The sequence below is a fragment of the Ruegeria lacuscaerulensis genome (assembly GCF_013034745.1).
Taxonomy (GTDB): Bacteria; Pseudomonadota; Alphaproteobacteria; order Rhodobacterales; family Rhodobacteraceae; genus Ruegeria; species Ruegeria lacuscaerulensis_B.
Map to the genome: position 1 here is coordinate 169,633 of NZ_WQGP01000008.1, position 57,671 is coordinate 227,303.

Annotated in this window: 51 protein-coding genes and 2 tRNA genes (2 of these 53 only partly in view); 20 read left to right on the forward strand and 33 right to left on the reverse strand. The window is 58.4% G+C overall.

Annotated features, from left to right (window positions below; genetic code table 11):
• On the forward strand, positions 1-485 hold the end of the coding sequence (locus tag GOV79_RS16925) for an acyl-CoA dehydrogenase family protein (protein ID WP_170790717.1). It extends 673 nt beyond the left edge of the window; the window shows 485 of its 1,158 coding nt (coding positions 674-1,158); the start codon falls outside the window, past its left edge; it ends in the stop codon at positions 483-485.
• A gap of 176 nt (positions 486-661) precedes the next feature.
• Here GOV79_RS16925 and GOV79_RS16930 read toward each other — a convergent pair whose 3' ends face one another.
• Positions 662-1,546 carry a LysR family transcriptional regulator gene (locus GOV79_RS16930; protein ID WP_170790719.1) on the reverse strand — a complete coding sequence of 295 codons (885 nt, stop codon included), beginning with the start codon at positions 1,544-1,546 and terminating at the stop codon, positions 662-664.
• Positions 1,547-1,781: 235 nt separating this feature from the next.
• Between GOV79_RS16930 and GOV79_RS16935 the strand changes: the two genes are divergently transcribed.
• The 3 genes from GOV79_RS16935 to GOV79_RS16945 are packed head-to-tail and all read left to right on the forward strand — an operon-like array spanning position 1,782 to position 6,316.
• Positions 1,782-3,974: a dehydrogenase E1 component subunit alpha/beta gene (locus GOV79_RS16935; protein WP_170790721.1), complete on the forward strand. Its 2,193-nt coding sequence runs from the start codon at positions 1,782-1,784 to the stop codon at positions 3,972-3,974.
• Positions 3,971-5,005, forward strand: a complete 1,035-nt coding sequence (locus tag GOV79_RS16940) for an ACP S-malonyltransferase (protein ID WP_170790723.1) — start codon at positions 3,971-3,973, stop codon at positions 5,003-5,005. Before GOV79_RS16935 ends, GOV79_RS16940 begins: the two co-directional genes overlap by 4 nt.
• 39 nt (positions 5,006-5,044) lie before the next feature.
• Positions 5,045-6,316, forward strand: coding sequence for an NAD(P)/FAD-dependent oxidoreductase (locus GOV79_RS16945; protein ID WP_331252703.1), 1,272 nt, complete (start codon positions 5,045-5,047; stop codon positions 6,314-6,316).
• Positions 6,317-6,326: 10 nt separating this feature from the next.
• Here the strand turns inward: GOV79_RS16945 and GOV79_RS16950 are convergent, their stop codons facing one another.
• Positions 6,327-7,223, reverse strand: coding sequence for a LysR family transcriptional regulator (locus tag GOV79_RS16950; RefSeq protein ID WP_170786899.1), 897 nt, complete (start codon positions 7,221-7,223; stop codon positions 6,327-6,329).
• Positions 7,224-7,300: 77 nt separating this feature from the next.
• Between GOV79_RS16950 and GOV79_RS16955 the strand changes: the two genes are divergently transcribed.
• The 5 genes from GOV79_RS16955 (at position 7,301) to GOV79_RS16975 (ending at position 14,478) form a co-directional block, all read left to right on the forward strand.
• Complete coding sequence (locus GOV79_RS16955; RefSeq protein WP_170790727.1) at positions 7,301-10,513, forward strand: reductive dehalogenase; 3,213 nt, start codon at positions 7,301-7,303, stop codon at positions 10,511-10,513.
• Between the two features lie 129 nt (positions 10,514-10,642).
• Positions 10,643-11,509 (forward strand): FAD binding domain-containing protein, encoded by an 867-nt coding sequence (locus GOV79_RS16960; protein WP_170790728.1) that lies wholly within the window; start codon positions 10,643-10,645, stop codon positions 11,507-11,509.
• A complete protein-coding gene (locus tag GOV79_RS16965) occupies positions 11,506-11,985 on the forward strand; it encodes a (2Fe-2S)-binding protein (protein ID WP_170353362.1) in 480 nt (159 codons plus the stop codon). Before GOV79_RS16960 ends, GOV79_RS16965 begins: the two co-directional genes overlap by 4 nt.
• Entirely contained in the window at positions 11,985-14,240 is a 2,256-nt protein-coding gene (locus tag GOV79_RS16970; protein WP_170790730.1) for a xanthine dehydrogenase family protein molybdopterin-binding subunit, read from the forward strand. The genes GOV79_RS16965 and GOV79_RS16970 overlap by 1 nt, the downstream gene beginning before the upstream one ends.
• Positions 14,233-14,478: a MoaD/ThiS family protein gene (locus tag GOV79_RS16975; protein ID WP_170353360.1), complete on the forward strand. Its 246-nt coding sequence runs from the start codon at positions 14,233-14,235 to the stop codon at positions 14,476-14,478. Before GOV79_RS16970 ends, GOV79_RS16975 begins: the two co-directional genes overlap by 8 nt.
• Here GOV79_RS16975 and GOV79_RS16980 read toward each other — a convergent pair.
• Positions 14,475-15,179, reverse strand: coding sequence for a lysophospholipid acyltransferase family protein (locus tag GOV79_RS16980; protein ID WP_170773862.1), 705 nt, complete (start codon positions 15,177-15,179; stop codon positions 14,475-14,477). The genes GOV79_RS16975 and GOV79_RS16980 overlap by 4 nt on opposite strands.
• Positions 15,180-15,322: 143 nt before the next feature.
• Between GOV79_RS16980 and GOV79_RS16985 the strand changes: the two genes are divergently transcribed.
• Together GOV79_RS16985 and lptF are read left to right on the forward strand one after the other, a co-directional pair.
• Positions 15,323-15,398, forward strand: a tRNA-Trp gene (locus GOV79_RS16985).
• Positions 15,399-15,516: 118 nt separating this feature from the next.
• On the forward strand, positions 15,517-16,656 hold the full coding sequence (gene lptF / locus GOV79_RS16990) for an LPS export ABC transporter permease LptF (protein WP_170786887.1): 1,140 nt from the start codon (positions 15,517-15,519) through the stop codon (positions 16,654-16,656).
• Here the strand turns inward: lptF and GOV79_RS16995 are convergent.
• The gene (locus GOV79_RS16995; protein WP_170790731.1) at positions 16,653-17,480 is read right to left on the reverse strand and encodes a LysR family transcriptional regulator; all 828 of its coding nucleotides are present in this window, start codon (positions 17,478-17,480) and stop codon (positions 16,653-16,655) included. The genes lptF and GOV79_RS16995 overlap by 4 nt on opposite strands.
• A gap of 102 nt (positions 17,481-17,582) precedes the next feature.
• Here GOV79_RS16995 and GOV79_RS17000 point away from each other — a divergent pair, with 102 nt between their 5' ends.
• Positions 17,583-18,173: an HD domain-containing protein gene (locus GOV79_RS17000; RefSeq protein WP_170773868.1), complete on the forward strand. Its 591-nt coding sequence runs from the start codon at positions 17,583-17,585 to the stop codon at positions 18,171-18,173.
• Here the strand turns inward: GOV79_RS17000 and speB are convergent.
• From speB to GOV79_RS17095, 20 genes are all read right to left on the reverse strand, one after another.
• Complete coding sequence (speB, locus tag GOV79_RS17005; protein WP_170790733.1) at positions 18,170-19,012, reverse strand: agmatinase; 843 nt, start codon at positions 19,010-19,012, stop codon at positions 18,170-18,172. The genes GOV79_RS17000 and speB overlap by 4 nt on opposite strands.
• Positions 19,009-20,178, reverse strand: a complete 1,170-nt coding sequence (nspC, locus tag GOV79_RS17010) for a carboxynorspermidine decarboxylase (protein ID WP_170790735.1) — start codon at positions 20,176-20,178, stop codon at positions 19,009-19,011. The genes speB and nspC overlap by 4 nt, the downstream gene beginning before the upstream one ends.
• Before the next feature lie 118 nt (positions 20,179-20,296).
• Positions 20,297-21,508 carry a saccharopine dehydrogenase family protein gene (locus GOV79_RS17015; protein WP_170790736.1) on the reverse strand — a complete coding sequence of 404 codons (1,212 nt, stop codon included), beginning with the start codon at positions 21,506-21,508 and terminating at the stop codon, positions 20,297-20,299.
• A gap of 14 nt (positions 21,509-21,522) precedes the next feature.
• Positions 21,523-23,412 (reverse strand): biosynthetic arginine decarboxylase, encoded by a 1,890-nt coding sequence (gene speA, locus GOV79_RS17020; protein ID WP_170790738.1) that lies wholly within the window; start codon positions 23,410-23,412, stop codon positions 21,523-21,525.
• A 99-nt stretch (positions 23,413-23,511) separates the two neighbouring features.
• On the reverse strand, positions 23,512-24,594 hold the full coding sequence (locus GOV79_RS17025; RefSeq protein ID WP_170790740.1) for a DUF1513 domain-containing protein: 1,083 nt from the start codon (positions 24,592-24,594) through the stop codon (positions 23,512-23,514).
• A 2-nt stretch (positions 24,595-24,596) separates the two neighbouring features.
• A complete protein-coding gene (locus GOV79_RS17030) occupies positions 24,597-25,607 on the reverse strand; it encodes an imelysin family protein (protein ID WP_170790741.1) in 1,011 nt (336 codons plus the stop codon).
• Positions 25,607-27,136: a di-heme oxidoreductase family protein gene (locus GOV79_RS17035; protein WP_170790831.1), complete on the reverse strand. Its 1,530-nt coding sequence runs from the start codon at positions 27,134-27,136 to the stop codon at positions 25,607-25,609. Before GOV79_RS17035 ends, GOV79_RS17030 begins: the two co-directional genes overlap by 1 nt.
• Entirely contained in the window at positions 27,108-27,593 is a 486-nt protein-coding gene (gene bfr / locus GOV79_RS17040) for a bacterioferritin (protein ID WP_170773884.1), read from the reverse strand. Before bfr ends, GOV79_RS17035 begins: the two co-directional genes overlap by 29 nt.
• Positions 27,541-27,834, reverse strand: coding sequence for a (2Fe-2S)-binding protein (locus GOV79_RS17045; RefSeq protein ID WP_170790743.1), 294 nt, complete (start codon positions 27,832-27,834; stop codon positions 27,541-27,543). The genes bfr and GOV79_RS17045 overlap by 53 nt, the downstream gene beginning before the upstream one ends.
• Positions 27,835-27,964: 130 nt before the next feature.
• On the reverse strand, positions 27,965-29,236 hold the full coding sequence (locus GOV79_RS17050) for an imelysin family protein (RefSeq protein ID WP_170790745.1): 1,272 nt from the start codon (positions 29,234-29,236) through the stop codon (positions 27,965-27,967).
• Between the two features lie 487 nt (positions 29,237-29,723).
• Positions 29,724-30,179 carry an acyl-CoA thioesterase gene (locus GOV79_RS17055; protein WP_170790747.1) on the reverse strand — a complete coding sequence of 152 codons (456 nt, stop codon included), beginning with the start codon at positions 30,177-30,179 and terminating at the stop codon, positions 29,724-29,726.
• Positions 30,180-30,302: 123 nt separating this feature from the next.
• A complete protein-coding gene (locus GOV79_RS17060; protein WP_170786873.1) occupies positions 30,303-30,884 on the reverse strand; it encodes an antibiotic biosynthesis monooxygenase in 582 nt (193 codons plus the stop codon).
• 159 nt (positions 30,885-31,043) lie between these two features.
• Entirely contained in the window at positions 31,044-31,310 is a 267-nt protein-coding gene (locus GOV79_RS22270; RefSeq protein WP_331252706.1) for a DsbA family protein, read from the reverse strand.
• A gap of 27 nt (positions 31,311-31,337) precedes the next feature.
• Entirely contained in the window at positions 31,338-31,658 is a 321-nt protein-coding gene (locus GOV79_RS22275; protein ID WP_214648140.1) for a thioredoxin domain-containing protein, read from the reverse strand.
• 12 nt (positions 31,659-31,670) lie between these two features.
• Positions 31,671-32,408, reverse strand: coding sequence for an SDR family oxidoreductase (locus GOV79_RS17070; protein WP_170790749.1), 738 nt, complete (start codon positions 32,406-32,408; stop codon positions 31,671-31,673).
• Positions 32,409-32,437: 29 nt separating this feature from the next.
• Positions 32,438-32,902 (reverse strand): GFA family protein, encoded by a 465-nt coding sequence (locus GOV79_RS17075; protein WP_170790750.1) that lies wholly within the window; start codon positions 32,900-32,902, stop codon positions 32,438-32,440.
• 36 nt (positions 32,903-32,938) lie between these two features.
• Complete coding sequence (locus GOV79_RS17080; RefSeq protein ID WP_170790752.1) at positions 32,939-34,168, reverse strand: NADH:flavin oxidoreductase/NADH oxidase family protein; 1,230 nt, start codon at positions 34,166-34,168, stop codon at positions 32,939-32,941.
• A gap of 54 nt (positions 34,169-34,222) precedes the next feature.
• Positions 34,223-35,686, reverse strand: a complete 1,464-nt coding sequence (locus GOV79_RS17085) for a coniferyl aldehyde dehydrogenase (protein WP_170790753.1) — start codon at positions 35,684-35,686, stop codon at positions 34,223-34,225.
• An 18-nt stretch (positions 35,687-35,704) separates the two neighbouring features.
• The gene (locus tag GOV79_RS17090; protein ID WP_170790754.1) at positions 35,705-36,133 is read right to left on the reverse strand and encodes a 4-oxalocrotonate tautomerase; all 429 of its coding nucleotides are present in this window, start codon (positions 36,131-36,133) and stop codon (positions 35,705-35,707) included.
• A gap of 13 nt (positions 36,134-36,146) precedes the next feature.
• Complete coding sequence (locus GOV79_RS17095) at positions 36,147-36,596, reverse strand: hypothetical protein (protein ID WP_170786859.1); 450 nt, start codon at positions 36,594-36,596, stop codon at positions 36,147-36,149.
• A 102-nt stretch (positions 36,597-36,698) separates the two neighbouring features.
• Here GOV79_RS17095 and GOV79_RS17100 point away from each other — a divergent pair, with 102 nt between their 5' ends.
• Positions 36,699-37,742, forward strand: a complete 1,044-nt coding sequence (locus tag GOV79_RS17100; RefSeq protein WP_170790756.1) for an AraC family transcriptional regulator — start codon at positions 36,699-36,701, stop codon at positions 37,740-37,742.
• A gap of 11 nt (positions 37,743-37,753) precedes the next feature.
• Here the strand turns inward: GOV79_RS17100 and GOV79_RS17105 are convergent, their stop codons facing one another.
• A complete protein-coding gene (locus GOV79_RS17105) occupies positions 37,754-38,692 on the reverse strand; it encodes a LysR substrate-binding domain-containing protein (protein WP_170790758.1) in 939 nt (312 codons plus the stop codon).
• A gap of 108 nt (positions 38,693-38,800) precedes the next feature.
• Between GOV79_RS17105 and GOV79_RS17110 the strand changes: the two genes are divergently transcribed.
• The 5 genes from GOV79_RS17110 (at position 38,801) to GOV79_RS17130 (ending at position 45,240) form a co-directional block, all read left to right on the forward strand.
• Entirely contained in the window at positions 38,801-39,517 is a 717-nt protein-coding gene (locus GOV79_RS17110; protein WP_170786853.1) for a sterol desaturase family protein, read from the forward strand.
• Positions 39,518-39,597: 80 nt separating this feature from the next.
• On the forward strand, positions 39,598-40,542 hold the full coding sequence (locus GOV79_RS17115; protein WP_170790760.1) for an alpha/beta hydrolase: 945 nt from the start codon (positions 39,598-39,600) through the stop codon (positions 40,540-40,542).
• Between the two features lie 124 nt (positions 40,543-40,666).
• On the forward strand, positions 40,667-42,289 hold the full coding sequence (locus tag GOV79_RS17120) for a GMC family oxidoreductase (RefSeq protein WP_170790762.1): 1,623 nt from the start codon (positions 40,667-40,669) through the stop codon (positions 42,287-42,289).
• A gap of 48 nt (positions 42,290-42,337) precedes the next feature.
• Positions 42,338-44,260, forward strand: coding sequence for an acyl-CoA synthetase (locus tag GOV79_RS17125; protein WP_170790764.1), 1,923 nt, complete (start codon positions 42,338-42,340; stop codon positions 44,258-44,260).
• Positions 44,261-44,340: 80 nt separating this feature from the next.
• Positions 44,341-45,240, forward strand: a complete 900-nt coding sequence (locus GOV79_RS17130) for a bile acid:sodium symporter family protein (protein ID WP_170786845.1) — start codon at positions 44,341-44,343, stop codon at positions 45,238-45,240.
• A gap of 550 nt (positions 45,241-45,790) precedes the next feature.
• Here GOV79_RS17130 and GOV79_RS17135 read toward each other — a convergent pair.
• The 7 genes from GOV79_RS17135 to GOV79_RS17165 form a co-directional block, all read right to left on the reverse strand.
• Positions 45,791-45,867: transfer RNA gene (locus GOV79_RS17135), tRNA-Met, on the reverse strand.
• Between the two features lie 84 nt (positions 45,868-45,951).
• The gene (locus tag GOV79_RS17140) at positions 45,952-46,923 is read right to left on the reverse strand and encodes an alpha/beta fold hydrolase (protein ID WP_170790766.1); all 972 of its coding nucleotides are present in this window, start codon (positions 46,921-46,923) and stop codon (positions 45,952-45,954) included.
• 1 nt (position 46,924) lies between these two features.
• The gene (locus tag GOV79_RS17145) at positions 46,925-48,397 is read right to left on the reverse strand and encodes a flavin-containing monooxygenase (protein WP_170790768.1); all 1,473 of its coding nucleotides are present in this window, start codon (positions 48,395-48,397) and stop codon (positions 46,925-46,927) included.
• Between the two features lie 104 nt (positions 48,398-48,501).
• Positions 48,502-50,922, reverse strand: a complete 2,421-nt coding sequence (locus tag GOV79_RS17150) for a GcvT family protein (RefSeq protein ID WP_170790770.1) — start codon at positions 50,920-50,922, stop codon at positions 48,502-48,504.
• Between the two features lie 106 nt (positions 50,923-51,028).
• Complete coding sequence (locus GOV79_RS17155; RefSeq protein WP_170790772.1) at positions 51,029-51,274, reverse strand: hypothetical protein; 246 nt, start codon at positions 51,272-51,274, stop codon at positions 51,029-51,031.
• A 47-nt stretch (positions 51,275-51,321) separates the two neighbouring features.
• Complete coding sequence (locus tag GOV79_RS17160; RefSeq protein WP_170773976.1) at positions 51,322-52,476, reverse strand: aromatic ring-hydroxylating oxygenase subunit alpha; 1,155 nt, start codon at positions 52,474-52,476, stop codon at positions 51,322-51,324.
• Between the two features lie 88 nt (positions 52,477-52,564).
• Positions 52,565-53,470 (reverse strand): LysR substrate-binding domain-containing protein, encoded by a 906-nt coding sequence (locus GOV79_RS17165; RefSeq protein ID WP_170773978.1) that lies wholly within the window; start codon positions 53,468-53,470, stop codon positions 52,565-52,567.
• A gap of 546 nt (positions 53,471-54,016) precedes the next feature.
• Between GOV79_RS17165 and GOV79_RS17170 the strand changes: the two genes are divergently transcribed.
• The gene (locus GOV79_RS17170; protein ID WP_170790774.1) at positions 54,017-55,837 is read left to right on the forward strand and encodes a BCCT family transporter; all 1,821 of its coding nucleotides are present in this window, start codon (positions 54,017-54,019) and stop codon (positions 55,835-55,837) included.
• A 595-nt stretch (positions 55,838-56,432) separates the two neighbouring features.
• Positions 56,433-56,939, forward strand: a complete 507-nt coding sequence (locus GOV79_RS17175; RefSeq protein WP_170790776.1) for a hypothetical protein — start codon at positions 56,433-56,435, stop codon at positions 56,937-56,939.
• Between the two features lie 9 nt (positions 56,940-56,948).
• Here the strand turns inward: GOV79_RS17175 and GOV79_RS17180 are convergent, their stop codons facing one another.
• Positions 56,949-57,671: the 3' portion of an acyltransferase family protein gene (locus tag GOV79_RS17180; protein WP_170790778.1), read on the reverse strand. It continues 351 nt past the right edge of the window; only the last 723 of its 1,074 coding nucleotides appear in the window; the start codon falls outside the window, past its right edge; it ends in the stop codon at positions 56,949-56,951.

A 57,671-nucleotide genomic window follows, 5' to 3' on the forward strand; every position in this document is an offset into this window, starting at 1 on the left:
CGATGACCAATCTGGTTGGTCCTGAAGAGGGGCAGGGCTTTTATCAGATGATGAAGCAGCTGCCCTGGGAGCGGTTGACGATTGCTCTGATCGCTCTGGGTTCGATTGATTTCGCCATCGCCGAGACTGTGCGCTATACGCAAGAGCGTAAGGCCTTTGGTCAGCGCGTGATGGATTTCCAGAACACGCGCTTCAAGCTGGCGGAGTGCAAGACCAAAGCCGAAGTTCTACGCAGCTTCCTCAATGACTGTCTGGCTCAGTTGCAGGCGGGTACGCTAGATGCGGCCACGGCGTCGATGGCGAAATACTGGGGTAGCGAAATTCAGAATGAAATCATGGGTGAATGCCTCCAGCTCTTTGGCGGTTATGGATTCATGATGGAATACCCGATTGCGCGGCTTTACGCGGATGCGCGGGTACAGACAATCTATGGCGGCACCAATGAGATCATGAAAGAACTCATCGCCCGCTCGCTGGACAAATAAGAACGACAGGGCGCTCTCGCCCGTCGTTGACGTTTCTGGCGAAACATCTCCTCCTGTTGGGCCGGGCAGGCGCGGGCTCAGCCCACGCCTGCCCGGCCCCCTGCCGTCCGCAGGACGCAAGGCCGAAGGCCGCGCAGTTTGCTACTGTTGTTACGCGTGCTGGTTTAAGGTTTGGGTTACCCGACCTGTCCGCGTAGCCATTCAACAAAGGATTTCAACGGCTCGGATTCGGCCCTGGATTGGGGCCAGACCAAGTAGAAATCTCCCAGACTGACGCCCGGACCGTGCCAAGCGGGAACAAGACGCCCTGAGCGCAGGTCATCTTTCACAAGGTAACTCGGCAGCAGAGCCACACCCAACCCGTGAACGGTTGCCTGCCCCATGGTCGAAAACTGGTCGAACAGCATTCCGCCAAGCCCAGACACCTCTTTGCCCTGAAACGCAAACCATCTCTCCCACGCATCCGGGCGGGTTTCGAGGTGGAGCAAAGGCGTGCTGAGCAGCCAGTCGATGCGATCTGCCCGCTCTGGCAGGATCGAGGGGGAACAGACCGGCACGACATCCTCACGCATGATGGGCAAGTAATTCACGCCCCGCCAATCCCGTTGTCCAAAATGAATGGCGGCATCGAAATGCTCGACCTCGAAATCAAAAGGTCGGAGCCGTGTGTTGAGGTTCACCGTTACCTCGGGATGGCGGCGTGCAAAATCCTGAAGGCGGGGGGCCAGCCAGTGCATGCCGAAAGCGGGCAGGATCGACAGGTTCAGCGACCCGCCCTTGGGGTTTGCTTTCAACTTGACCGAAGCCTGTGCCAGTTGATGCAGCACAGTACGCGCGACCTGAACATATTCTTTGGCTGCCGGGGTCAGGTGGAGGCGCATCTGGCTGCGCTGGATCAGATCGATGCCCAGTTGTTCCTCCATTGTTTTGAGTTGGCGACTGATTGCGCTTTGTGTCAGCGAGAGTTCTTCGGCCGCCGCAGAGGCGCTGCCAAGGCGGTCCACAGCTTCGAGCGCCAGCAGGGACGGGATGGAGGGCAGGAAACGTCGGGGGGCGATCATATGATTATTCCTCATACCTTTCGGATGGATTATCACTGGCATTTCGATTGCACCAGCCTGATAGATTGATGCGTTTTAACTCGGTCTTCGGCGGCGATGATCCGGCAGAGGTCTTGCTCGCCAATCGTGGGCGCGATTATTGCTGTAACAGAAGACCTGGCCGTTCGTAGGCCACCACGGGGATCACAGGGCACGGCAGCGCCCATGATCCGACAACAAAAGGACGGAGGCGCAGATGGATCGCGCTCATATCGTGCATGAGAACTTCCTCAAACGCGTCACCGCGCGCGATTTTCCCGCAGGCAACGCGCCCCGGTCCGGTCTGAGCGATGCCGATGCCGTATCACTGTTCCGCTCGCAAGTGCTGAGTCGCGCGCTGGACCGCACCAGCCGCGCCATGCAGAAGGCGGGGCAGGGGTTCTACACGATCGGCTCATCCGGGCACGAGGGGATGGCGGCCGTGGCCCATGCTCTGCGCGCCACGGATATCGCCTTTCTTCATTACCGCGATGCCGCGTTTCAGATCGCCCGCGCAGAGCAGGTACCGGGCCAGCAGATCGCCTGGGACATGCTGCTGAGTTTTGCCTGTTCTTCCGAAGACCCCACGTCGGGCGGACGGCACAAGGTGTTGGGGTCCAAGGCGCTGACCATCCCGCCGCAAACCTCGACCATTGCCAGCCATCTGCCCAAGGCGGTCGGCGCGGCTTATTCTCTGGGCGCGGCGCGGCGGCATGCGCCTGAGCACCGTGAGTTGCCTGAGGACGGGATCGCCATGTGTTCTTTCGGGGATGCCTCGGCCAACCACTCGACCGCACAGGGCGCGATTAACACGGCGGGTTGGACCAGCGTGCAAGCGACGCCGCTGCCCTTATTGTTTGTGTGTGAGGACAATGGAATCGGCATCTCGGTCAAAACGCCAAAGGGCTGGATACAGACGTCGATGGAGCATCGCCCCGGCATTCGGTATTTTCAGGCCAACGGGCTGGATATCTACGAGACCTATGCCGTCGCGCAAGAGGCTGCCGACTATGTGCGCACCCGCCGCAAACCTGCCTTCCTGCACCTGAAAACCGTACGTCTTTACGGTCATGCTGGTGCTGACGTACCGACCACCTATATGCCCAAATCCGAGGTCGAAGCGGATGAGGCAAATGACCCTTTGCTGCATTCTGTGCGCCTTTTGGATCAGGCCGGGGCACTGTCGCCGGATCAGGCGCTGGAGATATATCAGGACACCTGCGCCCGCACTGATCGCATCGCTGCCGAGACCACCACGCGCCCGCATTTGGGCACCGCCGCCGAGGTGATGGCCAGCCTGATCCCGCCCAAGCGCGTTTGCAAACCCACCAATGGCCCTAGTGCCGAGGCGCGCGCAAAGGCGTTTGGTGGCGATATGCGGGCGATGAAAGACCCTCAGCCCATGAGCCGTCTGATCAACTGGGCGCTGACCGATCTGATGCTGGAGCATGGCGAGATCGTCTGCATGGGCGAAGATGTGGGCCGTAAGGGGGGCGTCTATGGCGTCACGCAAAAACTTCAACAGAGGTTCGGGCCGGACCGGGTGATCGACACGCTGCTGGACGAGCAGTCGATTTTGGGGCTGGCGATTGGCATGGGCCATAACGGGTTTGTGCCGATCCCCGAGATCCAGTTCCTCGCCTATCTACACAACGCGGAGGATCAGATCAGGGGCGAGGCCGCGACGCTGCCGTTTTTCTCGAACGGGCAGTTCACCAACCCTATGGTCGTGCGAATTGCCGGGCTGGGCTATCAGAAAGGGTTCGGCGGGCATTTTCACAATGACAACTCGCTGGCCGTGCTGCGTGATATTCCGGGGGTAGTCATCGCCTGTCCTTCGACCGGAGAGGATGCGGCGCAGATGCTGCGCGAATGCGTCCGCCTGGCGCGCGAAGAACAGCGGGTGGTGGTGTTTCTGGAACCCATTGCGCTCTATCCCATGCGTGACCTGAATGGGGCGCAGGACGGGAGGTGGATGACGACCTATCCCGCACCGGATCAACGGATTGCGCTGGGTGAGGTGGGCGTGCATGGCGACGGTACCGATCTGGCCATCGTGACCTATGGCAACGGGCATTACCTGTCGAAACAGGCGCTGCCCGAACTGCAGGCGGCGGGGTTGAACGTGCGGATCATCGACCTGCGCTGGCTGGCGCCACTGCCTGTTCAGGCGTTGTACGAGGCCACCAAGGGCTGCGCACATGTGCTGATCGTCGACGAATGCCGCCGCACCGGCAGCCAGTCCGAGGCGCTGATGACTTTCTTCGCCGAAGAAAGTCCGGCCACTCCAATCGCCCGTGTTGTCGCCGACGACAGTTTCATAGCAACCGGCCCCGCCTATGCTGCGCCCTTGCCGTCGAAAGACGGGATTGTGGCCGCCGCATTAAACCTGACCGGAGGTCGCCAATGACCCGCACCGCTGTTCTGATCTGCCCCGGTCGGGGGACATACAACAAACCCGAATTGGGCTATCTGCATCGCCATCATGCTGACCGGATGCAGCTGTTTGCCCAGTTTGACGCAATTCGCGCAGAGGCAGGGCAAGAAGGGGTCACGGCCTTGGATGGTGCAGGTCGGTATACGATCAGCACGTATTCTCGTGGCGATATCGCGTCGCCTTTGATTTACGCAGCCTCGCTGGCCGATGCGCAGTCGCTGGCGGTTGATATCGAAGTCGTTGCCGTCACCGGAAACTCGATGGGGTGGTACATCGCTTTGGCGGCGGGCGGCGCGGTCACGCCAGAAAACGGATTCCGCGTGGTGAACACCATGGGCCCGCTGATGCAGGACCACCTGATCGGCGGGCAGCTTGTGTATCCGTTCGCCCGAGAGGATTGGTCGAACGACGCCGAGCGCAAGGCTGAACTGTTGGCCGATGTCGTGCGGATTGACGCTCTGGACGGGCACGAGTTGGCATTGTCGATCGATCTGGGCGGTATGCTGGTTCTGGCAGGTAATGAGGCCGGCCTAAGCGCGTTTGAACACGCGCAACCAACTGTGCAGGATCGCTTTCCCATGCGCTTGGCAAACCACGCCGCGTTTCACACTGCGCTACAAGCGCCGGTGGCCGCCGAAGGGCGGGCGCGTTTGTCTGCGGATATGTTTGACCCGCCCGAACGTCCTCTGATCGATGGGCGTGGAAAAATCTGGTGGCCAGGGGCGACGGACACCCAAGCGCTGTGGGACTACACCCTAGGGCATCAAGTCACCGATACCTATGATTTCACCCGCGCCATCCAGACTGCCGCGCGCGAGTTTGCGCCCGATCTGTTCATCGTCACCGGACCAGGGGCAACCCTGGGTGGGGCGGTGGCGCAGTCGCTGGTTCTGGCCGATTGGAAGGGCATGTCCGACAAAGCGGCATTTCAGGCGCAGCAGGACGCACAGCCCTTTCTGATCGCTATGGGGCGAGAAGATCAGCGTTCGCTTGCAACCGGTTGACGCAGCCCTGATGATCCGCGCATGCGCAAGGAGCCCGATGTGAGCGACCATGACCAGTCCCTCTGGCTGAACACCTGCCGCGAGCATGTGGACAGCACCCCTCTGACCGACGATCTGACGGTCGATCTGGCCGTGATCGGTGGCGGGTATACCGGTTGCTCGGCGGCTTTGACGGCGGCACAATCGGGGGCGTCGGTGGCGCTGCTGGAGGCGCATGAGATCGGGCATGGTGGGTCGGGTCGCAATGTGGGCTTTGCCAATGCGGGGCTATGGCTGCCACCGAACGAGATCCGGACGCATCTCGGGGCTGAGCCGGGCAATCGCCTAATCGACCTTTTGGGCGCTGCACCGGGGGATGTGTTCGACCTGATCGCGCTGCACGGGATCGATTGCGAGCCTGTCCGCAACGGCACCCTGCATTGCGCGCATTCGGGGGCGGGGTTCAGGGACTTGGAAAACCGCCATGCGCAGCTCAAGGCGGCAGGCGCGCCGGTGGAACTGTTGAGCACCGATCAGGCCGGGCAACGCACCGGCAGCGCAGCATTTCACGGGGCGCTTTTCGATCCGCGGGCGGGAACGATTCAGCCTCTGGCCTATGTGCGCGGCTTGGCCCGCGCCGCGACTCAGGCGGGGGCGCAGGTTTTTACGGAAAGCCCGGTTCTCTCTCTGTCCCATGATGGCGATGTCTGGACCCTGACAACAGCCCAAGGCTCTGTCCGGGCGATGGCGTTGATACAGGCCACGAATGCCTATCACCGGGGCATGCCGGATACCGCGCCCGCCTATGTGCCGGTTTATTACTTCCAGTTTGCCACGGCCCCTTTGTCGGACAACCTGCGCGCCAGTATCCTGCGCGGGGGCGAAGGGGCGTGGGATACCGGGTTGATCATGACGTCTTTCCGGCTGGATCAGGACGGGCGGTTCATCATCGGCGCGATGGGGGAGCTTGGTCATGCAGGAAGCAGTGCCCATAAGGCGTGGGCGAAACGCAAGATAGCGGCGCTTTATCCGCAGCTGGCCGACCAGCCGTTGGTGCAAGGTTGGCACGGGCGGATCGCAATGACCTCGGACCACATTCCGAAAATCACGCGGATCGGCCCGAATGCGCTGGCGGCGCACGGGTTTTCAGGGCGTGGGATCGGGCCGGGGACTGTTTTTGGTCGCCAGATGGCCGACAGTTTGCTACGCGATGATCCCGCCCTCCTGCCCGTTCCGCCAGTTGAGGGATACCGCGAAAGCTGGACCGGGCTGCGGCGCGCATATTTTGAGACCGGTGCGGCGCTGACGCATCTCATCAAAGCCCGGTTCTAAACCGCCCCCTTCATAGTGCGGCGGCAATCCGTTCGATCCGGCCGCGCAGCCAGCGATGGGCCGGGTCATTCGCCGATCTCTGGTGCCAGACCATGTAGATCGAGACCTCCTCACACGTGAAAGGCAACGGCGCGCAATCCAGCGCCGCCAACGGCCCGCGTTTCATCAAGGCGGTGTCGGTCGAGATTAGGTCGCTGCCTTTCACAAAGGACGGGATGGCGTTGAAATGGGGCAGGGTGACGGTGGGCGGTCTGATCTGGCTCTGGTCCACGCCGCGCATCACCGCGCGCGAGCTTCGACCATCGGCGAACCGCACCTCGACATGTTCGGTGCTGCAATAGACGTCCCAACTGTCCGGCGGTTTGCGCTGTGCGGCGTCATAGAAGATCATCAGCGGGCTGCTGAGGATGCGTTTTTGAAAAATGTCCGGCCCGTCGGGCGGAAGCGGTGTCAACATCAACTGGCATCGGTCGCTGCGCAGAAGGTCCGGGTCCGGCACGCCCGATGGGATGAACCCCAGATGCAGGCCAATGCCTTCAGATCGCGCGGCCCGAAGCAGAGTGGGAAAGATCAACTCGCGCGGCATATCGTTGGTGGCGATCTGGATCTGCATCTGTTCGGCTTGCGGATCAAAGGGGCGGTCTTCGGTCAGGGCGCGCATCCCGTCCAGAACATGCTGAACCGGGTCTTTCAGCGCCAAGGCGCGCTCGGTCGGGGTCAGGCCCTGGCCCGAGCGCACGAATAGCGGATCGCCCAGAACCTGCCGCAGCTTAGCCAGCGTATGGCTGATGGCCGATTGCGTGACGCCCAACCGGTCGGCCGCCTTCGAGACCGAGCTTTCCTCGAGAATGGTCAGGAAGACACGAAGGACCTTGCCGTCCAGATCGGTAAAATCAATATTACTCATACCATCTATGATTATTCATGAATGGTTTTGAGGTCCATGGCGGATTAGGGAAAGCTGAACCCAACAGGAGGCACAGGATGGCAATCCGCTTTTTCTCGGACAAGAACAGGCCCGTTCACATGGGCGGCTATCCGTCAGAGCGGCTGGCACGGCAAGCGGAAATGCCTGATCTGTCGGCGGTGCCGCCGATGCAGTCGCTCAGCTTTCATCGCCCCAAGCGCCCGGAAAGCATCGTCAACGCGATGGGGGAGTTTCAGGCGATGCTGGACACGATCCGCGATGGGTTCGTGAATCCTGTGGTCTCCGAGGTGCCTGCTGACGTGACCGAGCGCGCCAACCATCTAAAAGCGTTTGGCTATTTCAATGATGCCTCGATGATGGGGTGTGGTCCTCTGCCGTGCGAGGCATTGTTGACCGAACCCCGCCGCAACCCCGATATTGACCGTCTGGCCCATGCGCTGAAGACACGGCAGACCAAGACGCTGGCTTCGGGGATCGACCTGATCATGGCCGATCTCAAAGAAAGCATGGAGGCCACGCCGCGCCCGATGGACACCCATCGCCATGCAATTGTCTTTCTGTACGAACACAACCGCGACCCGGACCCCAACGAGACCGGCGCGGATTGGATCATGGATGCGCAGGATCACCGCGCCTGTCTGCTGGCGACCGAGAATGCGGTGGTCGTGGCCAACTACCTGCGCGTTCTGGGCTTTGATGCGCGGGCGCATACGGTCATGTCCTCTGAGGTTGATCTGGGTAAGCTGGCCGTCGCGGCGGGGCTGTGTTCGGTCGAAGACGGAGAGCTGGTCGCGCCGTGGCTGGGTAAACGGTTCGGACTGGCTGCGGTCACGACCGAGATGGAGATCGCACACGATCAGCCTCTGCAACCCATGACGCAGCAGCCGTGGTTTCGTACTCAAGGCCCCGCGTGGTGGCTGGGCGCGGGCTTTGCCAAGAACGCGCTGAACCGCGATCCTTATGCCAATCGGCGCTATGTGGACGGGGCGCACCCGTTTGAGAACCTCAGGCGGGTTGATGCGCCCACTACCTATATTGATGAGGAAAACGTGGCCCGCGTCCCCAAGCGCGCCGATATGTTCGCCCGCGCACAGTTCGGGGATATGGGTAAGCATCTGCAAGACGGGGCCAAGGGCGGGTATTATGTGCGCAAGGCCGCGCCTAGCACCGCACAACGCCGCGCGCTGGGCGCGTTCGTGCTGTTGCAGGATGGGGAAAGCGCTGACACTGCTAGGCCGACCGATGCCGCGCGCAACGCCGCGAATATCAAGGCAGCAACGTATTTTCTGGGGGTCGATGCGGTGGGTCTCAGCCGGTGCCCGGACTGGGCTTGGTACTCGCATGATGCAACGGGCGAGGAGATCACACCTCCCCATGACCAGGCAATCAGCATGATCATCGACCAGGGTTATGAAACGATGGAGGGCGCCAGCGGCGATGACTGGATCAGTGTCGCGCAGTCGATGCGCGCTTATCTGCGGTTTTCGTTACTGGGTGGAGTGATCGCGCAGCAGATCCGCAATCTGGGCTATAAGGCCCGCGCGCATACGGTGATGGATGGCGAGGTGTTGCAGCCGCCGCTGCTGCTACTATCCGGTTTGGGCGAGGTCAGTCGCATCGGAGAGGTGATCCTGAACCCCTATCTGGGCCCCCGTCTGAAATCCGGCGCGGTGACGACCGATATGCCGATGGCGCATGACAAGCCGATCGATTTCGGTCTGCAGGCCTTCTGCGAAAGCTGCAACAAATGCGCCCGCGAATGCCCTTCGGGTGCGATCACGGCCGGGCCGAAGCTGATGTTCAACGGCTATGAGATCTGGAAGTCTGACAGCCAAAAATGCGCCACCTACCGGGTGACCACGCCGGGTGGGGCGATGTGCGGGCGGTGTATGAAGACCTGCCCTTGGAACCTTGAGGGCATCTTCAAGGAACGCCCCTTCCGCTGGGCCGCTATGAATATTCCCAAGGCCGCTCCCGCGTTGGCGCGGTTGGATGATGCCGTGGGCAATGGCGGGCTGAACGACGTCAAGAAATGGTGGTGGGATCTGGAGCTGCAACCGGACGGCGCCTATCGCCCGACCGACCACCCGCTGAACCGGCGCGATCTGCAAACCGACCTAGACCTGAAATACGAAGATCAGACTCTGGCCGTCTACCCCGCCTATCTGGCCCCGCATCCCTGGCCCTATCCGTTCGCCATGGACCGCGAGGCTGGGATCGCAGCCTATGAGGCCATGGTCACGGCCGAGGAATACAAGGCGCGCAAAGCGGCGGGCGATCTGTCGGTGATCCACCGCTATACCATCGCGGGCGATGCCCCGGTTATGCGCGTCGCACTGACCAAGGTCGACAAGATGACTGCGGATGTGACCAAGTACGAATTCTCGACGCTGGACGGCTCACCACTGCCCGAATGGACGGCAGGCGCGCATCTGGACGTGCTGGTCGCGCCGGAATTCCTGCGGCAGTACTCTTTGTCCAGTGACCCATCCGACCGCGCCACCTATCAGATCGGTGTATTGCGCGAGGATGAGGGACGCGGTGGCTCAGCTCTGCTGCACCGCATTTTCAACGAGGGGCGCAAGGTCTTCATCTCGAAACCCATCAACCATTTCGAACTGGACGAGGGCGCAACCAAGACCTTCCTGATGGGCGGCGGGATCGGCATCACTCCGATGATAGCCTTTGCTCACCGTCTGTATGCCGTGGGCAAACCGTTCCAGCTGCACTATTCGGCCAGTACCCGTGCCGAGGCCGGGTATCTGAAGGATCTGGCAGCGATGCCTTGGGCGGATCACGTGCACTATCATTTCTCGGACGAAGGCACACGGGCCGATCTGGAAGCCGTCCTGTCGGGATATCAAGACGGTTGGCACGTCTATACCTGTGGTCCTGATCGCTTCATGGACGGAGTTATGCAAGCGGCTGAGCGTCAGGGCTTTCCCGAAGAAGCGCGGCATCTGGAGTATTTCTCGGTCCCCGAGCAGCCGGACTATGAGAATCACGCCTTCACTTTGCGGCTGGCAAAATCGGGTCGAGATCTGACTGTACCCGCCGACAAAGATGCAGCGCAGGTGCTGAACGAGGCAGGCATTCACGTGGATGTGAAATGCGCCGATGGCATCTGTGGGGTCTGCAAATGTGGCGTGAATTCGGGTGAGGTCGAACACCGCGATTTCGTTTTGTCCAAGAAACAACGTGAGAGCGCTATCATCCTATGCCAAAGCCGGGCGGCGCAGCCGGATGGTGTGATCGAGATCGACCTCTGAGCCAAGGTTGGGAAACGAAATTCTGAAACGCAAAAATTGGTCGCTCTGGCCATGGACGTTACGGCACGGCTGCACTAACGTCCCCAGCGAACCCTAGTGAATCCTGATCAACAGGTGCGAGGTATTTTCATGGATTATCACAGCCCCGCCAGTTTTGCCGAGGCGTCGGCTCTGGCTGCAAACGCAAAAGGGGTCACCCGCTTTTTGGCCGGAGGCACGGACGTTCTGGTGCAGTTGCGCTCGGAACTGGTCACGCCCGATACGCTGATCGACATCAAAAAGATCGACGGCGTCAGCGATATAACCCGCAACGCGGACGGCAGTTGGACACTGGGTGTTGCTGCCACAGGTGCCGAGATGAGCGAGCACCCTGAGCTGGGCAGCGACTGGCCTGGCGTGGTCGAAGCGATGGACCTGATCGGATCGACCCAGGTTCAGGGTCGCGCAACGCTGACCGGAAACCTGTGCAATGGCTCTCCGGCGGCGGATTCGGTGCCTGCGATGGTTGCCGCTGGTGTGACCGTTTCTGTCACTGGCCCAGATGGAACGCGTGATGTGGCTGTCGAGGAAATCCCAACCGGACCCGGCAAGACCTCGCTGTCCAAGGGTGAGGTGATCTCGGCTGTGAAAATCCCCGCACGCGGAGACAACGCTGGCGACGCCTATCTGCGGTTCATCCCGCGCACTGAGATGGACATCGCCGTTGTTGGCGTGGGTGTCAGCCTGCGTCTGGACGGTGATACCGTGACTGAGGCCCGCGTCTCGCTGGGCGCGGTCGCGCCGACTGTCCTGCTGGTTGAAGACTGTGCCAAGGCCATCATCGGCAGCACTCTGGACGATGCTGCGCTGGACGCGCTGGCGGCTGCGGCATCGGCCGCCTGTAACCCAATCGACGACAAACGCGGCACGATCGCATTCCGCACCGAGGTCGCTGGCGTTCTGGCCAAGCGCGCCGCGAAAATCGCCTATGCCCGCGCGAAGGGAGAGAAAGCATGAGCAAGCTCCACGTAACGACCACCGTGAACGGCGATGAGGTCGATTTTCTGTGCGACCCGCGCGAAACCCTGCTGGACTGCCTGCGCGACAAGCTGAACCTGACCGGCGCGAAAGAGGGCTGCGGCACCGGCGATTGCGGTGCCTGTTCGGTCACTGTGGATGGCCGTCTGGTCTGTTCCTGCCTGATGCTGGGCGCTGAGGCCGAGGGTAAGACCATCGAAACCGTCGAAGGTATCGCCGATGGTGACGTGCTGCACCCGCTGCAACAGAAGTTCATCGAACATGCCGCCCTGCAATGCGGCATCTGCACGCCGGGCATTCTAGTGGCAGCCAAATCTCTGCTGGAGAAAAACCCCAACCCGACCGAGGAAGAAACCCGGTACTGGCTGGCGGGTAACCTGTGCCGCTGCACCGGTTATGACAAGATCATTCGCGCCGTCATGGAAACGGCAGAAGAATTGCGGGAGGCTTCGTAATGGCTCTGGACGATCGTAAAACGGAATTCACTTTTGTTGGCACCCGTCCGAACCGCCCTGACGGGTTGGATAAGGTGACGGGCCGCGCCAAGTTCGGCGCGGATATGTCTGCGCCCGGCATGCTGCATGGCGCGATCCTGCGCTCACCCCACGCCCATGCGCGGATCGTGAAAATCGACACATCGAAGGCTGAGGCGCTGAAAGACGTCAAAGCTGTCGTGACACGGGCTGATTTCGCCGACGTGCCGTTCAAGCCGGGTTTGGCTGGCGAATTCTGGAACGTGCTGGAAAACGTCATGGCGGGTGAAAAAGCTCTTTATGATGGTCATGCGGTGGCTGCTGTGGCGGCGACCTCGGCACTGGCCGCGCGGGATGCGCTGAAGCTGATCGAAGTCGAATACGAGGTCCTGCCCCACGTCACAGACGTGGACAAGGCGATGGCCTCGGATGCGCCGGTCATCCGCGAAGGCGCTGCGGATTACTCTGTGCCCGAAGGGATGCACCCGAACGTCGTGCGCTATCATGAAAGCGGTCACGGCGACGTCGAGGCGGGGTTCGCCGAGGCGGATCTGATCCACGAGGACAGCTTTGTTACCGAGGCGACGCACCAGGGCTATATCGAACCCCACGCCTGTCTGGGCATGTTGGGCAATGACGGCAAGGGTGAGCTGTGGTGCACCACGCAAGGCCACTGGATTGCGCAGAAAACCTGTGCGGCGCTTTTGGGGATCGAGACCTCGCAACTGCGCGTGACCGCGTCCGAGATCGGCGGCGGCTTTGGCGGTAAAACCACCGTGTTTATCGAACCCGTCGCGCTGGCGCTGAGCCGCAAGGCCAACCGCCCGGTCAAGCTGGTCATGACCCGGTCCGAGGTGTTCCGGGCGACGGGGCCGACCGCCTCGGCCTCGATGGATATCAAGATCGGCATGAAAAAGGACGGCACGATCACGGCGGCGCGCGGTGAGTTCCGTCTGCAAGGCGGCGCGTTCCCCGGCGCGCCCGGCGATATGACCGCCATGTGTGCCTTTGCGGCCTATAATCTGACCAACGTCAAACAGATCGGCTATGACGTAATGGCCAACCGTCCCAAGCAAGCCGCTTATCGCGCGCCGGGCGCGCCGATGGGGGCTTTTGCGGTCGAGTCGGTCATTGATGAGATGTGCAACAAGCTGGGTCTCGACCCGATTGAGGTGCGCCTGAAGAACGCCGCGCATGAGGGCACCAAGGCGAGCTATGGCCCGCGCTATGAACGCATCGGTCTGGTCGAAACGCTTGAGGCCGCCAAGGCGCATCCGCATTATTCGGCGCCGTTGAAGCCGGGGCAGGGACGCGGCGTCTCCTGCGGCTTCTGGTTCAACCACGGGGGTGAAACCTCGGTAACCTTGGCGTTGTCCGAAGACGGATCAGCCCAGTTGATGGTGGGCACGCCCGACATTGGCGGCTCGCGCGCGTCGATGGCACTGATGGCGGCTGAGGTGCTGGGCATTCCATATGAGAACGTCCGTGTCACCGTCGCAGACACCGCAACGCTGGGGTATAATGACGTCAGCCACGGTAGCCGGGTGACCTATGCTTCGGGTCTGGCGACGATCAAGGCGGCGCGCCATGCTGTCGAAAAACTGTGCGAACGTGCAGCGGCCAAATGGGATATCCCGGTTGAAGCCGTGAAGTGGGAAAACGGTTGCGCCGTGCCTTCGGGCCCGAACGCGGGCGACTTTGACCCGATGCCGCTGGCAGATATCACTGCCAAAATGGGACGCACCGGGGGTCCGATCTCGGGCCATTTTGAGGCGACGCCCGAAGGCGCAGGCGTGTCCTTTGGCACCCACATTGTTGACGCCGAGGTCGACCCGGAAACCGGCAAGACCACGATCACCCGCTATACGGTCATTCAGGACGCTGGTAAGGCGATCCATCCGACCTATGTCGAGGGCCAGTTCCAGGGCGGTGCCGCGCAAGGTATCGGCTGGGCGCTGAATGAGGAATATATCTATGGCGAGGATGGACGGTTGCAGAACTCGATCTTCCTTGACTATCGCATTCCGGTCGCCAGCGACCTGCCCATGATCGACACGGTGATCGTCGAAGTGCCCAACCCCGGCCACCCCTTCGGTGTGCGCGGAGTGGGTGAGACGGGCATCGTGCCGCCCTTGGCCGCCATCGCCAATGCTGTGTCCAACGCAGCTGGCGTGCGGATGAAGCAACTGCCGATGTCCCCGCCGCGCATTCTGGCGGCGCTCAAGGACAATGGTTGAGGTCCACCTCTGGTCCGGCCTCCGGTCTTTGACCGGGGGTCAGCAGGTGGTGGAGGTCGAGGCCAAAACCACCGGCGATCTGCTACGGGAACTGGTCAGGACGCATCCGCAACTGGAAGGCCCAATTGAGGCGGGCGTGTCCATCGCCATCGACGGACGCGTCATCGCAACCGGTTTGACGGAACCGATCCCCGAAGGCAGTGAAGTTTACCTAATGCAGCGTCTGCGTGGCGGTTAGGACGGCGACCAAGGCTCGCGGCCAACCATGCGGTCGGCCTCGGCCGTGATGTCATTCATATGTTGTTCAAGGCTGAGGCGCAGATCTTCTATCTGCTCGTCAGACGCTTTGCGCGGCACGGTTTCCGTCCATTCTCGGCACAGAAACACGCCCTTGTTGCGCCAGGGGCGCGGCATCAGCAACCGGTCCCATGTGCCTGCCTCGCGACCATGTTCCGCGGAAAAAGTAATCCCGAACACCCGCTTGCCTGAGGTCCTCGCCCAGACTAAAGGCACCGTGGACAACACCCTTTCCGGCCCGCGTGGACCGTCTGCGGCGATGCCGATGGAAATGCCTTGCTTCATTTTGCCGATCACTTCGCGCGACACGGCAATGTTATTCGATTTCTTGCTGGTCATGGCGATCGTGTCCATGCCGAACAGCTTTTGCACGCGACCAACCATGCTGCCGGCTCGAGCAGAAGAGGTGATGGAGCAGATGGGCCCCTTGTCCAGCGGGTAGAAATAGGGCGATTGCGCCAGCCTTTGGTGCCACAGCACCACAATGACCGGTTCGCCCTGCTCGGCCAACTGGTCCAGTTCCTCATAGCCAATACGCTGCCATTCGGTGTTGCGATTGACCAGCCGGATATACCACGCAATGCGCCGCGCAGCCCAGTTCAACAGGGCTTCACTATCAGCGATCTTCTTGCGGATACTCACGAGCGGGGTCCTTCTGCCAAGCAAATTGTGTCTTATAGAACTCAACGCCATGCGCAACTTGTTTGTCGCATGGGTTTAGAGCGGCGGAATCTGAAAAAGCCTCTTGAGTCCGCCGCGCGGCTGGCATATCTGATGCCCACCTTAGGGGTATAGCTCAGTTGGTAGAGCGACGGTCTCCAAAACCGTAGGTCGCGGGTTCGAACCCTGCTGCCCCTGCCATTTCCCAATATCGCTGACATCCACGCGCCAATTTGGGCTATTCCTTTGCATTCCGGTTTCCTCGGCCCGGCGATTGGCATATTGTCCGGCGAAACACCCAAGGACCGGATGAGGATACATGTCGCGTTTCGATGGATATTTCCTGCGGCAATTGCTGATTCTGTTCGGCTTTTTCACGCTGGTTCTGGTGGGGGTCTTCTGGATCACCCGTTCGGTCAGCCTGTTTGATCGTGTGATCAGCGGCGGTCAATCGGCGATGGTGTTTCTGGAATTCACCGCGCTGACCCTGCCGACCCTGATCCGAACGGTGATGCCCATGGCTGTGTTTGCCGCCGCCGTTTATGCCACCAACCGCCTGAGCCGCGAAAGCGAGCTGACGGTTATGTTGGCGACGGGCTCCAGCCCATGGCGTCTGGCGCGGGCAGTATTTCTGTTCGGGCTAGTGACAGGTTTGATGATGGCCGCGATCAGCGTGTTTCTGCGCCCGGCCTCGGTCGAGCAGCTTGAACAACGACAGGCCGAGGTCGCAGGCGATGTCACCGCGCAGCTTCTGAACGAGGGTGAGTTTCTACATCCTGCCAGCGGCGTAACGGTTTATATCGGACGGATTGACCTGGATGGTACACTGTACGAAGTCTTCGTCTCGGACCGCCGGGATCGGGCCAGTACAGTCACCTATTCCAGTAAAACCGCTTATCTGGTCAACAATGGCAGCGGCATTCATCTGGTTATGGTGGACGGGGTGGCGTTGCGCTTGGATCAGCAGGGCAGGACCTTATCATCGACCCTGTTCGAGGATGCTTCATACGACATATCCGAACTGGCTCATGGCAACGATATGAGCCAACGAAGTCTTGAGGCGATCCCGACCCTTGAATTGTTGGAAAACCGTCAGGCGTTGACCGCAAACGAAGGGTTCAGCGAAGGAGAGCTGGTGGATGAACTGCACCAGCGGTTCTCATGGATTGCCATCTGCGTAGCGGTGGCCATGGCGGGATATGCAACCCTGATGCTGGGCAGCTTTTCCCGTTTCGGTTTGTGGCCGCAGATTTTTGGGGCGTTTACTATTCTCGTTTTGCTGGAAGGTGTTCGGGGGTTCGTGTCGCCTATTGTGATCGACGATCCCGCGCTGTGGGCGGTTCTCTACCTGCCCGCCGTGATCGGCATCCTCATATCCTGCCTGTTCTTGCTGATTGCGGGGCGACCACTTTTGCGGAAAAAGCCACGAGAGAGCGATCTCGCCTGGCCGCAGGCCTAAGCCGTCCGCAATTCCTGCAGGCAATCTAGAACATCGCCAAATGCTGGGCTGTCGCGGCGCGTGACCAGATAGAGCGGCAACATCAGGTCATAGGCATCTGCAACGGGCGCAACCTGCCCAGAATGAAGGTATTCAGCGATGACATAGCGTGGGAAATACCCTAACCCACCGCGCCGCAGGACATAGCGTAGGGCCATCATGCAATTGCCCAGAAACACCGTCTGGCCCGAAGCCCGATGCGCGGTGGATCGAATGTGATTCTGATAGACCTCCCCTAGTTCCAAATTGACGAAAATCGGGTCAGTTCCGGCATCAGGGGTCTGGACCAGCACCAGTCGCTCGGGTGGCAATTCGTGAAACATGACCCGTCTGTCCGACGGTTTCTCATGGGTCAAGGCCGCGTCAAGAACATGGGTGGCTACCGCATCAACCATATTCAGGTCATGATCATAGTTGAGCGTCAACAGCAGCTGCCCCAGGTCGTCCTCATAGCGGATTGCCAGATCGACCAGCAGCGGGTCCCAGATGCTCAGTTGCGCGCCCAGGCGCAGGGCGACCCGGTTCTGCGACTGCGCGGGCAGATCGCGTGAGGCAAAGGACCAGAGCGACAGCATCTGTTCAGCATAGGGCCGGAACTGCCGCCCGAATTCGGTCAGGCCGGTCCCGCCTGCCCCACGGGTGAACAGGGCTTTGCCGGTTTCATCCTCGATCAGACGAATGCGGGCGCTTACAGCGGTTTGCGTCACGTTCAGCTTGCGGGCGGCAGCGTGGAAGCCTCCGGTCTCGGCGACGCACAGAAAGGTCTCAAGGGCTTTGATTTGCATGTTGAAAGTAATTTTTGATCGAAGTGATAAAATCAATTCATTTTTTCGCTCAGCTGGAGTGGAGTAAGCTTTCGTAAACGGATCGATGAAAGGACCGCTTCCATGCTGGACAAAAGCCACAAACCCACTTGGACCAGTTTCGAAGAGGCGACAAAGGCCGATTGGGATGCCGTGATGGAGTATGAAGAGGCGTACAACGCCGCTTTGCCCGACCGTATTCTGGACGCTATCCGGTCGCTGGACGAGGAGTGGACGCCATACCCGGTCAACCGCTATCAGCATAGTTTGCAGGCCGCGACCCGCGCTTACGAAGATGGGGCTGATGAGGAACTGGTGGTCGCTGCTCTGATCCATGACACCGGCGATATCCTGTCGCCCTACAATCACGGTGAGCTGTCAGCGGCGATGATGAAGCCCTATGTCAGCGAGAAGACCTATTGGATTTTGAAACATCACTGTGTGTTTCAGGGCTACTACTATAACCACCACCTTGGCGGCGATCGCAACGCCCGCGACAAGTACCGCGACAGTCCTTATTGGGAGGACTGCCGCTATTTCTGCCATGAATACGATCAGAAGGCGTTCGACCCGGACTACCCGACCAAACCGTTGGAGTTTTTCGAGCCCATGCTGCGTCGCGTATTGAACAAGGGCGAGGGGCACATGGAATTGAACGAGACTTCCGAAGGCTAACAGGACGCCATCAGCCGATAGACGATCTGCGCGGCGGTGAAATCCCACGCCGCGTTGCCATCGGGAGCCAGTTCGACCACGTCAAAGCCCACGCATTTGCGGCCTTTCAGAGCGTGCTCGACCAGCCGCAGGGCTTGGTAATACCCAAGCCCGCCCGGAACCGGGGTGCCGGTTGCAGGCATCAGAGAGGGGTCAAGCCCGTCCACGTCAAAGCTGACATAGACTAGCTCGGGGAAATCCTCGGGCAAGTCGACGGCGTGGATACTACCGGTGACCAGTTCTTCGGCATCAACATGGAAGACGTGGTTTTTTAGGCGGCTTTGCGCCTCTTCGGTGGAAAAAGCGCGGACGCCGAACTGGGCCAGTTTGATGCCTTCTTCAGCCAGCAGATGCATGACTGACGCGTGAGAGTGTTTTTCGCCCTGATAAGCATTGCGCAGGTCCGCATGGGCGTCGATCTGCACGATGCCGATGGGTTGGTTCAGCGCCCGCGCCACGCCCATCACCGCGCCGTAGCTGAGGGAATGCTCTCCGCCTAGCGTTACTGGAACTTTGCCTGCGCGAATTGCGGCCTCGGTGCGTTGGGCGAGGCGCTCCATCACGTCAGGGAGGGGGCCTTCGCAATCCAGCGGGTTTTCGGTGAAAATGCCCTCGACGCAGGGCTCGGTATGGCCGGTGATACGCTCCAGTTCGTTGCTGGCTTCGATGATGGCTTCGGGGCCTTTGGCGGTGCCCGCGCCGTAGGACACGGTGCGCTCCAGCGGTACGGGGATCACGCGGAACCGCGCGTCTTCGGTGCGTTCAGACGCGGTCAGTTCACTATCGAGGAAAATGCTCATGAGAGGCGGTCCTTAAAGTCGTCATAGCCGAACTGTTTGATGATATTCAGCGCATCCGTTTCGCTGTTCCACAGGGCGATGGTCGGCAGGGGCACCCCATTGAACGTGTTGGTTTTGACCATCGAGTAATGCGCCTGATCGAGGAAGGCAAAGCGCTGCCCTATCTCCAGCGGTTTGTCCCATGTGTAGTCGCCAATCACGTCACCAGCCAGACAGGAGGGGCCGCCGAGGCGGTAGGTATGGCCTACCTCGGCCTCTTCCATCAGGGCGGGACGGTAAGGGGCCTCGATCACGTCGGGCATGTGGCAGGTGGCCGAGATATCGGTGATGGCGAGATTCATGCCATTAGTGGGCAGGTCGAGGATTTCACCGATCAGAATGCCCGCGTCCAGCGCAACGGCCTCACCGGGTTCGAGATAGATTTCCACGTTGTAGGTTTCGCGGATGGTCTTGATGAAAGCGACCAGCCCCTCGCGGTCGTAATCATCGCGAGTGATGTGGTGCCCACCGCCGAAGTTCAGCCATTTGAGCTGTTTGATGAACGGTTTGAGCTTGGGCTCGATCGCTTCCCACGTGCGTTGCAACGGCTTGAACCCCTGTTCGCAGAGCGTGTGCATGTGCAGCCCGTCGACTCCGATTAGTGTGTCTTCGGACAGTTGGCTGACGGGTGTCCCGAGGCGCGAGCAGGGCGCGCAGGGGTCGTATTTGGGTATCTCGCCTTCGGAATGTTCTGGGTTGATGCGCAGGCCGACCTGAACGTTCGCGGTTTGGGCTTTTGCCAAGAAGCGGTCCTTTTGCGCAGGCGAGTTGAAGATGATGTGGTCGGACAGCGACAGGATTTCGTCAATATCTGCGTCTTTGTAACCAGCGCAAAAGGTTGCAACCTCACCGTCATATTCCTCGCGACCCAGTCGTGCTTCGTAGATGCCACTGGCGCAGGTACCGCCGAGGTGGTGGCGGATCAGAGGGGCCAGTGAGAACATCGAGAACGCCTTGAGCGCGCTGAGGACATGTGCGCCGGACCGGGTGCCGATCTCTGAGAGGATGGTCAGGTTCCGCTCGACCGCTTTTTCGTCGACCACAAAGCAAGGTGTGGGGACGCGGCTGAGGTCGAAATTGCGGAAGGCGCCGGCGTCTCCGGCTTGGGTCGTCATCATGTCGGACATGTCCGGCGTCTCCGATTGTGGTGAGGCCGGGGGCTCTGCCTGTCGCCATTGGTGCTTGAACCAATGGCGCATCAATGGCGACCCCCGAGGTACTTTTGAACAGAAGAAGTTCTGGGGATTAGAATTCGACGGGACCGTCAAGTTCATGAACTTGCCATGGCAGGCCGTGATTGTTCAGCATATCCATGAAGTCATCGGGGTCGAGTTGTTCCATGTTCCAAACGCCCGGCTCGCGCCAGTTGCCTTTCAGGACCTGTGCCGCGCCGATCATCGCGGGAACGCCGGTGGTGTAGCTGACGGCCTGGGAGCCGACCTCAGCGTAGCATTCCTCATGGTCGCAGATGTTGTAGATATAGTAGGTTTTTTCGCCCGAGCCGTCCTTGGCCTGACCTGTGGCGATGTCGCCGATGCAGGCTTTGCCCTTGGTTTCCGCGCCCAGATCGCCGGGATCGGGCAGCAAGGTTTTCAGGAACTGGATCGGGATTATCTCTTTGCCGTCATGCATCACCGGATCGATGCGGGTCATGCCGACGTTTTCCAGCACTTTGGCGTGCATGATGTAGGCGTCGCCGAAGGTCATCCAAAAGCGGGCGCGTTCGATCTCGGGGAAGTGGGTGCTGAGGCTCTCCAGTTCCTCGTGATACATCAAGTACATGTTCTTGGGACCGATGGCGGGGAAGTCGAACTCGACCTTGTGGGTCATGGCGGGGGAATGTTGCCACGCGCCGTTTTCCCAGTGACGCACTTCGGCCAGCACTTCGCGCAGGTTGATTTCCGGGTTGAAGTTGGTGGCGAATTCTTGATCGTTGCTACCGCCATTGGCGTCCAGCACGTCGATCTGGCGGATCGTGTCCAGCTTGTGTTTCTTCAGCCATTTGGCGAATACGCTGGTCACACCCGGATCGAAGCCAGATCCGAGGATGGCGGTCAGGCCCGCCGCTTTGAAGCGCTCCTGATAGGCCCATTGCCAGTGGTATTCGAACTTGGCCTCGTCCTCGGGCTCATAGTTCGCGGTGTCGATGTAGTGGATACCGGCCTCAAGACACGCATCCATCAGCACCAGATCCTGATAGGGCAGGGCGAGGTTCACAAGGATTTCCGCGCCGGTTTCTTTGATCAGCTTGACCGTGTCTTCGACCTTGTAGGCGTCCAGTTCGGCAGTAGCGATATCTACACCAACGCGGTCTTTTACGGCTGCGGCGATGGCGTCGCATTTCGATTTCGTGCGGCTGGCCAGAGTGATCTCGGTGAAGATGTCCGAGTTCATCGCCATCTTGTGCACGGCTGCGTGGGATACGCCGCCGGCGCCGACAACCAGTGTTTTGCCCATGGTCTGTCTCCTTCTTATTCGTAATAGGTGTAGCCGTTGATTGAGTCGCGATAGGCGCTCATCAGGGTTTTGCGGTCCTTGGCTTGCAGAGTACCGGTAGAGATCGCCTCGTCTACCATTTTGCGGAAGGCGGCAACGCAGTCTTGCGGGTCGAACTCGACATAGGACAGGACCTGACTGATCGTGTCGCCCTCTTGCTCGTGCAGCAGGTCGAAGCCGCCATCGGCGCGCAGGTCGATGGTGACGACGTTGGTATCGCCAAACAGGTTGTGCAGATCGCCGAGCGTTTCCTGATAGGCACCGACGAAGAAGACGCCCATGAAGTACTCGCCGTCCTTGGGCAGGGAATGCACCGGCAAGCTGGGTGAGACACCGTCGGCCAGAATGAATCGGTCGATTTTGCCGTCGCTGTCGCAGGTGATGTCTGACAAGACGGCGCGGCGGTCGGGGGTTTCATTCAGCCCTTGGAGCGGCACGATCGGGTGTAGCTGGTCGATCGCCCAGACATCGGGCAGGGATTGGAACAGCGAGAAGTTGCAGTGGTAGATATCGGCCACTTTCTCAAGCTGATCGTCTACATCCGTGTCCAGATCATCGCTTGCGGCCAGCGCCTTGAGGCGGGCCATCAGCGACAGATAGATACGCTCGGCGCGGGCCATCTGGCGCAGGTCGACATAGCCGCGACGGAACAGGGCGCGCAGTTCGTTGCGGTAAAAGGTGGCGTCGTTCCAGCATTCTTGCAGACGATCTTGGCTGAGGTATCCGTGAACGGCAGCAAGGTCCGAAACCAGATGGTTGTCGTCAGGTTCCACATCCGGTGCGGTCGGTGCATCGTAAAGCGTGCTTTCCAGCACATTGAATACCAACATCGAGGATGTCGCCACCACCGCACGACCGCTTTCGGTGACCAGCGTTGGGTGGGCGATTTCGGCCTCATCCATCGCGTAGGCGACGGTCTCGACGACGTTGGCGCAGTATTCCTCGACAGTGTAGTTGATCGAGTTCTCAGCGGCCTTTTTCTCACCGGTATAATCCACGCCCATACCTCCGCCGAGGTCCAAATGGGTCAGCGGTACGCCCTCGCGGGTAAGTTCAGTGTAATAGCGGCAAGCTTCGCCGACGGCGCGGCGCACATCGTTGACGTCTTGCACCTGAGAGCCCAGATGCGAGTGTTGCAGCTTGAGGCAGTGTAACAGGCCCGCCGCTTTTAGTTTGTCCACCGTGGCGACTAGCTGGTCGGTGTTCATCCCGAAGGCCGAGCGATCGCCCGAGCTTTCTTCCCATTTTCCGCTGATCTGGTTGGTCAGTTTTACCCGCACGCCGATCAGCGGTTCGATGCCCAGATCGTTATAGACCTCGATCACCGTGTCGGCCTCTTTCGGGCTTTCCAGAACGATGACGGTGTTGAAGCCGATCTTGCGGGAAAGAATGGCCAATTGGATGAATTCGGCATCCTTGACGCCATTGCAGACGATCAGTGCCTCGGGGGCCAGACGATGGGCCAGCGCCACAACCAGTTCGGGCTTGGAGCCCGCTTCCAGCCCATAATTGTATTTCTTCCCGAACTCGACGATCCGGTCGACGACCTGTGCCTGCTGGTTCACCTTGATGGGGAAAACACCACGATAGGCGCCCTTGTAGTTAACGCGCGCGATGGCATCGCGGAAGCTTTCGTTCAGATGCGCAATCTCGTGTTCCAGATACGAGGTTACGCGCAGCACCATCGGGGCCTTGATCCCCCGGTCGTCCAGATCGGACAAGATACCGGGCAGGCTGATTGCGGCGGCTTCGGGGTGTATCGGGTTGCGCAAACCGATCTCGCCCTGCTCTGTCACCTCGATGAGGCCCTTGCCCCATTTTTCAACCCCGTAGATGGAATGCGGTGCGTCGGGCGTCTGTTTCAATCAAGTCAGTCCTTAACGTAGGGTGCCGGTTTAGCGCCCGCCAATACGGCAGCAATTTGATTCGTCCAAGTGTAATCTATGTATCGCGAATTGCCGAATTTAGGCCAAGGTGCGGATTGGGATCAAGTGGTTGTCCCAATGGCATTTGGCGCGCGCCATGATGTGGGCACCCTCGGTGATCTCTCCGACCGCGCCCGTGCCTGTGGTAAAGACAAATCCCTGCTCGGCAGAGCCGATGCCGCAGACATCCGTCAAGGAATAGGCCGCAGTCAAATTGCCGGTTTCGACATCGAATTGATGCAGCGCGTTTCCTCGGGGGCAGGTGATGGCGACGGTTTTGCCATCACTGGCGAAAGCGATGCTGCCCGCGTAACTCTGAAGGGTGCTCTGTTCTCTCTCGGGCGCGGTCAGCAGGCGCGGGGCCGTGCCGCGCCGGTGCAGTCCCAGCAGCGGCGGGTGCCGTGTTTTGTCCCCTTGCCATTGCAGCGCAAAGGCCACCAGGCCGTCGAGCCGGACAGCCAGATGGCGGATCGAGTTTCTGTGCAGCGCGCGCGGCAGTTCCATCTGTTCTATAACCGCGCCAGAGTGGTCCAGATAGGTCAGGTTGGGGCGCATGACGGGCAGGTTCAGCTTGGTGCGCCCTGTTTCGGGATGGGTTTCGATGCCGCCATTGGCCACAACAAGTGTTTGGCCGTCGGGCATCAGGCGCATGTCATGGGGGCCGATGCCGCCCGAGGGGAACTCACCCAATCGCGCGTAATCTCCGGTATTCCAGACGCCGATCACGCCTTGGCCTGCCTCATAGTCGTTTTCTGTGGTGTAGAGCGTCGCCCCATCTAACGAAAACACGCCGTGGCCGTAGAAATGGCGGTCTTCTGGCGCGTCCAACCGGGCGGTTTGGGCTCCGGTTGCGCAATCGATCACCAACGCAAAAGTGCCCGGTCGGCGGGCAAATGCCACCGCCTGCGCGCGCTGAGGGTGCGCGGCCGCCGCGTGACCCCTTGCTGGCAAGGGTAACGTGAACAGAATATCTCCCTCGGCACTCAGCCCCGCCAGCCGGTAAGAGCCATCGGGAAACAGCGCCGCCGCCAAGTAGTCGGGCGCGCCGACCGCTGCCCAACCGCCTAAGGGTGTCATGCTGGCGGCGGCAAGCCCGGCAAGAAAATGGCGGCGGCTGGTCATGGTCAGTCACCGTCCAGTGCGTTGAACCCGGCGCTGATGCCCAGGGTCGGGCCCAGATCATTTGCGGCAATCTGGCGGACATCGTTGATCGACTGTTGCAGCGCCTCGATGCGTAGACGGCCCAGCGGGTTGGCCACCCCCGCAAATGCAGGGTCGTTCAAGGCTTGCGCGCGGGCAATCGCATTGTCGAACGCGCCGTCCATGTCTGCCGCAATGGCAGGATGATCCGCAGACAGGCGCATGGCCAGATCACGCAGCGTGATCAGCGACAGTTCCACATGGCGCACGGACCGCGCAGACCGGCGCGCCTCGGCCCTCTTTGGACGGGGGCGGTCGAATGTGCCCAGCGGGCGTCCAAGGCGGGTCTCGGACGTGAATTGAAGGCCGGTGGACAGTGCCTTGTATAGCTCTTGCAGAGCTTCGTTTTCGGACCGATAGGGGCTGTCGCCGCCGGGTTGCGTCACGTGTTCGGCAAAGGGTTGCCAATCCTCGGCGATGGCCTTTGCGTTGCGGTCGATGTCAGTTGTGATCGCGCGGATCAGGGCGCAGCGATAGGGGGCTTGGCCCTGATCGGCAAAGGCGGGATCAAAGAGCATCATCTCCAGCGCGAAAAACCCGCGCCCGGCGATGGAGGTTTCGGCAAAGGCTTTGGGGTTTTCTACAACGGGGTCGCTGGTCGAGATCAAACCGCTCAGGGCCTTGGGCGTGAACCCCTTGGTGTCTGGCCAGAAGGCCAGCGCAAAGGCGCGGTCGTCCCGTTCAGACGGTCCGAACCGAAGGTGACTGACCAAGATCCAATCGTCGAATGCGTCATAGAATGCGGCCTGCAGGTCAGGTGATACGGGATCGCACCCGGCCTGCGCGGCCGAGGCCAAAGTGCCGGTCGTCTCGGATAGTCTCGCATAGCCGGGCAGAACGTGTGCGTCGACCACGTCCGTCAGAATCGCAGCACTGTCCTGTGCTGTGGCGGGCAGGGGCAAAGCCAAAGCAAGGGCAAGGAACAGCGGGCGCATCAGAGGCTCTCCAGAAAGCGGATCAGGGCGTCTCGGTCAAGCTTGGGCATCGACACAACCGTATCGCGCGCCGCTTGCGCCTCGCCCCCGTGCCACAGGATTGCCTCTAGCAGGGACCGCGCCCGCCCGTCATGCAGGAATTGAGTGTGGCCCGAAACCTGTTGGGTCATCCCGACGCCCCACAGCGGCGGCGTGCGCCATTCCCGACCCGTAGCGCGCGCCTCCGGGCGGTGGTCGGCCAGACCTTCGCCCATGTCGTGCAGCAGCAAGTCGGTATAAGGCCAGATCAGTTGGAAACTGTGTTCGGGCCGGTCCTCCATACGGTGCGTGACATAGGCAGGGGTGTGGCACAATGCACAGCCGGTCTGGTGGAAGACCTGCTTTCCGCGCAGCACTTGCGGGTCGTCTGCATCTCGACGTTCTGGCACCCCAAGATTGCGGCTGTAGAAGGCCACAAGGTCCATACCCTGCTGATCAATCTCGAACACACGGTCGTCGCCATCGCCATGCGGGGCATTCACGCAGTCCACCTGCAACTCCGTGCAGTCACCATGGGCCGCAGGGAACAGAGGGCTGGATATCCCGATGTCTCCGGCAAAGGCACCTGCCGATTGCTCCAAGATAGTCGGCATCCCAGCCTTGTAGCCGAACCGCCCCATCATCGGCGCATCGAATTCGGTCGACCACACAATGTTGGGGCGGCCTGAGATACCGTCCCCATCAACGTCTTCTGGGTCGGCCTTGGCCAGTATGTCCCCGACCGGGATCGCTTCGAGCAGACCCAGCCCGATCATCTGCGGTGCCACACGTGGGCTGAGCATCGCCTGCGGGTGCAACGGCCCATAGCCCAGATCGGCGGCGGTATAGGTCGGTGCGCGCAACGTGACCGTCTCACCATCCAACAGCTCGACAGGGACTTCCGTGTAGGTGATGTCCAGCCGGTATTCTGCCGGGTGGCCAGGCAGGGCGAGGTCCTGCATCTGGCCGCCGTAGTTTGGCTCTGGCTGCGTGGCGATATAATCCGCGATCTCGGACTGGCCCGCCCCGCCAGGGATTGAGACGCGCAGGAACATCGACACCGCGCTGTCCTGTGGGCCATTCGGCGTATGGCCGCGCCCGTCCTTGATGTGGCACCGCTGGCACGACCGCGCGTTGTAAAGCGGCCCTAACCCGTCCGAAGCCAGCGTCGAAGCCGGCGACGAAACCCATAGCTTTTTGAACAGCCCGTTACCGACTTTGAAATCCAACTCCTGCTCAAACTCCAGATTGCCCGACGGTTGCGAGAACGCATCTGCATCCGCGCGCAACCGCACGGTGGCCGCCCCTGCCGGCAGGTCCTCGAACCGTTGTGGCACGCTGAAATCCTCGGGCGCGGCGGTGACATCCGCGATCCGGGCGGCCTCGTCTTCGGTTCTGGGCTGGAAGTTGAGGTGCAGGTCCTGCAACCCGGTCGGGAAAGAGGGGGTGGCCGCCAAAGCAGCCACCGCTACGATCGAAAGCTTACTCGCCTTCGTCCATTTTCGATGCATTGAGATGCGCATAATTGGCTTCGCCAATCCTTTCATACAGATCAAGCTGCGTTTCGAGGAAGTCGATGTGACCCTCTTCATCGCTGATCAAACCTTCAAACAGGGACATGGTCACATAGTCCCCCGCCTCGCGGCAGTATTCGCGGGCCTCCACATACAGGGCGCGCGCGTCGTGTTCGGCTGCTAGATCACATTCCAGAGTTTCCTTGGGCGTCTGCCCGATGCGAAGTGGGTCCAGCTTTTGCAGGTTGGGATGGCCTTCCAGAAAGATGATCCGTTCGATCAGCTTGTCCGCGTGGCCCATCTCCTCGATGCTTTCCTCGCGACTTTTCTTGGCCATGTGACCAAGGCCCCAATCCTCCTGCAAGCGGTAGTGAAGCCAATACTGGCTGACCGCCGTCAGCTCATGCCGCAGGGATTTGTTGAGGTATTCTATGACTTTGGGATCGCCCTTCATGTGCTTTCTCCTGTGATGCTGCGGACCGCAATGTCCGAAGCTGCATGGGGATTTCCAGCTTATCGCTGGACCGCATCGTGTCTAGGAAAAGTGGCATGCATCCGCCACAATCCGCTGATTTTCCAAGGGCATGATAGATCTTGCCGGGGGTGATCACCGCATGGGGATCGGACGCGCGCATCCAATCGATCGCGGCATGGATGTCGGTGTCCGAGATATTGGTGCAATGGCAAATGATCATGGCAGAACGCCTTTAGCTGTTTATTCTGACTATAATAGTCGGTTAATTACTGACTGCCCTGCGGCAAACCGTCTGCCAGCCCTCAAAAACCTGCGAGGCGACTATGAGATGCCGCCTCACAGGTGCGGGATCACTGGAAGACTGCGTTGGGGTTGTCCAAACTGTCCGAGCCTTCAAAATCGATCTGATCCAGCTCCAGCTTGGTGACGATGCGTTCGATGGTCTTGGTCTGATCGATCAGGCCGTTCACGCCGCCCATGATCAAGGCCTCGCCACCTGCATTACCGCGTTCCAGCATTTGGTCATAGGCGAACCCGGCCTCGGCTGTCGATTTGATCCGGCCCAGCGCCTGCATTGTATTGGCCAGCTTCACCTTCATCTCGGCATCCAGCGCGGGGTCGGTCGCAGTGACAAGATCAGACAGCGATGCGCCCGAGATCGGAGTGCCGTCGATCCGGGTGTAACTGCCCAGATAGACATTCTGGATGCCCAGGCCATCGTAATAGTGGCTGTTATGGGTGTTGTCCGAGAAGCAATCATGTTCCTCTTCCGGATCATTCAGCATCAGGCCGAGGCGCATCCGCTCACCGGCCTGTTCTCCATAAGACAGCGAGCCCATGCCGGTCAGAATTGCGCTGACGCCTGCGGCCTCGTTCTCGGTCAGTGCCAAGCGCGCATCACCGCCTTCAACCCATTGTGCAGCCATCCAGTCTAGATCGTTGACCAACAAATCGGTCACAGCGCGCAGATATTCTCCGCGACGGTCACAATTCCCGCCGGTGCAGTCTGCGCCTTGGGCAAAATCTGTCCACGGGCGGTTTCCGGCCCCGGCGCCGTGGCCGTTCAGGTCCTGCCCCCAAAGCAGAAACTCGATTGCATGATAACCGGTGGCTACGTTCGCTTCGATTCCATCAGCCTCATGCAGGGTTTCGGCCAGCAGTTCGGGGGTGATGTGGCTGGCATCGATGGTTTGGCCCGACAGGGTAAAGCTGGGGTTCGCGATGACGTTCAGCGCGGCAAACTCGTTCTCGTCCGATGGGCCGCCATAAGTGGCATCCACATAGTCGATCAACCCTTCATCCAACGGCCACGCGTTCACTTTGCCTTCCCATTCGTCGACAATTGGGTTTCCGAACCGGTAAACCTCGGTCTGCTGATAGGGCACGCGCGCGGAAATCCACGCCGCCTTGGCCGCCGCCAACGTCGCGTCCGAAGGGTTCGCGATCAGGGCATGCACCGCCGTCTGTAGCATTTTGGCGGCGATCAGGCTGTCATCGTATTTCGCTTGGGCGATATTGGCGTAGGTGGCGAGGATGTCGGCTTTCGAGGGGGTCTCGGCCGCGGACGCATTGGTTGCAACGCACAGCGCCAGCGCGCTGGCAGCAGCATGGAATCTGGTCATGGGATCAGGTCTTTTTTGTTAATTCAGAGTGGTCGGCGCACCTGATTGGTGCTGGCTGACAAATAACTGAGTGAATTGGTCGCCTATGTCAACCTGAGTTTTTTAATCAGGTATAAATTCCACGCTGATACCCAAGACAGATGATGCACAGATACTGGTCGGTCGAACCGAACGCAGCGAGTCTGTGGTCCAAAACTGTTTGGGGAACGAGAAAGCTGAGGAGGGGCTTGAACCCCGTTGTGCGGATCATGACCGAGTTCTGGTACGGTCCGAGAGTTCGCAGGCCGCTACATCCGATATCGTCAACTTATTGGCGACGGTGAGTTTCTGGCGGGCAAACTACCACAAAGCGCCACACCCAACCACACGGGATTTGTCACCCAAACGCTACCCAATCCCCAAAAGCGGACAACTATATTCCGCATTGCGAAATCAAACTTTCAAGGGGTTTTGGGTGATCCTGCGCAATGTTTGCAGCGGATCGCTGTCAGCCGCTTCGAGGGATTGTGACTTTATATCCGGTCTTGAATTCATTCGGCATACGTGTCGGACGTCCAGTTGTCAGATTGGTACACACATAGTCTGATCTGGCGCGCAATATCGTTTTGCTGTCACCCAATCGGATCATCTGAAACAGGCGACTGCAACGCAAACGCTCATCATTCACCGAGAGCCAGTTGTACACGACGATCTCATCATCCAAAAAAGCGGAGGACAGATAATCGATCTCGTGGCGCACTGCGGCCATACCGCGATTCAGGTCAAGGCAGGCTTGCTCGGTCAAACCGACATGCCGCGTATGTTCCCAAACGGTAGCATCCATCCATTTCAAATAGACAGCGTTGTTTACGTGGTGGAAGCCGTCCAGATCGCCCGCCGTGACCTTGAACCGTTTCCAGAAGGAGTTTGGATAATCTGCAAGTGAGGATATGTCTTCGTTCATTGCGCGAAATACACCGTTGTGAGTCTAAAATGGAGAACGTGAAGAGGCCTTTGACGAGCCTACTCTGACAACCATAAGGAATGCCCTATTGTCCATTGATCCCTTCAAAGAACGGCAAGACATCTATTTGATTGCCTGAGTTTGGTTGCGAAACAACCACGGCTTTAGCAGCAGAGTTATGATTGGCATTATCAGATATGTCATCGACACAACCTGAATTGTGACGATGCTGAGCGTCTGTGCCCAACGTGGCCAACCAGTCATGAAAGGAACGAGGAAAACCTGAAGCGCAAAGACAAGGGCAAAGATCACAACGATCAATACAACAGCCATTTTATGGCGTGGTGGTGGAACGGCTGCAGGGATCTCGGGCATATCGAACCACACTTCGAGACCGGTCTCGCTTTTGCGATCTGCATCGCCATCGGATATCCCTTCCAGCTTGGCAATCCACTCGGATCGCTCGGGCGAGGTTTCCCAGGCGGCAGCATGTTCGTAATTATCGAAACGATAAATCATGACGTAGCGTCCGCCAGTCTTTTCGGAAGGGCGCAAAATGCTTAAACCTTGTTGCCCCTCGAAATGCGATGCAGCCTCGGCTATGCCTCGGATCCAATCCTCGAATTCGGCCTCGCGCCCCGGCACGACGCGACGTGAAACAGAGATCGTTACGGGGTTGTTGTCCGTGTCTCGGTGATGTGTCATGTGATCAGTCATTGTGAGCCAAGTTTCCTGCTATGAGGCGCGTGAACGACCTTTGATCAGCCGAAACGCAGCGCCTCTGCGGTTTTCCTAAACCAACATCAATCTGTGTAATTGCAAAGTGGACCCACGCATCGCTGAAGATCCCTGATGTCTTGGTTTTCAAGAGCTCGAGATGCTTTCAAGCTCTCGTTCCACGAGATCCAACCGGTCCTTGCCGAAAAACATTTCTTCTCCGACAAAGAAGGTGGGGATGCCGAAGACACCACGCTCGACAGCTGCGCTGGTGTTGTTTTTCAAGCGCTCTTTGACCGCATCTTCATTGGCACGCTCCAACAGATTTTGACCGTCGAGTCCTGCATCGTTCATCGCCGAGACAAACACGTCCGGATCATCCATTTTGAGCCCCTTTTCCCACATTGCGACCATCCCTGCCGTGATGTAGCTGCCTTGAAATCAGTCAACCTCAGCGGCTGCCGCCGCCCGCATCATAAGCAACGTGTTAACCGGGAAATGGGGGTTCATTCGGAACTTCGACAGCTTATGCCGGCGAATAAACCGTTCGAACTCCACGCGGTCGTAATCCAGCTTACCTTTGACGTCCCGGAACATGAGAAACGGAGACTGATTGCCTTTCGCTTTGAATATCCCGCCCAAAAGACAAGGAATGTAGTTGAACGACGCGCCGGTTCGGGTCTTGATGTCATTGACCAGGCAATGGGCCAGATAGGCGTTAGGGCTGCCGAAATCGTAGATGAAGTCTACCTGAGCTGTCATGGTTCGCTCCAGTTACCAGGTTTCTTTCCAGGGACGCAGGTCCATCTCATGCGTCCAGGCCGTACGGGGTTGTTTGTGCAGCATCACATAATTCTGCGCGATATGCTCGGGGTTCAGAATACGGTCTTCCTCGCGCATCTGGTCCACATCCGGGAAATGTTCACGGATAAAATTGCTGTCGATGGCCCCGTCGATCACCGTATGGGCGACGTGGATGTTTTTTGGCCCCAACTCGCGCGCCATGGACTGCGCCAGCGCCCTCAGCGCGTGTTTCGCGCCCGAAAAGGCCGAGAACCCGGCATTGCCACGCATACTGGCCGATGCTCCGGTGAAAATGATCGTCCCGCGTTCGCGCGGTAGCATCCGGGCGGCGACCTCGTGACCCATCAAGAACCCGGCGAAAGCGGCCATCTCCCAGACCTTGCGATAGACGCGCGGGGTGGTCTCGGTGATGCCAAAACGCACATTGGCCCCGATGTTGAAAACGGCGACCTCGATTGGGCCAACCTCCTCCTCGATCTTACCGATCAGATTGTGCATCTCGGTCTCATCCCGTGCATCAGCGGGATAGGCGCGGGCCTGATGACCCTCGTCGCGGATTGATTCCGCCAGCGCCTCAAGAGCATGGGCATGGCGGTCGCGGCGAACGACACAAGCGGTTAACCCCTCGCGGGCAAATGCCCGGGCGATAGCAGAGCCTGTGTCATCGCCAGCTCCGATTATCAAACATGCACCATTGGGGTTCTGCATCTCGTTCTCCTCAGTAGCTCAACATCCGGTCAGCCGTGACCGCGAAACAAACCGCGCAGCAGATGGATCGTAAATCGAGCCTGGCTGGGCAGATAGCCGCTGGATTTCGGCAGATCGTCCTGCGCTTCACGGACCCGGTGATTGTAAAAGATGTGGAAATCGGGTGAAGGTAGGTCTGCCTGTTCGACGATCCGGGCCGAGGGCACCAAAATCAGTTTTGGAAACAGCGGCACGTTCAATTTTTCCAGTGCCGGGTTGCCGCATGCTGTGCATCTGCCACGCGCCAGCAAAGGCGGCTGCTTCAGGCTTTCGTATACAATTTCACCACACCCGGCCTGGTCCACGTCCGCAGCACGAAACAGCAGGATATCGCCATATTCGGCATCGTTGAACCGCTGGCAAATGGTGCAGTGACAGATCGCCCTAAACAGCGGGCGACCTTGTGTTTTGAAGTGAACCTGCCCGCAGCTACAGGTGCCGTTGGAATGCGTCATCTAACTCTTCCTTGTTGCGGGCAGGGTTCCGTGAGATCAGGCGCGGACCTTTTTGACCGCTTTGCCGTTTTTCCAGAACCGGTACATCACGCGCAGCGCCGGCCAGACACCGTCCGCTTTGGTCTGCACCTTCTTACCTTGCGAGATGCGTTCGATCTGCATGGTGTACCAGCTGATCTCCATGATCGCCATTGCGTCGATCTTCTTCAGACCCGAACGGATGGGCGCAACATGCGATACGTGCTTGGGGTTCTGCAGAACATGAGTGCCGAACTTGGGATCGACGGCGAAGGGACGGGCCACACCGGCCATATCCAGAGCGCCGGTTGCCAGAGCTTCGCTCATGCCCTCGGACGAGCGGAAACCGCCGGTCACGACCAGAGGGGTCGAGATCTGGCTTTTGACCTTTTCGGCATATTCCAGGAAATATGCCTCGCGCTTGAGGGTGCTCTCCTTTTTGACTTCCTGCTTGCCCTTGCGGTTAACCGGGTTTTCCCAGCTGCCGCCCGAGATTTCGATCAGGTCGATGCCCAGACCGTCCAGACGCTTGGCCACTTCGATCGAGTCTTCCTCGGTGAAACCGCCCTTTTGGAAGTCGGACGAGTTGATCTTGATGCCAACGTTGAAACCGGGGCCGGTACGGGCGCGGACGCGTTTGTAGACCTCTTCGACAAAGCGGAAGCGGTTGTCAAAACTGCCGCCCCATTTGTCTTCGCGGCGGTTGTGATGCGGCGACAGGAACTGGCCGATCAGATAGCCATGCGCGCCGTGCAGCTGAACGCCGGTGAAACCTGCCTCTTCCAGACGGGCGGCGGCTTCGGCGAACCGGTCGATGATGTCCTCGATCTCGGAATCGGACAGCTCGCGCGGGGGGGCGAACATCTCATTCGGGATTGGCACGACCGAAGGTGCAACCGGTGCGTCGTTGACCATTTTGGGCGACTGCTTGCCCGGGTGGTTCAGCTGCGGCCAGATATGGGTGTTGGTCGCCTTGCCGGTGGCCGCCCATTTGCGCAGCAGGTCCATGTTGCTGTCCAGCAGCGCATCCACGACCAGCGGTTCGTTCATGTGCTTGCCGTCAACCATCATGTTGCCGGTGATCAGCAGGCTCGCGCCGCTATGGGCCCATGCCTCGTACAGCGAGACGTGAGCAGGTGTGACTTTACCGTCCGGAGTGGCCAGAGCTTCGTTCATCGAAGCTTTGCAGATCCGGTTGCGCAGAACCGTTCCCGATTTCAGCGTCAGGGAATCCCCAAGCGTTGCCATTTCTGTGTTTCCTTGATTCGTCGTTTCGATTTTCTGAGCAGCAACCATTGGTCTTTACTCCTGAATATTGCGGCGCCGGAAGCGCATCGCCTGAAGCTTTTTCAGGCTGTTGAACATGAAGTTGTCCCAGGGCGGGGCAACAAAAGCGGTAGCGTTGATGCGGCCTTTGCGGACCACGCCCTTTGCTTTCGAGAAATTGCGGAAGCCTTCTTCACCGTGATAGTGACCCATGCCCGACGGACCGATGCCGCCGAACGGGATGTCATCGGCCATCACATGAGACATGGTGTCGTTGATGCAGGCACCACCCGCATGGGTGCGGGCCAGAATGTCATTGGCGCGGCTCTTATCCCAATCGAAGTAGTAGAAGGCCAGCGGACGCGGGCGGTCATTGACGTAAGCCACAGCTTCATCAATCGAGTCGTAGGGGATCACCGGCAGGATCGGGCCAAATATCTCTTCGCGCAGCACCAGCATCTCTTCGGTCGCGCCCAGGATCAGGGTCATCGGCATCTTGCGCGTGTCGTTGAAATGCTCACCCTTGGGGTTGATGGTGATCAGCTCGGCACCTTTTGCCTCGGCGTCTTTCAGATAGCCTTCAAGGCGGGTTTTCTGACGGTCGGTGATGATCGCCGTATAGTCCTGATTGTCGCGCAGGGCCGGGTAGGCTTTGCTCATCGAATCCGCAAAGGCTGTGCAAAAGGCGTTCACCTTGTCGCGCGGGCACAGGATGTAATCGGGCGACACGCAGACCTGACCGGCATTGATGCCTTTGCCGAATGCAATCCGGCTGGCGGCTTCATCAATCGGGAAGTCCTTGTGGATGATGACCGGCGATTTGCCACCCAGCTCCAGCGTAACCGGCGTCAGGTTGTCGGCAGCGGCCTTCATCACGATCTTGCCGACCTGAGTCGAACCGGTGAACACCAGATGGTCGAACGGCAACTTGGTGAACTCAGTCGCGACCTCGACACCACCGGCGACAACGGTTACTTCGTCCTCAGAGAAGATATCGGCGATGATTTCTTTCAGCAGATCGCCCGAGGCCGGTGCGAATTCCGACGATTTCAGCATCGCGCGGTTGCCCGCGGCCAGGGCGCCTACCAGCGGCGACAGGGCCAGGAAGATCGGGAAGTTCCACGGCACCACGATCCCAACCACGCCCACGGGCTGATATTGCACCTGAATGCTGGCAGGCATCAGGGTCAGCGGCGCGTGGCGGCGCTGCGGTTTCATGAACTTGCGCAGGCGCTTGCGGTAAAAGGCGATACCGTCCAGCAGCGGCATGATCTCGGCCAGTTCGGTTTCAGCCGCCGAGCGGTTCGAGAAATCCTTGCTGACCGCCGCGATGATGCGCGCCTTGTTGTCGATCAGCGCGTTGTGCAGCTTGTCCAGACGCCGCACCCGAGCCGCCCGGTCGGGCATGGGATCGGCCAGATAGGCCTTTTTCTGAGCCAGAAGCAGAGCCTCGAGATCAGGCGTTTCCGATTTAACGGGAGTCAGGTGCGGTGCGGACATTGTTAAACCCTCCTGAATTTAAATGTAATCAGTTACGGGGCCAATCCCCATTGCGGCATGGGTGGCGTTCTTGCGCTCAAGCCAGTCGGCTTCGTCGCCTGGGAAGGGCAGAACCATACCGCCTTCGACCACCCAGTTAGATTCGATGCCGATCAGCGTGACCAGCACCTTGCTTTTTTCCAGCTGGGCCGCCTCGGAGATACGCGTGTGCATCTGCTCGTTCAGTTTTTCATAGAGACCAGCGGTCCGGTCACCGCCCATGCGGACGTTGCCGTTCACGCCCAAAACAGTTCCGCGTCGCATGCTGTAGCCGGTCATGAAAACGACGTTCACGAACTCGGACGGCGCGCCAGTTAGGCCGCAATGCACATCGGTGATGACCTGCGCGATGTCAAATCGGATCTGCTCGGGGAAAGGTTTCTTGGATGCAAGAGTATAGAGCGGCATATCAATTCCTCTCCTATTGATTGAACTGCGTGATCAGCACGCCGTGGCGCATTTTTGAGATCATCGCGCGCGAAAACAGCTTGAACAGATAGGTAAAGCGTCCCCAAGGCGACAAGCGTGTCAGGTTGCCTTTCAGAATGTCGCCATAACGGGACTGGTCGAATGCACCCACAGACACCTGATCCGGGTGCTGACCGGTGATTTTGCGCCAGCATCTATCGACCTCCAGCATGAAGGCTTCGCGGCGTTGCGTTTCAAACCCGTCCGGCACTTCCATCGAGACAGTCGACGAGCGTGACCAACGGCGATCTGTGATCGTGTGCTGTTTGGCAGCGACGTTCCAGATGATCGTCAGTTTGTCGTCGCATACGTGCTCGACATAAAGCTTGCGCACGACTTCCTCGAGCGCTTTGATCTGCTCGAGTGAGATCTGACCTTCCTGAATGGCAATGAGTGATCGCATAACATCCTCCTGCCCGGTAATTTCGGTTTTTGGGGATCAATTTTCGATGATGGCAGCGGACATCTTTTTGACATTATCGGCCACAGTGTTTAGGTTCAAAACATGCAAAACGCGTCCCTGAAACGATCACCGGGCAGCATCCGCATCCTGTGCGAGGAAGCAGCAAAATATGGTGTAACTCCCGAACAATGCCTGGAGGATACCGGGCTGGTCACTTTCGATCTCTACCAGAACGAGGCGACTGTGACGCTTGGGCAAGAAGTTGCGGCGATAGAAAATTTCATCAAGTACGCGCCTGACCGCCCTGGAATGGGAATTGAAATTGGTCGCCGCTACAGACCCGAAGTCTTTGGCATTTGGGGATATGCTATTTTGAGCAGCCCAACTCTTCGTGCTGGACTAAAAACGGCTATTGATTTCGCGAACCTGTCGTTCGTGATCGCCCGATTGCGTCTAAACGAGCTCGAAGATCCACCTGCCCTAAATTTGGATATCAGCGGTCTGCCAAAGTCAGTCGAGAGTTTTGTGCTGGAAAGGCACCTGACGGTTGTTAGCAACTTCACCTCGCAGTTTCTGCCCAGGTTTTCTATGTCGCGCGTGGTCTTTGAAACCACGCTGGATAATCCGGCGGTCGCGTCCGCAATAAAAACTGAACTTGGAATCAGCGTCACGCTGAGTTGTCGGAGAAACTCGATCATCCTCCCCCAAAAGCTTCTTGATATGCCCTTGCCGCAGCACAACCCAGCAACGATGGAGAATTGCCTGAGGCAATGCCGAAGCCTACTAAACCTGGAAAACTCCGATATTCCGGAAATGACGGCGCAAGTCCGCGAAGCCACTTTGTTGGAAATCAACAACGATCCAACAATCGTTTCAATCGCTTCAAAGCTAGGGACAAGTGAACGCACGTTGCGCCGTCGTCTTGCCAAGGAGGGGACAAGTTTCAGAAAGATCCAGACAGAGGCGAAACTGGCAATTGGGCATGAGTTGCTGAGCACGGCCGGCCTGGATGTTTCAACCGTCGCTTGGAGAACCGGCTATTCGGAGCCATCCAGCTTCGTAAGAGCCTTTACCAAAAAATACGGCTACTCGCCCGGCAGTTTGAAACATTCATCCCGATATGGAGACAACAAACTGACGTGCTAACAGTGGCAACGTCAATTGTTGGTTTCTGCAAGCGTTGCCGCTGATCGCGCCAGTAAGTCTACAAGCCACCCGTGACCCGGATCAGTGTTTCGGCTTTTGTGCCAGTATAGGCGCACCTCGATTTCTGGATAGTCGAACGGAAGGTTGTGCGAAACCAGCGAACCGGCGTCGACCAAGGGTCTGGCCAAACGGGTGGGGACTACAGCAATAAGGTCGGTTGCGGCAACGACTTCAGGGATGGAAACAAAACTCGACATTTGCAGAGCGATATTGCGAGCCGGAAGCGAGTTTCCCAACAAAAACTCCAAAGGGGTAGTTCGTCGACTGTTCTGGCTGCGAACAATACCAAACCTTCGCACCAGCGAAACATGTGCCAGCGTTTGAAACTCTTCCAGCGACACTCCTGTTTTTGCGCATGGATGATCGGCGGCACTGATAAGCGTAAGCGACTCACGCAATATCAGCAGCGAGTCAAAGTGGTCTTCCGGCATAGGCGTGTAGTCAACCGCGTATCCCAATCTTCCATCCTTGAGACGCACAGGAATTTCATCCAGGTAATCTGGATGTACCCTCCACTTTAGATTTGGCGCCTGCATTCGGGCTTCCCTCATCAATACGGGCCCCCAGATGTGTTCGACTGCATGATTCATCGAGACATCGATGGTTCGGGAAAACGTCTCTGCAGAAAACTCCTGGTCTTCGAAACTGCTTCTGATCTGTACGAGCGCAGGGGCAACCTTGGCATGCAGATCAAGTGCGCGTTGCGTCGGCTTTAGACCTCGACCGGTGCGTACAAACAACTCGTCATCGAATCCCTGTCTCAGTCGTTTGAGCGCGTTGCTGACAGCAGGTTGACTCATGTTCAGACGCTCTGCTGCCTTGGACAAGTGCTGTTCTCGCATCAAAATATCGAAGACTGGAAGCAGATTCAGGTCGTGATTTCTTAGCATTAGCTTAGTTATTTCCCAGAGTGATAATATCCTTAAGTAATATAAATTAGAAGCTATATCAAATTTGCATATTCTGACTGGCAACTTTTGGTTAGGGAGGACCCAGTTATGAATGATGAAGCAAGAGAGAAGTTTCGAGCCAAGTACCGCGCAGGCGTAAGCCCAAACTACAGCGGTCTGCTGCACCTGTCTGTCGTTGTGATCGGCGCAGGATCTTTGATCTGGTGGGGTACGACCAAACTGGTGGATTTTAAGCTCTACCAACTTTGGTTCGTTGTCGCGACCTATGTCGCCTATAATCTGGGTGAGTGGGCATCTCATAACTATTGGGGGCATCACAAAACAAAGCTTTTCAAGCTGTTTTATCAGCGTCACACAGGCGACCATCACACCTTTTTCGTGGATACGGACATGGAATATCAGATGGTCCTGGATTGGCGCGTCGTGATCTTCCCGATCTATCTGCTCGTTTTGACCACGGTGGCAATTTCAATCCCCGGAGGTCTGGTGTCCTACTTCCTCTTTGGGGGTAACTACGGCTATCTGTTCTTCATCACGATGACCTCTTGCTATCTGCTGTATGAAGTCCTGCATTTTAGCTACCACCTGCAGCGTGGTTCGGTCACCGAACGCATTTTCCGACTTATCCCCGGCTGGACGTACCTGCGTTTGTTTCACACTGTGCATCACAATCGCGACGTGATGGTTGAGGGCAACTTCAACATCACTCTGCCCTTGTTCGATTGGATTTTCGGCACGCTCTATTTCGACGCAAATGACCAGCAGAAACCATCGGATAGTGGTGCGAACCCGCAGCCTCAGTAACCGAGCAGTCGCAGTTTAAGGCGGCGGGGAATTGCCCGTCGCCTAAGTATTGCTGAGCGTTTGAAAATTCAGGATCTCCTATGCCTAAATCAGACCCGCGCCCTTTTGGTCAACGGGTGGCCATGTGGCTCATCAAAAGTCCAACGGGGCTCAAAATCTCAGCCCGCGGCAGAAAGAAAGCAGCGGAAAAACAGCTTGAAAACGCGGTCAACGAAACGGTCATGATTCCGCGCCGGGATGGAACCGGTGAAGTTCGTGTACGTATCTACAAGCCCACCAATTGCAAGGGTCCGCTGCCCATTGTGGTGTTCTTCCATGGTGGTGGATACGCGAAAGGCTGGCCGGAACGCCATCATGCATTATTTCAACGCCTGATGGCGTCGCGCCCCTGCATCATCGTAGCACCGGCATTCCGGCTATCGGTTGAGGCACCTTACCCAGCAGGGCACGACGATTGCTATGACACGCTGCTCTGGGTGCGTGATCATGCCGAGCAATTGGGCGGCGATGCGGGCAACCTCATCCTGGCCGGGAACAGTTCGGGCGGTGGGCTGGTCCTGTCGACGGCGTTGCGCGCGCGGGATTCCGGAGACGCAAAGATCGCGTTCATGATGCCTTTTTATCCAATGATCGATGACCGCGCATCCAACTGGACAAAGCTGCCAAAGAACAAGATCACATGGACGCGCGAACACGGGGTGCTCGCCTGGCATTTGTTGCTACGAGAACTACGAACGCAGAAGCGGTACGATATCTCGCCCTACGCTGTTCCGGCGCGCGCCAAAGATGTGTCCGGTCTGCCACCTAGCCTTGGTTACGTGGGTGATCTGGACATCTTGCAGGCCGAAGCCGAGGAGATGGCCGATCGCATGAAGCGAGCGGCTTGCAGCGTAACTTTCCGCACATTCCACGGTGTTTTTCACGCCATGGAAGACAGCGCTCCGCAAACGCCCCAAGCTCTAGAACTCAACGATTGGGTTTCCACTGAATTCGCTCGCATGGTGGATAGCTACTGCTCGGAATAACCAGCAAATCAAACGCCGATTGTTCATCAGGGCGCATCTTTGGCCGAAAGTGTCAAACAATTGACCGATGCGACGCTATTGCGAAGCGAGCCCTTTGGCCATTTTGGTGACAGGGAGGAATGCGATGCAGTTTGACTACGTGATTGTTGGTGGGGGATCAGCAGGGTGTGTGCTGGCCAACCGTCTGTCGGAAGATCCGAATGTAAGTGTGTGCCTGCTTGAGGCGGGCGGCGGCAACGGAGACAGCATATTGGTTCGCATGCCGGCCGCTGTTGTGGCCATGCTTCCGGGTAAGCCATTCAAGATCAACAACTGGACTTTTGAAACCGTCGAGCAGCCGGGGCTGAATGGCCGTAAGGGGTATCAGCCGCGCGGTAAGGTTCTGGGCGGGTCCAGCGCGATCAACGCCATGTTGTACGTGCGCGGTCAGCGCGAGGATTATGACGAATGGGCGAATCTGGGCTGCGAAGGCTGGGATTGGGACAGTGTTCTTCCCTATTTCAAACGATCAGAAAATAACGAGCGTGGCGGCGACGACATGCATGGTGGGGCTGGTCCGCTGCAGGTTTCGGACCAGAAAGAATCTCGCCCGGTGACGCGGGACTTTATCGAAGCCGCTAAGCAATTGCAGATTCGCGAGCGCGAGGACTTCAACACCGGCGACAATGAGGGCGTTGGCTATTATCAGGTCACGCAGTTCCACGACAAAGCCAAGAATGGCGAGCGGTGCTCGGCCGCGGCGGCCTATCTGTTCCCGATCATGGACAGGCCGAACCTGACTGTGATCACCAAGGCGCATGCCAAAGGTCTGACCTTTGACGGCAAACGCGCGACAGGTGTGGTTTACAAGGAAAATGGCAAGGGCCGCGATATCGAGGTCAAAGCCACGCGCGAGGTCTTGCTGTGCAGCGGTGCGCTGAAGACACCTCAGTTGCTGCAACTGTCCGGCATTGGTGACCCGGCAGATCTTGAAAAGCACGGGATCGAGGTGCGACACAACCTTCCCGGTGTGGGCAAAAACCTGCAGGATCACATGGACTTCACGCTGGCCTACAAATCGGCTGATACCGACAATTTCGGCATTGGCCTTTTGGGCGGCATGAAGCTGATGGGTCACATAAACCGCTGGCGCAAAACCGGCGTGTCGATGGCAGCCACCTGCTTTGCCGAAGGCGCGGCTTTTCTGAAAACCTCGCCTGATCTGGATCGCCCCGACGTGCAGCTTCATTTCACAATTGCGCTGGTCGATGATCACTCGCGCAAGCTGCACTATGGCTACGGCTTCAGCTGCCATGTCTGCAAACTGCGCCCCGAAAGCCGGGGCTCGGTCACGCTGAACAGCGCCGATCCTTTCGCCATGCCCGCCATTGATCCGGCCTTTTTGGCCGATGACCGTGATCTCGAAACGATGATCAAAGGCGCGAAACTGACGCGCGAGATTCTTGAGGCTCCGGCGCTGGCGAAATACCGCAAGAAAGAGATGTTCGGCACCGAAAACGCAAAGACAGACGCGGATTGGGAACAGCACATCCGATCGCGCGCAGACACGATCTATCACCCGGTTGGCACCTGCAAAATGGGCACCGATGACATGGCCGTGGTTGATCCGCAGCTGCGGGTACGTGGGCTTGAGGGGCTGCGCGTAGTCGATGCGTCGATCATGCCGAACCTGATCTCGGGCAATACCAATGCGCCCACCATGATGATCGCCGAAAAAGCCGCCGACATGATTAAGGCTGCAAGCTAACGCAAAACTGCGCGCCGATCGCGGTGCGCAGGAACAAGAGGAAAGAAGATGAGCACCAACGTTGTTCTGAAAAACATGGATGAGATTCTGGCGTTCGAACAGACACCTCTGCAGGATCGCACTCTGCCGCAGACCACCTATGAGGCGCTGCAAAAAGGGGCGGCCATCAACCCTGACGCGCCTGCGCTCAGTTTTTTCCTGAGCGCGGCCGCGATGCGCACGCCCTATACGCTGACCCACGGGCAGCTGCTGGCGCGTATCACTCAAACCGCCAACGCGCTGCGTCGGATGGGTTTGGGTCGTGACGATGTGGCGGCCTTTATCCTGCCCAACATGCCCGAGACGCATTTCGCCATCTGGGGTGGCAGTGCGGCTGGTGGCATTCTGGCAATCAACCCGTTGATGGAAGTCGATCAGATGGCCGATCTGCTGAAAGGCGCGGGCGTCAAGATTCTGATCACGCTGGAGCAAACACCGGGCGTCGATATCTGGGAAAAAGCCAGCGCTGCGGCCAAGGATGTGCCCTCGCTGGAGCATATCCTGCTGGTCAACTTCGCCACCTATATGAAAGGCGATGGCGTGTGGCCCGATACACTGCCGCTGCCGCCCGTCTCGGCCACCATCGAAGGCCGCGACGATGTCATCCTGACCCGTCTGCTGGACGAGATCGCAGGTGAAAATGCCGATGGTCTGGATTTCGAAGGCCCCGGACCCGATGACACCTCGACCATGCTGTGTACCGGTGGCACCACCGGCCTGCCCAAGATCGTGCGCCGGACCCATTTCGGCGAGGTTTATAACTCGTGGTGCCCCAGCCTGTACGTTGGTGCCGAAAATGTTGGCCCCGGCACCGCTGCGCTGTGTGGTCTGCCGCTGTTTCACACCAACGCTATGCTGGTGACAGGTCTGTTGCCCTGGATGCATGGCGGCCACGTCGTTCTGGCCTCTCCCTCAGGCTATCGCGGCGATGGTGTGATCGCCGGGTTCTGGGACATGGTCGAACATTACGGCATCAGCTCCTATTCTGGCGTGCCGACCATCTATGGCGCTCTGCTGCAAGTGCCACATAAGGACAAAGACCTCAGTTCGTTGCGCTTTGGGGCCTGTGGTGCCGCACCGATGCCGGTCGAATTGTTCAACACCTTCGTCAATGAAACCGGCGTCAAGATCATTGAAGCCTATGGCATGACCGAGGGCGTTCTGGCCTCGTCCATGAACCCGATCATCACGGACAATCCGCGTATCGGCTCGATCGGTCTGCGCTTCCCTTATCAGGACATGAAGATCGGCATCCTGAACGACAATGACGAATTCGTTCGCTGGGCAGATGTGGATGAGGCCGGGGTGATCTTTATCACCGGACCGAACGTGTTTGACGGCTATCTGATCGAAAGCCAGAACAAAGGCATCTGGCTGGAGCAGGACGGCAAACGTTGGTTCAACACCGGCGATCTGGCCCGCTGCGATGCCGAAGGGTATTTCTGGATGACCGGCCGCAAGAAAGAGCTGATCATCCGCGGCGGCCACAATATCGACCCCAAGATCGTCGAAGAGACGATGCACAAGCACCCTGCAGTGGCCATGGCTGCCGTAATCGGCCGTCCCGACGCCAAGGTGGGAGAGGTTCCAGTGATGTACTTCCAGAAGTCCGCGGGTATCGATGTGGATGTGTCCGATCTTGCCGCCTTTGCGCAAGAGCATGTCTCGGAACGTGCGGCGGTGCCGAAGGACTTTATCAGCCTCGACGCCCTGCCGGTGACTGCTGTTGGTAAAATCCACAAGGTCACGCTGAACATGATGGAAATCGAACGCACCATCCGTGAACTGGCGGGTCAACACGCAGCCGAAATCGGATCACTTGAGGTGGTGCAGGATTCGAGCCGCGGCATTGTTGCAAAACTGGCCCTTTCCAGCGGCGAAGACGCCATGCGTCTCGCTTTGGGGCAGTTCACTTTCACCGTGGATATGTAAACCACTCACCCAACGGGTCCGTCATAGCGTCGTGGGAGGCGAAACAGGCGGGCCCGTTTTCCTAAAGAGGGAGGAAAACAATGGATTTCGCAATCAACGTGGTGGTGCCTGCGGCGCAGGCTTTCATCATGTTCTCACTGGGGCTTGGTCTGGAGATCGACGACTTCCGCCGTGTGTTCCGTCGCCGCACCGCTTTCGCCATCGGTGCCATTTCGCAAATCGTCCTGCTGCCAATCGCGGCGTTTTGCGTCATCATGGCGTTTAGCCTGCCGCCTGTCATGGCGGCTGGTCTGATGTTGCTCAGCTTCTGCCCCGGCGGCGTCAGCAGCAACGTGATCACCAAGCTTTCACGCGGCGATCTGGCCCTGTCGGTGTCGATGACCGCTGTCACCAGCGTTATGGCCTTCCTTACCGTACCGCCGCTGGCCACCTGGTCGGTGCTGTATTTCATGGGGGAAAGCGCGCCTGACTTCTCGTTCTTCGAGATCGCGATCTTTACCTTCCTGGTGACAACGCTGCCTGTTCTGACCGGTATTATCGTGCGCCACTTCTTCAACGGTTTGGCCCGTCGCCTTGAAAACCCTCTGCAGAACGTCGCCGTCATCTTTTGGGCCGTTCTAATTCTGGCGCTGTTCGCAGCCAACCGCGAGCTGATCATCACCTACATGCCGACGCTGGGCTATTCGACAATGACGCTGCCGCTGGTGCTGATGTTGCTTGGTCTGGCCTTTGGTAAAATCCTTGGCCTTAGCAAGACCGAAGGCAAAACGGTTGGCATTGAAACCAGCGTTCAGAACTCGCCCTTGGGCATTACGCTGGCTATTGTGATCACCGGTACCAGCACATCGCTGAGTGACGTGCCGATGGCGCTGCCATCCGCGCTGTATTCGATCACAATGTACCTCGTAGTTTTGCCGTTCATGTTCTACTTCCGCTGGAGAAGTCGCGGAGATGTACGTCAAAGCGTGGCTGCAGAGTAAGCCTCTGACCAAATATCAGAGTATGCACACGCAAATTCTGATCACGCAAACCTGCCCCTTTTGGGCAGGTTTTTTTTGACGCTGCCTTTCCAATGGGCGAGCTTTCAACGAGTGTTTTCTGCGGCTTGGATCGAGAAGTAATTGCCAGGCTGAGGTGCCCGGGAGTTCTGATATGAGAACAGCAAACACTGAAATGTTCGGCAGCGGACGTCCCGTCATTCAGGGCGGATTGCACCATGTAGGGTTGGCTGAATTGATTGCTGCTGTGTCGAACGCGAGTCGGTAGGCACGATCACTGGTCTAGCATAGCAGGTGCCCGCCGACCGCGCCAATGAACTCGCAAGGTGCAAGGACATGACTGGCAAACAAATCGCGGTTAACGCCAAAAAAGCGCTCGCTGCGAAATACAGAACGCGTTCCGCCTGACGCAATGGTTTCGCGGGTCCTGGTCACAGAGAAAAGAAACGCGGTCCAGTTCGCCAACATCATCGATGCTGTCATTGGCGTGTAAGCGCCTTCATTCCAAACAGAGAATCTAGAGTGGGGGGTGTGGTAGCGGAGGAGGGACTTGAACCCCCGACACGCGGATTATGATTCCGCTGCTCTAACCAACTGAGCTACTCCGCCATGGGTGAGAGGCGATTTAAGGGAGGGGCCCGAGAGGGTCAAGAGGGAAATCTCCCTGAAACCGGATTCTTTTTGTGCCGGGCCTCAACCGGTTTCGGATGCGGATTGGTTCGGGTTGACAGCGCCTTCTGCGATGCTGCGGATAAAGGTGGCGCATGCGTCGGGCGCGGTGATCAGGATCATGTGGCCCAACCCTTCGATCTGTTCGTTGGTCAGACCATATTGCGTCATCGGCGCGCCGTGGGCAGTGGGGGACAGGATGGCGTCCTGTGCGCCGTACAGAATGCCTCCGGGTACTTTGAGGTCTGGATAGCGGGCCACTTGTGCCTCAAGGCTATCGTCTATGCCAACTACGTCCTGGGAGGCGGTGATGAAGGCTGATGGTCGCAGACCCAATGCGCCGCCGGCGCGGTCCAGGAAATCATCCGGTGCCCGTTCGGGGTCGAAGACGGCGCTGAGAGCATGAGGGGCGGTCTTGGCGGCCATGGGGACGGCAATCGTATTGCCGATGAAATTGCGCAACCATTCGGTCCTAATTTCGAGCGGTTTGAACACGGGCGGCGGGCCGGACATCACCTGTGTCAGCGGAGCCAGAAGCGCCAGTGCCTTGACCTTGTCAGGATAGTCCAGCGCCATCGCCAGCGAAACTGCGCCGCCCAGCGAATGGCCGACCAGAACGGGGTCGGACACGCCTTTGATATCGAGAAACTCCTGGATCATCCGGCCCTGCTCGGGCAGGCGTCCCAGATCGGCGGACTCGCGGGTTGAATACCCGCATCCGGGCCGATCGACAGCGATGACATGGTAGTCATCCGCGAGCATATCCACCAAGGCATAGGTATAGTGCTGAAGCTGCCCGGTGAGGCCGTGGATCAGGACAAGGCTCTGATTGGATGGATCGCCTTTTTCGACATAGTGGATGCTGCCGCCGGGCACAGGCTGGATCTGCCCCAGTTGCGGGACACGTCTGCCGCCGTCTTGAGTCAGCTTACGGGTCCACAGGTTCATCGCACCAAAAAATACAGCGACGAAAAGAACGATAATCAGAAAGGTCATCTCAATGGTCTCCGCTTTGGGATTTGAGGGGTTGGTAATGCTCCAGACCCGATTGGGCCATACGCTTTTCAAATTCAGACACGGTGCCGGGCCAGAGGGTTGTGTTGCGCCCCTCGGCATCCTGATACCACGAAGCGCAGCCGCCCGTCTGCCAGACACTGTCTGTGTGTCGGTCCTGCATCTCTTGTTCAAAGGCGGCCTGTCTGGAAGCGTCAGGGGTGATTGCATGCAGACCACCGCGCTGCATCTCGTCCAGAACGCGGCCAATATGGCGGACTTGCGCTTCGATCATCAGAACGACCGAGTTATGCCCCAGCCCGGTATGCGGCCCAAGCAGTATGAAGAAGTTCGGGAATCCGGCAATCGCAGTCCCCAGATTGGCCTGCATCCCCTCGCCCCAGGCGTCGCGCAGGCTCAGCCCATCCGCGCCGGAGATGTTCAGATAATCGACCATATCGGTGACGTGAAACCCCGTGCCCCAGATCAATATATCAGCCTGCGCCTGCGATCCATCGGCGGCGGTGATCTGGTCGCCCTCGATTTTGGTCACGCGATGCGGCACCACCGTAACGTTGTCGCGCGCAAGGGTGGGGTACCAATCGTTCGAGCTGAGGATGCGCTTGCAGCCGATTTGATAAGCGGGGGTCAGCTTTTCGCGCTCGGCCGGGTCGGTGATGGCTTTTTCAAGCGCGGTGCGCCACATCTTCATGGCGAAATTGACGGCTCCCTTTTCGCGGCGAAAAACACGGTGGCGGTATTCGAACACCATGTAGATCAGCTTGCGCCGCAGTTTCGGCAACAAGGGCATGCGCTGGTACAACCTGCGCACCCATGGCGCGATGGGGCCGTCTGGTCGGGGCAGAACATAAGGCGCGCTACGCTGGTAGATCGTGACCTGCTCGGCCATTTTCGCAATCTCCGGCACGAATTGAACCGCCGAGGCCCCGGTACCAATCACCGCGATCCGTTTACCCGACAAAGGTACTTCGTGATTCCATTGGGCAGAATGAAAGCTGGGGCCAGGAAAACTGCCTGCGCCGGGAATATCGGGGATGCTGGGCACATGCAGCGCGCCGATGGCCGAGACCAAAATGCGCGCGGACCAGATGTCCCCGCCTTCGGTTTCAACCCGCCAATGGCTGCCATCCCACCGGGCGGTTTTCAGTTTCTGCTGGAACTGGCAAAGGTCGTACAAACCTTCATTCTGCGCGACCTTGCGCAAATAGGCTTGAATTTCGGCCCCACCCGCATAGGCGCGGCTCCAGTCCGGGTTCAGGTGCGTGGCCATGGAATAAAGATGCGAAGGCACATCGCACGCGACGCCGGGATAGGTGTTTTCCCGCCATGTGCCGCCGATATCGCTCGCTTTTTCAAGGATCGTGATATCGGTGATCCCGCGCTTGCGGGCCTCAATCGCCATAATCAGCCCCGAGAACCCGGCGCCGACGATCAGCATATCGGTTTTATGTTCCACGCGCCCCGCCCCTCCCAAAACGATCCAGATGGTTGTTTCAGGATATAGGCAGGGTGGGGCGCGTGGATAGGGTCTCGTTAGGTCAGGGGCGGATCACGGTTTGATCAGGCGCGCAGTTTCTCACCTTTTGCGTCGAACGGGGGCTCTTTCAAGATAGTGGCTTTGTGCGGTCGACCCAGCACCATCACCTCGACCTCATCGCCGGGCTGGGCGTTTTTGACATACCCAAGCGCCAGCGACATTCCGACCGTGTAGCCGTAAGTGCCGGACGTTACACGACCGATGCCTTCACCGTCTTTGAAGATCGGCTCACCGCCGGTCGCGTCGGCGTTGGACGCGGTCACGTCGGCCTCATCCAGATGCAGAAGAACCAGCCGTTCTCGGGCGGGGTTTTCAAGCACCTTTTGCGCGGCCCCTTTGTTCAGGAAACCCTTGTCGAACTTGCACAGACGGTCCAGCTCAACCTCGTGCGGCCAGTATTCGGGGCTGTATTCGCGGCTCCACGAGCCATAGCCCTTTTCCACCCGCAGCGACATCAGCGCGCGGCTGCCAACGGGACCTGCGCCGAAGGCTTTGCCCGCTTCCAGCAGCGCCTCATAAAGCTGCGCCTGATCTTCGGTCTTGCAATGCAACTCCCACCCCAGGTCACCGGTGAAGGACACGCGCATGGCAAGAACTTCGACGCCTGCAAGCTCGATCATCGCCGAACGCATGAACGGGAAATCCTCGGTTGCCAGCGAGGTGTCGGTCAAGCGGTGCAGGATCTCACGTGATTTCGGACCGGCGACGTTAAAGCCGCAAATCGCTTCGGTGTGGCTTTCGAATGTGGTGCCTTCGGGCAGTGGAACCTGCTTGAAAAAGCGTTTGTGATACCGCTCGGCCATACCCGAGCCGATGATCCAGAATTCGTCCTCGGCCACGCGGGTGACAGTAAAGTCGCCTGCAATCCCACCGCGTTTCGAGATCAGAGGTGTCAGGCAAGAGCGGCCAACCGCCTTTGGCATAGTGTTGGCAAAGACTGCGTTCAGCCAATCCGCCGCGCCGGGGCCTTTGCAGATGTATTTGGCAAAGTTCGAGATATCGATGATGCCCGCACGCTCGCGCAGCATCTTGCATTCTTCGCCCACAGGGGCCCACCAGTTCTGGCGGGTAAAGCCGTTGGTATCCACCGTGCCCGACTCATCCGCGAACCAAAGCGGATGCTCCCAGCCGACATTCAGGCCAAAGACCGCACCCATGGCCTTTTGGGTTTCGTAGATTGGGCGCACGCGGGCAGGGCGGCCAGCGCCGCGCTCCTCGTTCGGGAAGTGAATCGCAAAGCGGTGGGCGTATTGGTCCTGCACCTTGGCTTTGGTGAATTCCTTTGTCGCCCAGGTGTCAAAGCGGGCCATGTCCCAGGCGAACATGTCGTATTGGGTTTCGCCTTCGATGATCCACTGCGCGGCCATAAGGCCCATGCCACCGGATTGCGAAAAGCCGGGGATGATGCCGTTGCAGCAGAAATAGCCATCAACTTCGGGCACCGGCCCCATCAAGACATTCGAATCCGGAGACCAGATCATCGGGCCGTTGATGACGCGCTTGATCCCGGCTTCGCCCACGGCGGGAAGGCGCTCGATGGCGTTCATCATGTTCTCTTCGATCCGCTCCAGATCATCGGGGAACAGGTCATGGGCGAAGTCCAGCGGCGTGCCGTCCTCGGCCCAGAACTTCATGTCTTTCTCATAGGCCCCGACCAGCAAACCGTTGCCTTCCTGACGCAAATAGTACTCGCCATCCCGGTCCGAGACCGAGGGCAGGCGGGCGCCATGCGCCTGCACATCCGGCATAGCTTCGGTGACGAAATACTGGTGCTCGGTTGGTTGCAGTGGCAGTTCGATCTCAGCCAGTTTGGCGACCTCACGACCCCACAGGCCAGCGGCATTCACCACCCAAGGGGTTTTGATGTCGCCCTTGGGTGTGCGCACGATCCAGGTGCCGTCTTCCTGGTGTTCGGTCGCGGTGACGGGGGTAAAGCGGTGGATCTCGGCACCGCGCTGACGCGCACCCACCGCATAAGCATTGGTTACGCCCGACGGGTCCACATTGCCACCATCAGGTTCGAACATTACGCAGCGGATACCATCGTAATTGACCAGCGGGTTCAGGCGTTGGGCCTCTTCAATGCTGATCTCATAGAAGTTCATGCCATAGAGCTTGGCCTTTGCGGCCTGCAGGCGAAGTTGATGTTCGCGCTCTTCGGTCTGCGCCAGATACAGCGAGCCGGGCTGGAACACGCCGCAGCTTTGGCCCGTTTCGGCTTCCAATGCGTTATAAAGGTTCATTGTATAGTGCTGAATGCGGCTGATATTTGTGCTGTCATGCAGCCCGTGGATGTTCGCCGCCGCGTGCCACGTTGAGCCCGAGGTCAACTCATCCCGTTCCAACAGGACGACATCCGACCATCCGAGTTTGGTCAGATGATAGAGGATCGAGCACCCGATCACCCCGCCACCAATCACCACTGCCTGTGCATTCGTTCTCATGTGCCTGCCATATCCAAGTTGGGTTCTTTGCGCTTTCTGTCACCAAGGACGTCGCGCGGACAACGGAGAATAATTTCAATCTGGGTTGAGCAGGTTTAACCTGAAGCTAATCCGAAAAATCCAACCGGTGCGCGCGCCCATGGGCGACCAGTCTTGCGTTCAGGGTATCCGCCTCGGGAGCGCCGGATTCCAGCGCAAAAACAAACGCATGGGTCAGATAGAAACAGGCCGCGTCGGTATCCCGCGCGGCCTCGCGTTCGTCTGCAGCCAAGGTGTAATAGCGGATCAGCGCGTCGTGATCATCGCGAGCATGGGCCTCGAGCAGCAGGTGATCCAGCTTGGACTTGTCCATCGAACCTCCGTCGGGACCGGCCATTGAAAACCGACCGGTCCGAAGTTTCAATCCGCGCGACCGTTTTCGATCTGCGTTGCGACCCAATGGTGGAAATTATGCGTCGGTCCGTCCATCGCGGGCGAGAACCGTCCGCCGTCAAACAGAACACCATGGCGACCCTTTTGCATGCCTTCTACAACAAAGACATCCTCTTCGAATACCGTCTTCCAAAGCTGCGCGTTCGAGGCGCGCAACCCGTCATGCTGCGGCGTATCTTCAATGCTTTTTGCGTAGTACAGTTCAATGTGTTCGACGGTGTTTTCCTGATCGACAGGTTCTAACACGATGGCAAAAGCGTGGTCGCGCTGCACGCCCAGCAGAACATTGGGATAAAGAGCGATATATTCGGCACCCTCGTCCCATTTGTCGCTGAGGCCCGGAAAATCTTCGAAGGTTGCCCCATCCTGATCGGTAAGTTGGCGATAAACCAAAGTGCCCTGACCGGAATAGTGCCCGCGCGCTTCGATGTTGTAATGATCTTCCAACCGGGAATAGCTGTTCAGACCGGGATGAACCCACGGCAGGTGATAGCTTTCGCAATAGTTCTCGACCGCCAGCTTCCAGTTTGTCTTGACCTCAAGCTTGAACGAGGACGTCTCGCCGCCGTGATGCACGGGCTGGTCGAACTCCTTCCAGCGCTCAAGAAGAGCGGCGTGGGCGTCTTCGAACGCTGGGGCGTTGCCGTCGACGTTCACAAAGATGACATCGCGCCAGACATAGGACCGCACGCGGACCAGTCCCAGATCACTGCGGTCAACGTCTTCATGGGTGTTGTGACCGGGTCCGCCCACATGAGGGGTTGCGCGCAGCTCACCCTTCAGGCTGTAGCACCAGCTGTGATAGGGGCAGCGGATCGCGCCTCCGATCTTGCGAGGAGTGTCCACCAGGATCATGCCGCGGTGACGGCAGGTGTTCTGAAATACACCGATTTCGCCGTCGCGATCGCGTACGATCAGCAGGGGCATGCCCAGAAAGTCCACAGGTTTGGCATCACCCTCCTCGGGTACGTCCTTACCGAAGCCAACCCCGGACCAATTCGCATAAAGAACCGATTTCCGTTCCTCGGCAAAAATTGCAGGGTCGACATAGTGTTCATTCGGCAGACCGTTGGCGATATTCACGTCGGCCAGAACGGAGGACAGAGGGCTATGCTTGTTCATCGGGCTCTCCTAAGATTGGTTTTAACCGTATTGGGGAAGGCGTGCGGGCGTCTCAATATCAGAAAACCTCATCAGAGAGTTATCTGATCTAAACCGAGCCGTCCTCTACCTCTTGCAAGATCCAGTTCTTCAGTGCGCGAGCGCTCTCTGACAACTCGTTGTCGGGGCGCCCAACAAGGTAGAATTGGTTGGGTGCGGTCAACCTATGAGGGCCGATGATGACCAATTTACCCGATTGCAGCATCGGTTGGATCAGCCGTCGCCAACCCAGCGCCAGACCAGCCCCCTTGCGGGCCAATTGCAACGCAACCGAGTAGCTGTTCACGCGCGAGTCGATTGGGATCGCACCATTGTGACCCATTTGATGGAACCATTCCGGCCATGTGGTCCAGCTGCGATCATCTGAGTCCAAATGGATCAAGCGCTCGGCGGCGAGGTCTTCCAGTGATGCGTCAACCAGGCGTTCGGCTATGTCCGGGCTGGCTACGGGCACAAGGTGGTCGCGAAACAAGGGGGTGTGTGAGAGGCTTTGATCGCTGTCACGACCATAACGGATGAAGAAATCAATATCGGGCCTGTCGCGAAAAGGCCGGTCCTGCGATAGTTGGTCGACATTTATCTCAGGCTTTTCGCGCCAAAACCGGATCACTGCTGGAGAAAGCCATAATGCAGCAACGGCCGTTGTTGATCCAACGGTCACCTTGCCGATTGCGGCCTGGTCCCGGATTGTCGCCAGTGTCTTGGAGATTTTGGTAAAGGACGACGACAGAGTCTCAAACAGGGCTTTTCCGTCTTCTGTCAGATCCACACCCCGATGCTTGCGTTGGAAAAGGACGGCGTTCAAGTCCCCCTCGAGCGCTTTGATCTGATGGCTGACCGCCCCTGGGGTGACAGACAATTCTTCAGCTGCGTTTTTGAAGCTGAGATGCCGTGCGGCGGCTTCGAAGGCGGATAAGGTGGTAAGGGGCGGAAGGTTATAGTGGCGTCTGGACATGTTGGCTTAAGAATCAGCTTTCGTGGTCGCGTTAGATCATTTCAATCGAGTATTAGTTTATTTGGGGTTGAATGCCAGATTGCCTCGCCAATTAGATGAATTTTACGGTCACGATTTCGGTGGATGTCGCCAAAAACGACAAGAATGTCGGTTCTGTCTAATGTCCCGCACGGGGCACGCTATAGTCGCATTCACCAAATTTATTGGGTCATGCACGCGGTTTCGAGTGTTCTTCAACGGGGCTCAGACAGGCGGGCGAAAAAACAACAGCGAATGCTGACATTCGGAAAATGGCCGAAAGGGAAATTGATGGATTGGCATAGCCTCACCCCCGATTGCCAGATTAAACCACAGGTCAATAGCGATCTGCGACTTGTTCCACACAACGCAGATCGAATTGTCGGATCAACAGGTGGCGATTGGTGGAAAGCGTGCGGCACGTCCGATCTGGAAAGTTCATTTATCACATAATTGCGAAATCTCTGGGGGAAGCGCGCCGGTCGCGGTAGCTTTCCCCAAAAACGAACGACAACACGGAGGAAGTAGATGTCGATAAAGGACCCGTTTACGGACTTGGACATAAAAACGGCGGATAGCGGTTTTTATGAAAACAACAGCGTACCGATTGCGCTAATCAGTAAAGGCATCATGGTTGCGCTGGTGCTGTGGGCTTTGGTGTTCCCGGCCAATGCCAACAGCACTCTGGGCAGCTGGAACTCTCAAATCTTGGAAGTGTTCAACAGCTTCTACATCATCATCGTTGGCTTGTTTTTCTTCTTCCTGGCGGTCATTGCGATTCTTCCTTCGACGGGCAAGCGCGTAATGGGTCAGCCAGGCGAAAAGCCCGAGTTCTCGAATTTCTCCTGGTTCTCGATGATGTTTGGCGCCGGTCTGGGTGTGGGTCTGATGGTGTTCGCCACAGCCGAGCCTCTGGGCCTGTGGGGTTCGAACCCCGTTGTGGTTGCGGGCGACGTCCCGGGTAACGTGCCAGATGCTGTGCAGTCGGCTTATCGCTACACCTATCTGCATTATGGTTTCCACGCCTGGGCAATCTATGTGGTGACCGGCCTATCGTTGGCCTACTACGCGTATACACGCAACATGCCATTGACCATCCGCGCGGCGCTGACGCCGCTGTTCGGCAAGCTGATGAACGGCTTCTTGGGTCACGTGGTTGACGTGCTGGGCGTGGTCGCGACCATCTTGGGTGTGTCGGTGACGATCGGGTTTGGCGTAAGCCAGTTCATCGATGGGCTGTACGCAATTACCGGTATGGAATGGATTATGGACTTGGGCGGCGAGGTTCCGACACCATCGAAAGTGGGTCTGATCTCGGGTCTGGCTGTCATCATGGGGCTGTCGATCATCTCGGCGGTGTCGGGTGTCGGCCGGGGCGTTAAATATCTGTCGAACCTGAACCTTGTTCTGTCGATCATCCTGCTGGGTACGTTCGTTGTGTTTGGCTCGTTTGTCTTCGCGATGACCACCTATGGTACGGCAATGGTCGACTATATCCTGCACTTCGTATCGCTGAGCTTTGGTGCCTATGGCCCGCTTTCAGCTGAAGCTTTTGCAGCGGCCTTGCCGGCCGAGGCGCAGGCCCATGCGGATGCGCTGATGGGTGGTGCGACGAATGCTTGGGGCAGCTTTGACGGCTTCAAGAGCGGTCTGGAAGGCGCAGCGGCTGAGCTGGACGAAGCGACGCTGGCCGCAGCCTATGCTGCAGGTGAGCAGGGCCGTCAGTTCGGCTGGCAAGCCGGCTGGACCACGTTCTACTGGGCTTGGTGGATCGCCTTCTCGCCCTTCGTGGGCCTGTTCCTGGCGCGTATCTCCAAGGGTCGCTCGGTGCGTGAGTTCATCCTGGGCTGTGTGTTCGCACCGGCGCTGGTGTGCTTTGCATGGATGACCGTTCTGGGTGGTACCGCGATTGATCTGGAATTGGCTGGTGCAGCGGAAGGCGCGATCATCGGTGCGTCGAATACCAACAAGCTGTTCGTGACCCTGTCCTACATGATTGACGGCGGTCTGCTGTCGATGCTGAACGTGATGTGCGTAATCCTGATCATGACCTTCCTGGTGACCTCTGCGGACTCGGGTATTCTGGTTATGAACACGATCATGTCGGGCGGCAGCCAAGAGACTGGCATTAAGCACCGTATTATCTGGGGTCTGATCCTGACGGCTGTGATCGGTACGCTGATCCTGGCGGCTGGTGACAACAACCCGCTGGATGCGCTGCGCAACGCAATGATCATCGGCGCGTTGCCCTTCACCATGGTGATGGGGCTGATGATGGTGGCGCTGGCCAAGGCATTGTTCCGCGACGGTCTACGCGACAAGAGCGAAGTGGCGCAGGCGGCTGAATAAGCCTCCATTGCTCAAGATAAGACGCGCCGCCCCAAATTGGGGCGGCGTTTTTCATGTCACGACCTCACTCAAGGCCGTGAAAAAGTGGAACGAAACAGGCGGATGTGCCTGTCGTTGACAGGCGATCTGGCAAAGCAGCGACCTCTGTGGTGCAGCTTTTCAGACGGTTTCTGAAACTGATGAAAGATCTGCATGCGGGGGGAGCTGGCCTGCCCTTGGGCGAGTCGGGCTTGGCAGGCGCTCACCCCCTATTCCCGCTCGTACCCCCTCGTTACAACAATACTGGTCAACTGAATTGCGGGATTGATCATCAGTATCCGGCGAAATGGGCAGAACTATTGTCAGAACATGTCCATTTTAAGAGCCAATTTGGAAACAAATTGCAGAATTGCCTTAATTTGTTGTGCGACATGAAATCTACTTGGTGGGAATTGACCGACGTCTGATGCAGCTAATGTTTGCGTTAAATGCCTTTCTGTGACATTTTCGTGAAGACAGTCATTTAACACTTTAGGGAATTTTTGGCGAAAAATCACAATCGAATGTTTTTGGATGTACCCATGTCTTCAGCAGGAGTTAGAGCTGGAGGACGATTATGAACTTAGGAACCGCTGGTACCGCTGTCCCGTCTGCTTTGATCGCTGCGTCTGTGACGTCGCGCGAGGCACAGATTTGCCGAGCCTCTCAGGCGGCTGAGGCAGCTTTCGAACGGATTGCACAGACAGCGAGGGTCACCCAAGAGCACCCGACCGAGTTCCAGGATCGGGTGTTTTCGATTTTTCGTTGGTATTTCCTATCGGCCTTTTGTACCCGGCTTTTGTCGGGCGCGGCGCACAGGATGGAACATCAGACTCTTCAGATGTCGATGGATATCATCAGCGCTGTCAAAATGGTTTTGTCTGATCACGAGGTCGAAAAAGCTATGACCCTGGTTCAGAAGGAACAAACCTGCCCGACCGAAGTGCGCGCAAATGGCATTGGTGCCCGAGGCCATATGGTGGGCTGGGTCGCGGCAGGATTGCATAAGAAAGGCCGTGACTTTCCCAAAGAGATCGAGAGCGCTCTGGCCGGTGCTTTGGCCGCATCCGGGCGCCTGAACTAGACTGGTTCTTCAGGTCCGGGTTGCGGTTCCGAACGGCAGAGAAAGCGTGCGGTTCAACACTCGATCGGGAACTTTGATCAGCCATTGGAGTCTTGATCCTGTCAGCACTTTACAGAAGACGATTCCGAACACTAGCGCCGCCAGAACCGAAAGCGGGATCACCACCAGCGGCTCGGTAATACCCAAAATTTTGGATAGAATGATGCGCGTCCCTGCCACGGGAAGGAAATGGGTGAGGTAGATATACAGGCTGAAACTTCCGATTGTAACCAACCACTTGGCCTTGCCCGCGTTCGAGGCCAGAACTACCGTTCCAATGATTGCCGAGGCGGACAGGGCCGATAGGGAAAAGTAGACCAGAGGAAGTTTCTCGAATCCTCCCGACAGCGCAGCGATGCTGAGCCCGAGGAACCCGATCCACAATGCGATCACCGGTAGCGCGCGCGCCTTGACCGCCGAAGATCTGATCCATTCAGACGCATATACTCCGATCGCGAAATAGACGAACAGCTTGGCCAGTTTATCGGCGATGACGACCACGCCTTCGGGCCAGACATTCAGCAGGAACTGCGCCTGTATGATGGCCGCAAACCCGACAATATAGACCGGGGGAACGCCGCGCAGCAGGCGCAATATTACGAAAGACAGCATGAGGGCGTACAGAAACCAGATCGTCGGCAGCGGGTCCCAGGGAATTATCAGGATTTCCCACCAATAGGTGGTCGAATTGGT

What these genes read in the sequence shown, in the direction of transcription:
- GOV79_RS16970 (WP_170790730.1), top strand. Translation starts at nt 11,985, where the DNA reads ATGGCTCTGGACGATCGTAAAACGGAATTCACTTTTGTTGGCACCCGT.
- GOV79_RS17105 (WP_170790758.1), bottom strand. Translation starts at nt 38,692, where the DNA reads ATGCTAAGAAATCACGACCTGAATCTGCTTCCAGTCTTCGATATTTTG.
- GOV79_RS17035 (WP_170790831.1), bottom strand. Translation starts at nt 27,136, where the DNA reads ATGCATCGAAAATGGACGAAGGCGAGTAAGCTTTCGATCGTAGCGGTG.
- GOV79_RS17095 (WP_170786859.1), bottom strand. Translation starts at nt 36,596, where the DNA reads ATGCGATCACTCATTGCCATTCAGGAAGGTCAGATCTCACTCGAGCAG.
- GOV79_RS22275 (WP_214648140.1), bottom strand. Translation starts at nt 31,658, where the DNA reads ATGACAGCTCAGGTAGACTTCATCTACGATTTCGGCAGCCCTAACGCC.
- lptF (WP_170786887.1), top strand. Translation starts at nt 15,517, where the DNA reads ATGTCGCGTTTCGATGGATATTTCCTGCGGCAATTGCTGATTCTGTTC.
- speB (WP_170790733.1), bottom strand. Translation starts at nt 19,012, where the DNA reads ATGAGCATTTTCCTCGATAGTGAACTGACCGCGTCTGAACGCACCGAA.
- GOV79_RS17030 (WP_170790741.1), bottom strand. Translation starts at nt 25,607, where the DNA reads ATGCGCCCGCTGTTCCTTGCCCTTGCTTTGGCTTTGCCCCTGCCCGCC.
- GOV79_RS17055 (WP_170790747.1), bottom strand. Translation starts at nt 30,179, where the DNA reads ATGAACGAAGACATATCCTCACTTGCAGATTATCCAAACTCCTTCTGG.
- GOV79_RS17150 (WP_170790770.1), bottom strand. Translation starts at nt 50,922, where the DNA reads ATGAGAACGAATGCACAGGCAGTGGTGATTGGTGGCGGGGTGATCGGG.
- GOV79_RS22270 (WP_331252706.1), bottom strand. Translation starts at nt 31,310, where the DNA reads ATGGTCGCAATGTGGGAAAAGGGGCTCAAAATGGATGATCCGGACGTG.
- GOV79_RS17165 (WP_170773978.1), bottom strand. Translation starts at nt 53,470, where the DNA reads ATGTCCAGACGCCACTATAACCTTCCGCCCCTTACCACCTTATCCGCC.
- GOV79_RS17000 (WP_170773868.1), top strand. Translation starts at nt 17,583, where the DNA reads ATGCTGGACAAAAGCCACAAACCCACTTGGACCAGTTTCGAAGAGGCG.
- GOV79_RS17050 (WP_170790745.1), bottom strand. Translation starts at nt 29,236, where the DNA reads ATGACCAGATTCCATGCTGCTGCCAGCGCGCTGGCGCTGTGCGTTGCA.
- GOV79_RS17120 (WP_170790762.1), top strand. Translation starts at nt 40,667, where the DNA reads ATGCAGTTTGACTACGTGATTGTTGGTGGGGGATCAGCAGGGTGTGTG.
- GOV79_RS17110 (WP_170786853.1), top strand. Translation starts at nt 38,801, where the DNA reads ATGAATGATGAAGCAAGAGAGAAGTTTCGAGCCAAGTACCGCGCAGGC.
- bfr (WP_170773884.1), bottom strand. Translation starts at nt 27,593, where the DNA reads ATGAAGGGCGATCCCAAAGTCATAGAATACCTCAACAAATCCCTGCGG.
- GOV79_RS17025 (WP_170790740.1), bottom strand. Translation starts at nt 24,594, where the DNA reads ATGACCAGCCGCCGCCATTTTCTTGCCGGGCTTGCCGCCGCCAGCATG.
- GOV79_RS17115 (WP_170790760.1), top strand. Translation starts at nt 39,598, where the DNA reads ATGCCTAAATCAGACCCGCGCCCTTTTGGTCAACGGGTGGCCATGTGG.
- GOV79_RS16960 (WP_170790728.1), top strand. Translation starts at nt 10,643, where the DNA reads ATGGATTATCACAGCCCCGCCAGTTTTGCCGAGGCGTCGGCTCTGGCT.
- GOV79_RS17125 (WP_170790764.1), top strand. Translation starts at nt 42,338, where the DNA reads ATGAGCACCAACGTTGTTCTGAAAAACATGGATGAGATTCTGGCGTTC.
- GOV79_RS17075 (WP_170790750.1), bottom strand. Translation starts at nt 32,902, where the DNA reads ATGACGCATTCCAACGGCACCTGTAGCTGCGGGCAGGTTCACTTCAAA.
- GOV79_RS17100 (WP_170790756.1), top strand. Translation starts at nt 36,699, where the DNA reads ATGCAAAACGCGTCCCTGAAACGATCACCGGGCAGCATCCGCATCCTG.
- GOV79_RS16975 (WP_170353360.1), top strand. Translation starts at nt 14,233, where the DNA reads ATGGTTGAGGTCCACCTCTGGTCCGGCCTCCGGTCTTTGACCGGGGGT.
- GOV79_RS17130 (WP_170786845.1), top strand. Translation starts at nt 44,341, where the DNA reads ATGGATTTCGCAATCAACGTGGTGGTGCCTGCGGCGCAGGCTTTCATC.
- GOV79_RS17060 (WP_170786873.1), bottom strand. Translation starts at nt 30,884, where the DNA reads ATGACACATCACCGAGACACGGACAACAACCCCGTAACGATCTCTGTT.
- GOV79_RS16965 (WP_170353362.1), top strand. Translation starts at nt 11,506, where the DNA reads ATGAGCAAGCTCCACGTAACGACCACCGTGAACGGCGATGAGGTCGAT.
- GOV79_RS17090 (WP_170790754.1), bottom strand. Translation starts at nt 36,133, where the DNA reads ATGCCGCTCTATACTCTTGCATCCAAGAAACCTTTCCCCGAGCAGATC.
- GOV79_RS16955 (WP_170790727.1), top strand. Translation starts at nt 7,301, where the DNA reads ATGGCAATCCGCTTTTTCTCGGACAAGAACAGGCCCGTTCACATGGGC.
- GOV79_RS16935 (WP_170790721.1), top strand. Translation starts at nt 1,782, where the DNA reads ATGGATCGCGCTCATATCGTGCATGAGAACTTCCTCAAACGCGTCACC.
- GOV79_RS16995 (WP_170790731.1), bottom strand. Translation starts at nt 17,480, where the DNA reads ATGCAAATCAAAGCCCTTGAGACCTTTCTGTGCGTCGCCGAGACCGGA.
- GOV79_RS17045 (WP_170790743.1), bottom strand. Translation starts at nt 27,834, where the DNA reads ATGATCATTTGCCATTGCACCAATATCTCGGACACCGACATCCATGCC.
- GOV79_RS16950 (WP_170786899.1), bottom strand. Translation starts at nt 7,223, where the DNA reads ATGAGTAATATTGATTTTACCGATCTGGACGGCAAGGTCCTTCGTGTC.
- GOV79_RS16930 (WP_170790719.1), bottom strand. Translation starts at nt 1,546, where the DNA reads ATGATCGCCCCCCGACGTTTCCTGCCCTCCATCCCGTCCCTGCTGGCG.
- GOV79_RS17070 (WP_170790749.1), bottom strand. Translation starts at nt 32,408, where the DNA reads ATGCAGAACCCCAATGGTGCATGTTTGATAATCGGAGCTGGCGATGAC.
- nspC (WP_170790735.1), bottom strand. Translation starts at nt 20,178, where the DNA reads ATGTCCGACATGATGACGACCCAAGCCGGAGACGCCGGCGCCTTCCGC.
- GOV79_RS17015 (WP_170790736.1), bottom strand. Translation starts at nt 21,508, where the DNA reads ATGGGCAAAACACTGGTTGTCGGCGCCGGCGGCGTATCCCACGCAGCC.
- GOV79_RS17140 (WP_170790766.1), bottom strand. Translation starts at nt 46,923, where the DNA reads ATGACCTTTCTGATTATCGTTCTTTTCGTCGCTGTATTTTTTGGTGCG.
- GOV79_RS17170 (WP_170790774.1), top strand. Translation starts at nt 54,017, where the DNA reads ATGTCGATAAAGGACCCGTTTACGGACTTGGACATAAAAACGGCGGAT.
- GOV79_RS17085 (WP_170790753.1), bottom strand. Translation starts at nt 35,686, where the DNA reads ATGTCCGCACCGCACCTGACTCCCGTTAAATCGGAAACGCCTGATCTC.
- GOV79_RS17080 (WP_170790752.1), bottom strand. Translation starts at nt 34,168, where the DNA reads ATGGCAACGCTTGGGGATTCCCTGACGCTGAAATCGGGAACGGTTCTG.
- GOV79_RS17175 (WP_170790776.1), top strand. Translation starts at nt 56,433, where the DNA reads ATGAACTTAGGAACCGCTGGTACCGCTGTCCCGTCTGCTTTGATCGCT.
- GOV79_RS17160 (WP_170773976.1), bottom strand. Translation starts at nt 52,476, where the DNA reads ATGAACAAGCATAGCCCTCTGTCCTCCGTTCTGGCCGACGTGAATATC.
- GOV79_RS16940 (WP_170790723.1), top strand. Translation starts at nt 3,971, where the DNA reads ATGACCCGCACCGCTGTTCTGATCTGCCCCGGTCGGGGGACATACAAC.
- GOV79_RS17155 (WP_170790772.1), bottom strand. Translation starts at nt 51,274, where the DNA reads ATGGACAAGTCCAAGCTGGATCACCTGCTGCTCGAGGCCCATGCTCGC.